This is a genomic window from uncultured Alsobacter sp. (genome assembly GCF_945952055.1).
Lineage (GTDB): Bacteria > Pseudomonadota > Alphaproteobacteria > Rhizobiales > Beijerinckiaceae > Alsobacter.
Genome location: NZ_CAMFHB010000016.1, coordinates 1 through 57,323, shown reverse-complemented (window position 1 = coordinate 57,323; position 57,323 = coordinate 1). Strand labels below are relative to the sequence as shown.

Here is a 57,323-nt window from a genome sequence, read left to right as displayed (position 1 = left end):
TGGGGGGGGCGATTCACAAGCTCCGGGCAGGCTGCGCCGCGGCCGTGCAGGAGGACGCACGGCGGTTGCTTGCGCTCCGTCTCCCCTGCCCTAGATTTCTCCCAACAATGCTCCGCCAAGGAGCTTCACCGGGAGGACCTTCATGTTTTCACTTCGCCGTCTTGCGGCCGCCCTCGTCATAGCCACCGCCGCGGCCACGTCCGCGCAGGCGCAGACCTATCCCGACAAGCCGATCACGCTGGTCGTGCCGTTCGCCGCCGGCGGGCCGTCCGACGTCATCGCGCGCCTTCTGGGCCAGTCGATGTCGGCGACGCTCGGGCAGCAGGTCGTCATCGAGAACGTGGCGGGCGCCGGCGGGACGACCGCGGCTGGCCGCGTCGCCAAGGCGCCGGCCGACGGGTACACGCTGCTGATCCACCACGTGGCCCTCGCCGCGGGCGCGTCGCTCTACCCCAAGCTCGGCTACGACACGAACACCGCCTTCCAGCCGCTCGGCCTCGTCAACTACGGCCCGTTCGTGCTGGCAGCCAAGAACGGCTTCGAGCCCAACACCGCGGCCGAACTGTTCGCCAAGCTCAAGAAGGACGGACCGTCGGTCAACGTGGCCCATGCCGGCGTCGGCTCGGGCTCGCACCTGTGCGGCCTCATGCTCACCCAGGCCCTCGGAATCCAGGTCACCTACGTGCCCTACAAGGGCACGGGCCCTGCCATGAACGACCTCGTCGGCGGCCAGGTCGACGTGCTGTGCGACCAGACGACCAACGCCATCCCGCAGGTCACGGGTGGCAAGGTGAAGGCCTATGCCGTGACCTCGAACAAGCGCATCGAGCAGTTGCCGAACCTGCCCACGGTGGTCGAGGCCGGCATCCCCGGGTTCGAGGTGACGGTGTGGCACGGCCTCTACGCGCCGGCGGGCACCCCAGCCCCCGTGGTCACCAAGCTGCACGGAGCGCTGCAGACGGCGCTGGCCGACGCCACGATCCAGAAGCGCTTCTCGGATCTCGGCACCCTGCTGTTCCCGGCCGACCAGCGCAGCCCCGAGGCACTCGGTGCCTATCTCAAGGGTGAAGTGGCCCGCTGGGGCGAGGCCGTGGCCAAGGCCGGCGTGAAAGGCGAATAGGCGCTCACAGGGATGCTGCGCTCTCGCCTCAGCCTTCCCAATAAGTCTCCACGACCGGCCTGCCGCCGGTCGTTGCCGTGGAATGCGTCGTCGCGGGCCCCATCGGGATCCGCGCGCCCTCCCGGGCGAAGACGGCGATCTCGTCGAGCGCCAGCGTGAGCCTGAGCACGCGCCCGCCCTCGATCGCCTCGCCGCCCGTCGGGAACCGTCGCCAGCGGCCGTGGGGCAGGTAGACCTCCACCTCGCCGCCGGGGCGCGGGCAGGCCGCGACCAGAAGGTCCGGTCCGCACATCCACTGCTCGTCGAAGCCGCGGGCCGCCGGATCGTCCGGGAAAGCCAGGACCATGGCGCGCTGGACGGGAAGACCGCAGCGCGACGCCTCCTCGACGGCCTGCCAGAGATAGGGCAGCAGGCGGTAGCGCAGGTCCAGCGCCTGCCGGATCGCCGCTTCCGCCTCAGGCCCGTAGGCCCAGGGCTCGCGCTCGCCGATGCCGTGGAAGCGGAAGTGGGAGATGAACAGGGCCGCCTGCGTCCACCGGACATAGAGTTCCGGGTCACGGCGGTCCTTGTAGAAGCCACCGATGTCGCTGGCGTGGAACGGCCCGCCGGACAGGCCCCAGGACAGACCGCCGCGGATGGACGCCGCCAGCCCCTCCCAGTCGGCCTGCGGATCGCCGCCCCATTGCACGGGATAGCGCTGGCTGCCGGCCCAGCCCGCGCGGCCGAACAGGAACGCGCCGTCCGGCGAGGCGTAGGCCTCGGCCGCCTCGTGGACGCACTTGTTGTAGAGCAGCGGATAGACGTTGTGCAGGCGGTCGCCGGTGTCGCCGTTGTGGGCGACGCAATCGGGCTCTACCTGCTCGCCGAAGTCCGACTTCACCATGTCGACACCGAGCGCGAAGAGCTCGCGGTGCGCGTCGCACCACCAGGCGTAGGCGTCCGGATGGGTGAAATCGAGAATGCCAGAGTCCGGGAGCTGCGTGAGCACCTTGCCGAAGGGCTCCGGATCGAAGGCGTAGCGGAACGGCTCGCCCGTGCGCCGGTCCTTGAGAAGCCATCCCTTGGCGGCGAAATCGGCGAAGTACGGCCCGTCCACGGAGACGAGCGGATACTCCCAGATGCAGATCTTGAAGCCGAGCGCCTTGAGCTCGGCGAAGACGGGCCTGGGATCGGGGTAGCGCTTCGGGTCGAAGAAGAAGTGGAAGCGCGTGTCGGTGTCCTGCCACGCGCGCCCGTCGAAGGTGATGGTGTCGCACGGCACGCCGCGGCGACGCACCTCGCGGGCGGCCTCCAGGATCTCGTCGGCCGTGCGGTAGTAGGCCTTGGAGAGAATGGTCCCGAGCGACCAATAGGGCGGCAGCGGAGCGCGTCCCGTCAGGCCGGTGTAGGCCCGCAGGATCTCGGCTCCGTCGCCGCCGGCCATGATGAAGAGGTCGAGACCGGGGTCCTCGACGACGATGGCGTAGGAACGCTGGGACCACAAATCGAACCCAACGGCGTGCGTCACCGTGGCGGGCGTGTGGGTGAAGACACCCCAGCCCGAACGGCCGACGGCGCCCGGCGACCAGGCGAACGGGGCGTTCTTGTAGGCGCGCTCGCCATTGACGCCGAGGGCGTCGAACACAAGGGATCGGACGAGCTGCCCGCGCTTGTCCAGCCGGCCCCACTTCTCGCCGAGGCCGTAGACCGGCTCGCCGGCCGCCAGGTCGAGGGCCGCGAACCAGCCGCCCTCGGGACGCCGTGCGAAGGGCGGAAGCCGATGCTCACGGACGAAATGCCCGTCGGTGGCGGACTGCTGGACCAGGCGCCCGTTCTTCTCCAGCCGCACCGTGAGCGGGGCATAGCCCAGCGTCAGGCGGAAAGCGCCCCAGGCGATGACGGTCCGGTCGACATTGGCGTCGATCGTGGCCGGCTCGATCCGGGGTTCGCCCACCAGGATCGGATAGGCGGGCCCCTGCGTGCCGATCCGCAGGCGGACGCCGTCGGCGAGCGCGTCGATCAGCAGGTCGCCCGCATCGGTCGGCAGGACGAATGTTCCGTCGCCCGCCCGGGTGGCGCCGCCGGCGGCGGAGAGGGCCGGCAGGCGCGACCAGAAGGGCTCCTCGGGAAGCGGCAGGATGCTCAAGGCGTGGTCTCCGGGCGCGGGCGTCAGGCGATTTCGACGACGGGGATCGCGAGCTTCTCGCCGACCGCCCGCAGGGCTTCGCGGTGGTCGCCATAGGCCATGGCGACGTGGTGCTCGAGTTGCTGGCCCATCAGGGCGGCGGCGACCTCGCCGGCGGGCCGGTCGAAGCGCACCACGCCGGAGGTTCCGGTGAAGCTCATGGGCGCGGCGAGGACCTCGCCGCCGGCGATCACCAGCTTGGTGTCGTTCTTCGCCTGGCTGATCCGGCAGGCCGTGAACCGGCCGGGCTTCAGCGTGAACTCGGCCAGCAGCGGCATCTTGCGGTTCGTGTGGATCTGGGCCCGCGGCGGCGTGGCGGAGTCCGCCATGCCGATCGGGGCGGAGCCGCAATGCCAGAACACCCCGGTGTTGGACGCCGCGTCCATGTCGACGATGTCGACCAGCCAGGACGGCGCGCCGGCGAGGTTCTGCAGCAGCAGCGAGGTGACCGCGCCGTAGACGTCGGCCTCGCAGGCGCAGGGGACCCCAGCCCCTGTCATCATGCCCATCGGGCCGCAGGCGGCGCAGCCATAGTCGGTGAACATCTCGGGCCAGCAGCGGACGGCGAGGCCCTTCAGCTTGCCTTCGCCGACGATGCCCTCGAGCGCCCGGAACACGCGCAGCGACCGCTCGAGCTGCGGCTGGTCGACGCCCTCGAGGCCCGAGATCGCGGCGTCCGCCGCAGCCCGGGCACTTTCAACCTCAGGCTGCGCTACCGCCCTTGCACCGTCGAAAACGCGAGTCAGCGGAATCGGTTGGACCGACATCCCGACAAGCTGCTTCAACGCCGCCGGATCGTAGCGGCAGGTGTCGAAGCCCGCGGGATGCTCGCCGACGAGGCCGATCGTCGTGCCGCGCAGCGCCGCCAGCGCCGCCTCGGCCTGGGCCGCCGCGCCCGCGCCGGCCGTGTGGCCGACGGGCTCGGCGGACGCGACGACGCCCTGCCCGCCCTGCGCCATGGCCCCGACGTCCGCCGCGGCCTCGGGTGCGTCCGGCGCCGCATAGAGCCACGCCGCCTTGCGGCCGGCCCGGCCGAGCGCGTGCATCGCCAGGTTCAGGCCGCAGAAGGCATTGAGGCGCAGCCGGCCGCCGATGCGCGGCTCCGGGAAGGCCCAGATGCCGAGGGGAGCGGACACCGTCTCGGCGATCTTCACCGTCATGGTGGCGTCGGTGAAGGTCACCTGCATCACCAGGACGAGGTCGAGCGCCTCGCCCGCCAGCGCCGCGAGGGCCGCCGTGGTCGCGTCGGCATCGAACAGGAGGTCCCGGCCGCCGACGGTCACGATCCCGGCCTTGTCGAGGGCCGCGAAGGCCGCGGCCGCCATCTCCTGGGCGTAGGGGACGTCGAAAGTCGGCCGGGCGAGCGGCAGGACGCCGATGCGAGGGGCCATGTCAGCCTCCGAACCCGGCGTAGTGGTGGCGGAAATCGCCGTCCGAATGGGGCACCGTGACCGCGCCGCCGAAGCGCGGATGGGCGAACCAGGGTGTCGCCTTGGCGTCCGTGAGCGCGTTGATGTCCTTCATGTAGGGAATGCTGTCGCGCCGCAGGCCGGCCTGGATCTCGTCCCAGTCGGGAAACTGCTGGAAGGGCTTCGCCCAGATGGCGCGCCCGGCGAGGTAGCCGCTGGCGCCCGCCCGATAGGCATGGGCCAGGATCGCCTTGAACTCGGCCATGCCCGCGCCCGCCGAGAGCATGACCCAGGGACGTCCGGCAAGCTTGCCCATCTCGTCGAACAGGCGCTGGACGGCCTTGTCCTCGCCCTGCTGCGGCACGTTTCGCGCCGGCACGGGGCTTTCGAGCTTGAACACGTCGATGCCGAACTTCCGGTCCGCGAAGACGCGCACGCTCTCCAGCACCAGTTCGGACTTTTTATCCGCCATCTCAATGTACTGCGTCGTCTGGTTCGCCTCGTTTGGCAACGGATAGACGAGCAGCTCGAACAGGAACGGGATGTCGTAGCGGGCGCAGGCCTCGCCGATGCGGGCCGTGAAGTCCTGCTGCTTCTGGTTCACCGACGCGTCGGCGTCCGGGCGATACCAGGCCAGCACCTTCACGGCGTCGCCGCCGCAGCGCTTGATCTTCTCGACCGACCAGTCGTCGATCTCGGATGAGAGCCGGCCGCCCGGGGTCGACTGGAAGATCGAATCCTCCAGGGTCACGATCAGCCCCTTGGCCGGCGACAGCAGCGTCATGCCGCCGGGAAGCGCGTAGTGCGGATCGAGCAGCATGGCCGAGGACTCGGCCTGCAGTTCGTCGATCAGCATGCGCTTGAAACCCGAGACGTCCTCGTAGGGCGCCTCGGCGGTGCCGCGCTTGGCCTTGATCGGATCCTTGATGGGGGGACGCTGGTCCACGGCGGTCATCTTGAACCGCCCGCGCGCGTCGGCCATGCGGCGCATGCCCCAGATCTTGCCCGCGGAAAGCTCCATCACCCGTTCTCCCTGGTCCTGTCGTTCATGAAGGCATCGACTTCGGCCCGCGTCGGCGCGCCGGCCCGCCCGCCGAAGCGGGTGCATTTCAGTGCCGCGGCGGCGGAGGCGAAGCGCACGGCGCCCCGCGCGTCGCGCCCCTCGGCGAGCCCCAGCGCCAGCGCGCCGTGGAAGACGTCGCCGGCGCCCAGCGTGTCGACGGGGACGATCGGGAACGCCGGCTCATGGGCGATGGCCCCGGCCTCGGTGAACCAGACCCCGTTGCCGCCGTCGGTCACGGCCATCCAGGTGTCGGCCCGCTTTGCGGCGGCGGCGAGGCCCTCGCGCGGATCCTGGAGACCGGTGGCCTCGCGCAAGGCCTGCGCGGCCCAGGCCACGTGGGTGGCCGCGGAGAGAAGCTCGGGATGGCGCACGGCACGGTCGGCGTCGAGCACGCCGTAGCCGCCGGAGGCGCGCGCCGCGGCGAAGAGGGCGAGGCCCCCCTCCTCCCAGCGCGTGTCGGCCATCACCGCGCGGATGCCGTCGGGCAGCCGGGGCGGCAGCCAGCCCGCGTCGGCGGGAAGCGTGTCGTCGGCATAGTTGATGACCATGCGCTCGCCCCGCGCGTCGACCAGGACGGCGGAGGACGAGGAGCGGTGGCCGGGGAAGCGGCGGCACAGGCTGCAGTCGATGCCCTCGGCCTCGAGGTCCGACACGATGTCGCGGGCGGTGGTGTCCTCGCCCAGCCGGGTGGCCAGCATGGCCCGGGCGCCGAGTCGCGCCACGGCCACGGCGGCGTTGGCTGCTATGCCGCCCCCCACCACCGCGAGGTCCCGTGCCCGGTGCTTCTCGGCCGTGGTCGGGATGGCGTCGAGCCCGAAGACAAAATCCTGCGTGGCGATGCCCACGCACAGCACGCCGGCCATGGTGCGTCCCGATGAACATGACGGACGGGGCAGCCCGTGGCCCCCCCTGCGACGAGACGGACCGTAACAGGTCTTGTATCTTTTACAAGACTTGGGCAATGTGGGCTCATCGGTCCGGCAACGTCCGGGCTTGTGCTCCTTTGGGCAGCACGGGGGAGGTGGCGCGTGGCGGCAGTCGAAATCCGTTCGGTCCGCAAGTCCTTTGGCCGTGTCGACGTGATCCACGGCATCGACATCACCGTCGACGACGGCGAGTTCGCCGTGCTGGTCGGGCCGTCTGGCTGCGGCAAGTCGACGCTCTTGCGCATGATCGCGGGCCTGGAGAGCGTCAGCGACGGTGAGATCGCCATCGGCGGCAAGGTCGTGAACGACCTGCCCCCGCGCGAGCGCGACATCGCCATGGTGTTCCAGGACTACGCCCTCTACCCGCACAAGACGGTGGCCGAGAACATCGCCTTCGGGCTGCGCATGCGCGGCACGCCGAAGCCGGAGATGGAGAAGCTCGTCCGCGAGGCGTCCGACATCCTGCAGATCGGGCATCTGCTCGAGCGCAAGCCGGGCCAGCTCTCCGGCGGGCAGCGCCAGCGCGTGGCCATGGGCCGGGCCATCGTGCGCCGCCCAAAGGTCTTCCTCTTCGACGAGCCGCTCTCGAACCTCGACGCCCAGCTGCGGGCCGAGATGCGCATCGAGATCAAGAAGCTGCATCAGCGGTTCGGCACGACGATCGTCTACGTCACCCACGACCAGATCGAGGCGATGACGCTGGCCGACCGCATCGCGATCCTGAAGGGTGGCTACCTGCAGCAGTTCGCCAGCCCGAACACCTGCTACGCCAGGCCCGTCAACCGCTTCGTCGCCGGCTTCATCGGCTCGCCGCCCATGAATTTCGCCGAGACGGACGTCGATGCCGGCATCAGCCGCCTGTCTCTCGGCCAGGGGCTCAGCGTGCCGGTGAGCCCGGAGGCGCGCCAGCGCCTCCAGCCGGCCGCCGGTCGGCGCGTGGTGCTCGGCCTGCGGCCGGAGCACGTGAAGCCCGGCGCGGGTGGCCCCTCGAGCGTGCCGGCCGGCGTCGAGCTGGTGGAGCCGCTCGGGTCCGAAACGCTCGTGCTCTTGCGCCTCGGCGACGCCCTGTTCACCGGCCGCTTCCCCGCGGAAGCCGGCCTGAAGCCCGGGGACACGACCCCGGTCGACTGCGCCTTCGCGAATGCCCACCTCTTCGACCCGCAAAGCGGGCAAGCCCTGACAGCCTGATAAACAACGGGAGGACACCACCATGAGGAAGTTCATCACCTTCGCGCTCGCCGGCACGGCGCTCGCCCTGGCCGGCGCGTCGAGCGCGCTGGCCCAGACGCAGCTGCGCATCTTCACCGGCGGCCAGCAGCGCCCCGACGTCATGCGCCAGATCCTCGAAGGCTACATGGCCAAGAACCCCGGCGTGAAGGTCGAGGTCGAAGTCGGCGGCGCCACGTCCGAGCAGCAGCAGCAGTACCTCAACACCGTGCTGGCCTCGCGCGACAGCTCGCTGGACGTGGTGCTGATCGACGTGATCCGGCCGGCGCAGTGGGCCGCCGCGCAATGGGCCGAGCCGCTCGACAGCTATCTCGGCGCCGACAAGGACGCCACCATGGCGCGCTACCTGCCGGCCTACCGCGAGGCCAACATCGTCGACGGTAAGGTCATCGCCCTGCCCTACTTCGCCGACGCGCAGTTCCTCTATTACCGCAAGGACCTGTTCGAGAAGTACGGCGTGCAGCCGCCCAAGACCTGGGCCGAGCTGAAGGACGCCTCCAAGAAGATCCAGGACGGCGAGAAGAACCCCAACCTGTCGCTGTTCCAGACGGCCGGCGCCCCCATCGAGGGCACAGTGTGCACCTACCTCGTCCCGCTGTGGCAGCTGGGCGGCAACCTCACCGACAAGAACGGCAAGCTGAGCCTGTCGGCCGACATCGCCAAGAAGCCCTTCGAGCTGTGGGGCGACCTGAAGGCCGCTGGCGTTCTGCCCACCAACATCGCCGAGATCGTCACCGACCGCATGCGCCAGAACTACCAGGCCGGCCAGCTCGTCTCGACGATGAACTGGGGCTTCGTCTGGAACCGCGTCGAGAACGACGCCGACAGCCAGGTGAAGGGCAAGACCGGCGTCGTGCCGATGCCCGCCTACGAGGCCGGCAAGTCGGCCACCTGCATCGGCGGCTGGCAGCTCGCGGTGACGGCCTTCTCCAAGAACAAGGCCGAGGCGGTGAAGCTCATCCGCTACCTGTCGAGCCCGGAGGTCTCTAAGCAGCAGGCGATCCTGGCCTCGCACCTGCCGGTGTTCCCGGACGTCTACACGGATGCCGACGTGCTGAAGGCGAACCCGTGGTTCAAGGATGCCCTGCCGGTGGTCCAGACCGCCCGCTCGCGCCCGGTCACGCCGCGCTACAACGAGGTGTCGGAGATCATCCGCACCAACATGAACTCGTTCCTGGCCGGCACGAAGACCGCCGACGCCGCGCTCGCGGACATGCAGTCCAAGCTCGGCACCATCTTCAAGTGACGTGAGCGCGGGAGGGACGGGGTCCGCCCCGTCCCTCCCGCACGGCTCTCCGGACCCTTTTCGGTGAGCTCCATCCTCTCAGCCGTCATGGCCGGGCTTGGCCCGGCCACCCACGACTTCAGCGCGGCCCCGGCGAAGTCATGGATGCCCGGGCCAAGCCCGGGCAGGACGAGCGGGGAGTTCGTGCCGACCGACGCACGACGTTTCAGCCCAGGACGCCCGCCATGAGCGCAGCCACTCTCGACAAGGCGCCTCCCAAGGCCAAGCCCCGGCTCTCCCCGCTGGAGCGCTCGGAACGGCGGCTGGGGTTCATCCTCCTGGCCCCGGCCTTCCTGCTGCTCGCCGTGGTCGTGCTCTACCCGATCATCGAGCTCCTCACGACGAGCGTGCGCTTCTACCACCTCGCCCAGCCCTGGATGGGAACGCCCTTCATCGGGCTCGAGCACTACGCCCGCGCGCTCTCCGACGAGCGCTTCTGGGAGAGCACGCTCAACACCGTGCTCTACATCGTCATCACCGTGCCGGGCGCCGTCATTGTCGGGCTCGGGCTCGCCTTGCTGGCCAACCAGCCCTTTTCCATCAAGTGGCCGGTGCGCCTCGGCCTGCTGCTGCCCTGGGCGCTGCCGCTCGTCTTCGCCGGCCTCATCTTCCGCTGGTTCTTCGAGTACAACCAGGGCCTCGTGAACAACGCGCTGGGCTTCTTCGGCATCGGGCCGATCCCGTGGCTGACGAACCCCACCTTCGCCTTCGCGGCCACCTGCATCGCCATTGTCTGGAAGACCTCGAGCTTCGTGGCGCTGGTGCTGCTGGCGGGCCTGCAGACCATCCCAAAGTCGCTCTACGAGGCGGCCGAGATCGACGGCGCCGGCAAGTGGCAGCAGTTCGTCGAGATCACGCTGCCGATGCTGCGCCCCGCGATCGTGGTGGCGCTCATCTTCCGCACCATCACGGCGATCCAGACCTTCGACATTCCCTACGCCATGACCAATGGCGGGCCGGGCCACTCGACCGAGACGCTCGCCATGTACATCCACAAGACGACGATCGACTTCCTGGACCTCGGCTACGGCTCGGCGCTGGCGGTGCTGATGTTCATCGTGTCGGTGATCGCGACGACCGGGTACCTGCGCCATACGCGCCGCGACCCGCGCAAGGCCTGACAGGAGACGTCATCATGGCCATGGCCCTGCCCCGCTTCCCCAACAAGCGCAAGATGATCTGGCTCGCCGCGCTCATCGTGGCCGCCAACGGCTTCCTGCCGGTGCTGTGGATCCTGCTCACCTCGGTGAAGACCGAGACCGAGCTGATGCGCCTGCCGATCACCATCCTGCCGGCGGCGCCGACGCTGCAGAACTATGTCCGCGTGTTCACCGACCAGCCGATCCACCTCTTCCTGTGGAACAGCTTCGCGGTGGCGGTGCTGTCGACGGCGTTGTGCATCACGGTCTCGGCGCTGGCCGCCTACGCCCTGGTGCGCCTGCGCCTGCCGGCCCCCGGCCTGATCCTGTCGGTGCTGCTGGCGATCGCGATGTTCCCGCTGATCTCGCTGGTGGTGCCGCTGTTCCAGACCATGCGGTCGCTGGAACTCCTCAACACCTGGCCGGCGCTGATCCTGCCCTATGCCGTGCTGTCGATGCCGGTGTGCACCATGGTGCTGGTGTCCTTCTTCCAGGACATCCCCAACGACCTCGAGAACGCCGCCATGATCGACGGCTGCACGCGGGTCGGCGCGCTCTGGCACGTCGTCATCCCGCTGACGGCCCCCGGCGTGTTCACCGCCGCGATCCTCGCCTTCGTCAACTGCTGGGACGAGTTCCTGCTGGCGCTCACCCTGTCCTCGCGCGTGGTGAAGCGGACGCTTCCCGTCGGCATCACCCTCTACCAGGGCGAATTCGCCTTCCCCTGGCCGATCATCTCGGCCGCCCTGATCGTGGCCATCGTGCCGGTGTCGATCCTGATCGCCGTGTTCCAGGACCGGGTGGTCGGTGGCCTGACGAGCGGCGGGATGAAGGGGTGAGAGGCTGAGGGATCGTCTGCCCACGACTTGCGCCTCGCCCTCCGCGCGTCCTGGCCGGGCTTGGCCCGGCCATCCACGACTGAGGGACGGCCCCGGCAAAGTCGTGGGTGCCCGGGCCAAGCCCGGGCAGGACGACTGAGAAGTGGGCGCAGCCTGGACGTTGCCTTGACCGAACGAAGCCTCAGAACGCCTTGAACGTGATGATCGTGTGGGTGTCCTGGATCTCGGGGATCGTCTGGACCTTGGAGCCGACGAAGTGGCCGATGTCGACGTCGTCGTCGACGTGGAACTTGGCGAGGATGTCGAAGGTGCCCGCCGTGGAATAGATCTCCGACGCGATCTCGGCGTCCGCGAGGCGGCTCGCCACCTCGTAGGTCTTGCCCAGCTTGCACTTGATCTCGACGAAGAAGGTCTGCATCGCGCTCGTTCCGTTGCGGTCCGGCTGGACCATAGAGCGTTGGCGGTTTCTCGTCGACCGCCGCCGTGCTTAATTGCGCCCCTCTTGCCGCCAGACCCGGAACCGTCATGCCTGCCGATACCGCTCCCGTCATCCTGCTCGAGGATTATCGCCCATCCGACTGGCTCATCGACACGGTGGACCTCACCGTGAGGCTTTATCCTGGCGAGGCGCAGGTGATCGCGAGTCTTGCCCTGAGGCCCAATCCGGCCGGGCAGCCGGGCGGCCTGCTGGCGCTCGACGGTGACGAGCTCAAGCTCGTGTCGGTGGCGATCGACGGCATCCCCGTGCCCAAGGCGGCCTACGTGGCCGGGCCGCAGGGCCTGCGCTTTCCCAACCCGCCGCCGGTGCCGTTCACGCTGACGCTCGAAACCCGGCTGAAGCCGGAGGCCAACACCAAGCTCATGGGCCTTTACCGCTCCTCGGGCGTCTGGTGCACCCAGTGCGAGGCCGAAGGCTTCCGCCGCATCACCTATTTCCTCGACCGGCCGGACATCATGTCCGTCTACACGACCCGGATCGAGGCGCCGAAGGACGAGGCCCCCGTCCTGCTCGGCAACGGCAATCCGGTCGAGGCGGGCGACCTGCCCGCCGGCAGGCACTTCGCCGTATGGCATGATCCCCATCCCAAGCCCTGCTACCTCTTCGCCCTCGTGGCCGGAAAGCTCGGGCGGATCGGCAGCCGCTTCACGACGCGGTCGGGGCGCCAGGTCGAGCTCGGCGTCTATGTCGAGACCGGCAAGGAGAACCGCGCCGGCTACGCCATGGACGCTTTGATCCGCTCGATGAAGTGGGACGAGGACGCCTTCGGCTGCGAATACGACCTGGACGTCTTCAACATCGTCGCCGTGTCCGACTTCAACATGGGCGCGATGGAGAACAAGGGGCTCAACGTCTTCAACGACAAATACGTGCTGGCCAGCCCCGAGACCGCGACCGACGCGGACTACGCCAACATCGAGGCCATCGTCGCGCACGAGTACTTCCACAACTGGACCGGCAACCGCATCACCTGCCGCGACTGGTTCCAGCTGTCGCTGAAGGAAGGCCTCACGGTCTTCCGCGACCACGAGTTCAGCGCCGACATGCGCTCGCGGCCGGTGAAGCGGATCGCGGAGGTGCGCAACCTGCGGGCCCAGCAGTTCGCCGAGGATTCCGGCCCGCTCGCCCACCCGGTGCGGCCCAACGCCTATCGCGAGATCAACAACTTCTACACGGCCACCGTCTACGAGAAGGGCTCGGAGCTCATCCGCATGCTCAAGATCCTGATCGGCGAGCGGGCCTTCCGCGCCGGCATGGACCTTTATCTCCAGCGCTGCGACGGCACGGCGGCGACGGTCGAGGACTTCCTGGCCTGCTTTGCGGAGACGAGCGGGCGCGACCTCAGCCATTTCTCCCTCTGGTACCGGCAGGCGGGCACCCCCACGCTACTCGTCCACGCCCATCACGACGAGGCGTCCGAGACGCTGCGGCTCGACTTCGCCCAGACGACGCCGCCGACGCCGAACCAGCCGACCAAGGATCCGGTCGTCATTCCGGTGAAGCTCGGCCTCGTCGATCCGGCGCTGGGCGACCTGCCCTTGCGCACGCTCGACGGCCAGACGCTGGAGGACGGCGTGTTCGTCCTCGACCGCGCGACGGCCTCCGTCACCTTCACCGGCGTGGCGAACAGGGCCGTGCCGTCGCTGCTGCGCGGCTTCTCGGCCCCGGTGCGCCTCGACTTCGCCCTGAGCGCCGACGACATGCTGGTGCTGCTGGAGCGCGACAGCGACGCGTTCAACCGCTGGCAGGCGGCCCAGGGCTTCGCGACGCAGCTGCTGCTGGACGCGGTCAAGGCGCTGCAGTCGGGGCAGACCCCGCACTTCCCGGCCCGTTTCGCCGAGGCGCTCGGAGTCCTGGTGGACGGCAGCGCGGACCATGCCTTCGTGGCCCAGGTCCTGAACCTTCCGTCCGAGGCCGACCTGGCCCGCGAGATCGGCACCGACATCGATCCCGACGCGATCGTCGGCGCGCGCAAGGCGCTGCGCGCCTTCGTCGGCCACACCCTGGCCGACCGGCTCGCCGCGGCTCACGCGCGCCTGGCGAGCACGGGCTCGTACAGCCCGGATGCCGACAGCGCCGGACGCCGCGCGCTGCGCAACGCCGCGCTCGATCTTCTCGCCGAAGGCGACGCCCCGCGCGGCACCGCACTGGCGCAGGCCCAGTTCCGCTCGGCCGACAACATGACGGACCGTTTCGCGGCGCTGGCCGTGCTGGCCCACGTGCCCGGCGAGGCCCGGGAGTCCGCCCTGGCGGACTTCGGCCGCGAGTTCGCGGAGGATCCCCTCGTCCTCGACAAGTGGTTCGCGCTGCAGGCGAGCATTCCGGAGGCGCCGACGCTCGACCGGGTTCGGGCGCTGATGCAGCACCCGGCCTTCTCGCTCACCAACCCCAACCGCACGCGCGCGCTGGTGGGCACCTTCGCCATGGCCAACCTGTCCCAGTTCCATCGGGCGGACGGCGCCGGGCATGTCTTCGTGGCCGACATGGTCCTCGCGCTCGATGCCACGAACCCGCAGGTGGCGGCCCGCATCCTGGGCTCTTTCCGGACCTGGCGGGCCCTGGAGGCCGGGCGTCGCGCCCAGGCGGAAGCGCAGCTGCGGCGGGTGGCGGCCGCGCCCGCGCTGTCGCCCGACGTCTACGATATCGTGACGCGGTGCCTGGCTTGACAACAATTACCGTCGGCTGCGCGGCAATTTGACGGTTATCTTGTAGGGTTTTGTAGGCACACCACGAGATGTAGTATCGACGTCTGACTGAGACGCAAGGCTTCATTAACCTCTTGCAAACGGTCGGCTCTCGGATTCAGATCAGGTTGATTCGGATAGATGCGGCACGTCTTCCGAAGGGGACGGATGGAATCCGAAAGGGGCTCTGCATGGCGCGAAGCATCGCGGCCATTATACCTGCGCGCGCGTCCGGTATCCCGGGCATCGCGCGGTCTCTGGCGAATCCCACATATTTAAAACTTGTGGATGCCGAGCCTTGGCTGCGGGTCATCGTCCCGGTCATGCTGCTCATCTTCCTGGGCGCGCTGGGCAGCATGTCGTTCATGCAGGTCACCACCACGCGTCAGGAGGCGATCGCCGATGCCGTGGGCGACGTCGACATTTTCGGATCCTATCTCGCCGCGGAGCTGAAGCGCGCCGACCCGGCCTTCGAAGGCGTGCAGCGTGTCGGTGCACGCCTCGCCACCGCCGTTCCCGACCATGCGATGCGCCACGGCCGCTACGTCCTCGTCACGGACGAGGGCGGGCACGTCGTCGCGAGCCTCCCCGCCGGGATCGCCTCGGGCGTCACGCTGGTGGACGTGCTCGGCCTCGCCCAGCCGCTCACGACCTTCGCCGACCAGGCCGGGGTCATGCTGGTCAATGCGCCCGGCAACGTTTCGGTCATTGCCACCGTGCGCGCCCTCGAGGGCGGACTGGGCCAGGTGGCCGTGGTCCAGCCGCTCAATGGGGCGCTGGCGGTGTGGCGCGCCAAGACCACGTCCTTCCTGCTGCTCGTGGGTGCCGCGGCCCTGGTTCTGTCGGGCATCGGCACGGCCTATTTCTGGCAGGCCTGGCGGGCGCGCCACGCGGATGCGATCTGCGACAAGGTTCGCCGCCGGCTCGACATGGCGCTGTCGCGCGGCCGATGCGGCCTGTGGGACTGGGACATCGGTCGCGGCACGATCTACTGGTCGGACTCGATGTACGAGATGCTCGGCTACGAGCGGCAGAGCGAGTTCCTGTCCTTCGGCGACGTGAACCGGCTCGTCCATCCCGACGACAGCAATCTCTACGCGCTCGCCGACACGCTGGCGGGCAGCGAGGCGACCACCGTCGACCAGGCTTTCCGGGTCCGTGCGGCGGACGGCCAGTGGGTCTGGCTGCGGGCGCGCGCCGAGCTCGTCCGGGACGGCGAGAACCGCGATCCTCACCTCGTCGGCATCACCATCGACATCACCGAGCAGCGCCGCCTCGCCCAGGAGACGGCCCAGGCCGACGCGCGGCTGCGCGACGCCATCGAGGCGATCTCCGAGGCCTTCGTGCTGTGGGACGCCGACAACCGTCTGGTGATGTGCAACAGCAAGTTCCAGCACCTGCACAACCTCGCCCACGATGAGATCGCTCCGGGCACGCCCTACGAGCACCTCGCCCGGGTGCTCACGCCGCCGGTCGTGCAGAACCGGCTCGACGACGACCGCGTGGTCGGCGGCGCGCGCAGCTACGAGGCCCAGCTGCCCGACGCCCGCTGGCTGCAGGTCAACGAACGCCGGACGAAGGATGGCGGCTACGTCTCCGTCGGCACGGACATCACGCAGCTCAAACGGCAGGAAGAGCACCTTCTCGACAGCGAGCGGCGGCTGACCGCCATGGTGCTGGACCTCAAGCGCTCGCGGCAGACGCTCGAGCTGCAGGCCCAGCAGCTCGCCGACCTGGCCGAGCGCTATCTCGAGCAGAAGGCCGAGGCCGAAAGCGCCAACCGCGCCAAGTCCGAGTTCCTCGCCAAGATGAGCCACGAGCTGCGCACGCCGCTCAACGCCATCCTCGGCTTCTCCGAGGTGATGGAGGCCGGGATCTTCGGGGCGCTCGGCTCCGACAAGTACGTCGCCTACTGCAAGGACATCCGCAAGAGCGGCGAATACCTGCTGGGCCTCATCGCCGACATCCTCGACATGGCCGAGCTCGAGGCCGGGCGGATCCGCATGGACCGCCAGACGCTGGTGCTCGACGAGATCGTCGAGGGCACCCTGAAGGAGTTCCGCGGCCTGGCCGCCAGCCGCAACCTGGAGCTGGCCTGCGACCTTCTCCCCGGAGCCACGATCCACGCCGACCGTCGGGCGATCGCCAAGATCCTCTCCCACCTCCTCAACAATGCGGTGAAGTTCACGCCCGACGGCGGCAAGGTCGCCGTGCGGGTGCGCCGGGTCGGCGAGGCCGTCAATCTCTACGTCGAAGACACCGGCGTCGGCATTCCGAAGGACGCCATGCGCAAGCTGGCCCGCCCGTTCGAGTTCGTGAACCTCGACGCCTCGAAGCCGTCCGAAGGCTCCGGCCTGGGCCTGGCCATCGCCCGCTCGCTGGCGGAGCTGCATGGCGGCGGCCTGCGCATCCGCTCCTGCGAGGGCATGGGGACGATCGTCCTGGTGCACCTGCCGACGCGGGCGCAGACGGGCTACGAGATCGTGTCGGGCGCCCTCGCCTGACGCTCCCGGCTCGTCGCGGCTAGAGTCCGACGGCCCGCAGCCGCCCGACCTCGATGCCGTTCCAGTTGGTCATCACCGGACCCGCGAGCTCGGCCACGCCACGGGCGGCATCGCCCTCGAGCGGCAGGAAGCGCTGGATCGCGGCGGCCAGCAGCACCTCGGCGGCACGGCCCTGGCCGTCGTCGCATTTCAGCGCGATGCCGAGGCCCTGCTCCGGCAGGGCGGCGCAGAACACCCCCTCCGCGCCCGTCTTGGAGAACACCCGAGCGCCGAGAAGAGCCATCAGCCGTGTGTCGAAGCGGCCGGTCCCGGCCACCATGAAGGGGTGCGCGGCCACCGCTTCGCGCAGGCGCCGCGCCGCGGCGGCGCGGTCGCCCGGGAGCCCGATGCCCGTTCCCAGCTTTGTGAAGGCCCGCGCCAGCGCCACGATCGGTGTGGCGTAGGTCGGGATCGAGCAACCGTCCACGCCGCGCGCGGCATCGGACAAGGTCACGCCGGCCATGTCCTCCATGGCCCGCTTGGTCGCGCGCTGGACGGCGTGGTCGGGGCCGACATAGCCGGCGGGATCGACACCCTGCGAGCAGGACAGGCAGACGAAGCCGGCATGCTTGCCCGAGCAGTTGTTGTGCAGCGCCGTCGGCGCCTGCCCGTCACGCGCCAGGCCGCGGGCGGCCTGCTCGTTCATCGGCCAGTGCACGCCGCATTCGAGGCAGCCCGGATCGCGCCCCGCCTTGGCCAGCATGGCGGCGGAGGTCTGCGCATGGAGGGGCTCGCCGGAATGCGACGAGCAGGCGAGCGCCAGCTCGGCCGGCGTGAGGCCGTAGCGGTCCGCGGCCCCGCTCTCCACGAGCGGAAGGGCCTGCAGGGACTTCACGGCCGAGCGGGGAAAGATCGCCCGGTCGATGTCGCCCAGCGAGAACACGGTCTTGCCGGTCTCGTCGACCACCGCGATGGCGCCCCGATGGCGGGACTCCACGGCGCCGCCGCGCGTCACCTCGACGATCACCGGATTGTCCATGGTTTTTGTCCTTCAACGATGTCAGACCGAAGGGCGCGGACATTGGCAGAGGTCGCGCGAAATGGCCAGCCGGCGACGCCCGAGCTTGCCGAAAGGTCCCCCGGCGGATAAGCCGACGACCCGGAACGGCTGAAGGAGACTGTGCCCATGCGTGTCGCCATGATCGGATCCGGCTATGTCGGCCTCGTGTCCGGAGCCTGCTTCGCCGATTTCGGGCACATCGTGACCTGCGTCGACAAGGATGCCGGCAAGATCGATGCGCTGCGCCGCGGCGTGATGCCGATCTACGAGCCGGGCCTGGACACGCTGGTGGAGAGCAACGTCCGCGAGGCGCGCCTGTCCTTCACGACGGATCTCGCCAAGGGGCTGGAAGGCGCCGACGCCGCGTTCATCGCGGTCGGCACCCCCTCGCGGCGCGGGGACGGCCACGCCGACCTGTCCTATGTCTATGCGGCCGCCAAGGAGATCGCGGAGGCCACGGCCGGCCCGCTGGTCGTCGTCACGAAGTCGACCGTGCCGGTGGGGACCGGCGACGAGGTCGAGCGGATCCTGCGGGAGACGCGGCCCGACGGCGACTATGCCGTGGTGTCGAACCCCGAGTTCCTGCGCGAAGGCGCCGCCATCGCCGACTTCAAGCGGCCCGACCGCATCGTCATCGGGACGGACGATGCGCGGGCCCGCGAGGTGATGGCCGAGCTCTACCGCCCCCTCTACCTCAACCAGCCGCCGCTGCTGTTCACGGCGCGCCGGACGTCCGAGCTCATCAAGTACGCCGGCAACGCCTTCCTCGCCGTGAAGATCACCTTCATCAACGAGATCGCCGACCTGTGCGAGGCTGTCGGGGCGGACGTGCAGGAGGTGGCGCGCGGCATCGGGCTCGACAACCGCATCGGGTCCAAGTTCCTGCACGCGGGCCCCGGCTACGGCGGCTCCTGCTTCCCCAAGGACACCCAGGCGCTCGCCAAGACCGCGCAGGATGCCGGCACCCCCGTGCGGATCGTGGAGACGGTCGTCGCCGTCAACGACCAGCGCAAGCGGGCCATGGCGCGCAAGGTCGTCACCGCCTGCGGCGGGTCCGTCCGCGGCAAGACGATCGCCGTGCTCGGGCTGACGTTCAAGCCCAACACCGACGACATGCGCGAGGCGCCCTCGCTGTCGGTCATCACCGCGCTGCAGGACCAGGGCGCGATCATCCGCGCCTACGATCCGGAGGGCATGGAGGCGGCGAAGTCGATGCTGACCGATGTCGGCTACGCCCCCAATCCCTATGCCTGCGTCGAGGGTGCCGACGCGCTCGTCATCGTCACCGAATGGGATGCCTTCCGCGCCCTCGACCTCGGCCGCGTGCGCAGCCTGATGAAGACGCCGATCGTGATCGACCTGCGCAACATCTACCGCCCCGAAGACATGAAGCGGCGCGGCTTCTCCTATGTGGGTGTCGGCCGGCCGGTGTGAGTGCAGTCCGCGGCTATAGATCCTCGGCGGGCCGCTACACCTCGGTCGCGATCACGCGGCCGCGGCGCAGTTCCCACTGGCGCCGATCTCTCCGCGTCTTGGCCGGGCTTGGCCCGGCCATCCACGCCTTGCGCGCGGCCCCGGCAAAGTCGTGGATGCCCGGGCCAAGCCCGGGCAGGACGTGCTGAGGGACTCAAGCACCCGTCATGAGAGATGGCAGGGGTCCAAACCTGACCGACCCACTCAGACCATCGCCTTGACCGGCTCGGTGTGGCTCACGATCCGCAGGATCTCCGGGCAGTCCGTGCGCACGAGCTGTTCGAGCCTGTCGACGAGTTCGTGAACGACCGACACCGTGAGCGCCGGGTCGACCCGGCAGTGGTAGTTGACCACCAACCCGTGGCCGGTCTCGCGCACGCGCACGCTGTGGACGTCGGTGATGGTGCCGATCTGCGCCGCGTGGCGCACGAGGCTGTCGCGGATGCCTTCCAGGCGCTGGCCGTCGACGTCGCGGCCTTCCAGGTTGGCGGTCACCAGCGGCTCGATGTGCGTGTCGACCTCGGTGTCGGGCCCGAACTCCTCCTTCAGGGCGGCCTCGAACTTGGAGGCGATGCCATGGGCGGCGCCCAGGCTCATGCGGCTGTCGACCTCGATGTCGAGGCTGACGGCGCGCCGACCGCCGAGATCCTGCACGGTGACGTGGTGGACGGGGACCCGCCGGCGCGCGGCGATGAGCAGGACGCGTTCGAGAACCGTTTCGTCGTCCAGCGTCACGGGGTCGGCGGTGACGACGACGCTCGCGCCCTCGATCTCCCCGGCCACCGCGGCGGCGATCTTCTCCTTGATCGCGATCACCCTTTCCAGCGGCAGCATCCGGGCCACGCCGACCAGCACCTCGCAGAACACCTGTGCGCCCACCGGGCGGACCCGGATCGACTTGACGACGACGACGCCGGGCACCGCCTCCACCGCGGCGCGCACGCGCTCGGCCGCGCCGGCGGGTGCGGCATCCACGAGCGTGTCGATGGTGCGGCGTCCCAGCCTGACGCCGGCGATGCCGATGAAAATCGCCACGCCGATCGCCGCGACCGTGTCGCCCTGCTTGAAGCCGAAATGGGTCGCCAGCAGGCCGATGAGCACGAGACTGGACGACACCAGGTCGGAGGAGAAATGCAGGGCATCGGCGGCGAGCGCGTCGCTCTTGGTCTCCTTGGCCACCTTCGTCAGCGCCCGGTAGCGGAAGATGTCGACGACGATCGACACGACGAGCACGGCGAAGGCCAGCGGGGTCGCCTCGACCTGCGCCGGCTCGCCCATCAGCCGGCGGCTCGCCTCGAACAGGACGTAGACCGCCAGCACCATCAGCAGGCCGGTCTCGACCAGGGCCGCCACGGCCTCGATCTTGCCGTGCCCGTAGTGGTGCTCGTCGTCGGCCGGCTTGTCGGCCGCCTTGACCGCGAAATAGGTGAGGATGGTGGCGCCCGTGTCGAGCAGGCCGTGGCCGGCCTCCGAGATCAGCGCCAGGGAGCCGGACAGGAGGCCCGCAACCAGCTTGCCGAGCGTCAGGACGGCACTGGCAACGATCGACCAGAAGGCCGCCTGCTCCTTTGCGTGAGCATGATCGGTCATGAGGGCATCCCTGAACTGGCCTCGCCGGAGCGGCGTGGGTAGCCGGGATGGGCCGGGCGGTCAATGCGGCGGGAAGAGTCCGTGCGGGTCGGCGAACACCTGGAAGCCGTCGCTGCGTGCCAGCGCAACGAGGCTGAGCCCGTGCGTGCTGGCGAGACCCACGGCCAGCGAGGTCGGGACGGAGATGCCCGCGAGCATGGGGATCCCGCGCGACAGGCACTTCTGGACGAGCTCGAACGAGATTCGGCTCGTCATGGCCACGAAGCCCGACGCGGGATCGATCGACTCGCGCGCCAGCTGGCCGATGAGCTTGTCCAGGGCGGTGTGCCGGCCCACGTCCTCCCGGACCGCGACGAGGCGGCCAGTCCGGTCGGCGAAGGCGGCCGCGTGCGCCGCGCCCGTCTCCCGGTTCAGCACCTGCCTCTCCGGAAGCGCGTCGAAGGCCGCGAAGACGGCCGCGGCGTCGACGCGCGGCACGGTGCTCACGGGACCGTAGCGGCGCACCGCCTGCTCGAGCTCGACGAGGCCGCAGATGCCGCAACTGGTCTGGCCCACGAGATTGCGGCGGTGCTCGAGCATGGCCTTCTGCCGGTCCGCAGGGATCCAGACCTGGCCCAGCAGACCGAGTTCCAGGGCCCGGACGTCGATCGATTCGATCTCTGCGGCGCTGCGCACGATCTCCTCGGTGAGCGAGAAGCCCACCAGGAAGTCCTCGACGTCGCGGGGCGTCGCCATCATCACCGCATGGGCGAGGCCATTGTAGGTGATGGACACCGGGCATTCGGAGGCGAGCGCCCGCTCGCGGCGCGTGCCGCGCCCCGAACGGTCGACATAAACGGGGGCGGAGGACGCCGTGGCGGCGGGCCATTCCCGGGCCAAGGCGATCAGGTCCTCGTCGTCGGTCTCGTCGGTCATGCCGGCCACGCGTGCACAGGCCGTGCATGGGCCCGCCTTCTCCGCTAAACCTTAGGATGGATCGCGCCGGGTCGCCAAGCGCCCCCGCCACCCATCAAGCCTTGCACGAGGGACGATACCCCATGGAATACCTTCACACGATGGTCCGCGTCGCCGACCTCGACGCCTCGCTCGACTTCTACTGCAACAAGTTCGGGCTGGTGGAAGTCCGCCGGACCCAGAACGAGGCGGGGCGGTTCACGCTCGTCTTCCTGGCCGCCGAGAAGGACATCGAGGCCGGCAAGGCCAAGGGCGCGCCGCTGCTCGAGCTCACCTACAACTGGGACGAGCATGAGTACGCGGGCGGCCGCAACTTCGGTCATCTCGCCTACCGCGTCGACAACATCTACGAGACGTGCGAGCGGCTCATGAAGCAGGGCATCACCATCAACCGCCCGCCGCGCGATGGCCGCATGGCGTTCATCCGCTCGCCCGACAACATCTCGATCGAGCTGATCCAGCGCGGCGACGCCCTGCCGATCATCGAGCCGTGGAAGTCGATGCCCAACACGGGCACGTGGTAAGACCAGGCAAGACCTCCCTTTTCGCCGTCCCGGCCGGGCCAGGCCCGGCCGGGCGGTGGAGAGGGAGAGCCCAAAACACTTCGGGGAGAGACGCATGAGCGTTCGGGCCTTCGGCGACGTTGACGGACAGCCGGTATTCGAGATCACCATCCGGTCGAAGGCCGGAGCCGAGGCGAAGGTGGTGACGTTCGGCGCACTCCTGCGCGACTTCGTCGTCCCCTCCGCGGGGGGACCGCAGCGCGTGGTGCTGGGGCTCGAGACGCTGGACGACTACCGCCAGCACTCGCCCTCCTTCGGCATCACGGCGGGGCGCTACGCCAACCGCATCGCCCACGGCGCCTTCACGCTCGACGGCAAGCATCACCAGCTCGTCCGCAACCAGGCCGGGAAGCACACCCTGCATGGCGGCAGCACGGGTTTCGGCAAGCGCGTCTGGCAGCTCGGGCACCATGACGACACCTCGGTCACGATGACGCTCGTGTCGGCCGACGGGGACATGGGCTTTCCCGGTACGGCGACGGTGACCTGCACCTACCGGCTGCTGGAGCCGTCGACCCTGCGGGTCGAGATGACGGCCACGACCGACGCGCCGACGCTGATGAACCTCGCGCACCACACCTACTGGAACCTGGACGGCTCGGCCGACATCCTCGACCACGACCTCCAGGTGGCCGGCGCGTTCTACACGCCGGTGGACGACGACCTCATCACGACGGGCGAGATCCTGGGCGTGGCGGGCACGCCGTTCGACTTCCGCACGCCGCGTCCGATCCGCATGGCGGGCTCCGACGGCCAGCCCTTCGCCTATGACCACAACTGGGTGCTGGCCGGACAGCGGCCGGTCCACGGCGAATTGCGACACGCGCTGTCGCTGAAGTCGCGGAAGTCCGGCCTGTCGCTGGAGGTGTTCACCGGCGAGCCCGGCATCCAGGTCTACACGGGAGCCAAGCTCAACGTGGCCGTGCCGGGCCTCGGCGGCGCCAAGTACGGTCCGTTCGGCGGCGTCGCCATCGAGCCGCAGATCTTCCCCGACAGCCCCAACAAGGCCCACTTCCCCGACCCGACATTGCGGCCGGGCCAGGTGTACCGGCAGGTGAGCGAGTTCCGGGTGGGGTGAACGCTGGCACTCCCAGCCACCCATACCCCTCATCCTGAGCCGGCCGCGAAGCGGCCGAGTCGAAGGACGCAGAACGGCGCCGCGCGTGGACGGTGCGTCCTTCGACTCACGGCCCCTTGGGCCGTGGCTCAGGATGAGGATCTTTGATGCATTGAAGGAGAATAGAGGTCCCTCACGGGATCCGCGGGTCCTTGCTCTCCTGCACGGCCCGCGTCGCCTCCTCGGGCTTCTTCTCGACGCCCGCGTCCAGCACCTTCGTGGCGGTCTTGGCCTTGCGCTCGATGCTGTCGGGCGGCGGGGTGGTCTCGGGCGTGGCGTGCAGGCCCACGTCGTCGGGCTTCTTGCCGCCCTCGCGGGCGGCGGCTTCGAAGGTCTTCAGGGTTTCCGGCTGGCGATTGCTCATGGCGGTACTCCCTCGTCGTTCGCCACGGCAACGCACGCGGCGTAGGAGGGTTGCACCGGCCCGCGGCCGCCGCTCAGCGTCCCATGACGAGCTTGGGCAGCCAGAGCGTCAGCGGCGGCCAGACCGTGATCAGGGCCAGCACCACCAGAAGCGGAACCAGCCAGGGGAGGATGGCCCGCGACATGGTTTCGAAGCTGATGCCGGCGATGCGCGAGACGACGAACAGCACGACCCCGATCGGAGGGTGAATCGTGCCCAGGATCAGGTTGAACACCATGATCAGGCCGAACTGCACCGGATCGATGCCGAAGCTGTGGGCCGCCGGCACCATGATCGGGATCAGGAGCAGCATGGCGGCGAGCGCCTCCATGAAGCAGCCGACGATCAGCAGGACGATGTTGCAGACGATGAGGAAGACGAGCGGGTCCTTGATGGTGGAGACCAGCGCGGGCGTGATCGTCTGGGGAACGCGCGAGATCGACATGCACCAGCCGAGCGCGCCGGCGACCATGACGAGCGCGGCCACGAGGCCCATGGTTTCGGCTGTGTCTTCCAGGATGGCCGGAAGCTGCTTCACCTCCAGCGTCCGGTAGACGACGAAGCCGAGGAACAGGGCGTAGAGCGTGGCGACGGCCGCCGCCTCCGTGGGCGTGAAATAGCCGGAGAACATGCCGCCGAGCAGCACGACGGGGGCCATCAGCGCCCAGAAGCCCTCGCGGAACGTGCGCCAGATCTCGCCGAAGCCCAGGAACGGCTTGCCGGCCATGCCTTCGCGCCGGGCGACCAGCGCCACCATCGTCATCAGCGACAGGCCCATCAGAACCCCGGGGATGACGCCGGCCAGGAACAGGCGCCCGACCGACACGTCCGCCGTGACGCCGTAGATGACCATCGGCAGGCTCGGAGGGATGATCGGCCCGATGGTGGCCGCGGCCGCCGTGATGGCGGCGGCGGTCTCGGGCTTGTAGCCGGCCCGGCGCATCGAGCGGATCTCGATGGCGCCGGAGCCGGCGGCGTCGGCGACGGCCGAGCCGACCATGCCGGCGAAGATCATGCTGGCGAGAATGCTCGCATGGGCATAGCCGCCGCGCAGCCAGCCGATGACGGCGCTGGCGAAGGCGACGATGCGATCGGTGATCTTGGCGGCGCCGAGGAGGTTGCCCATCAGGATGAAGAGCGGCGCCGCGACCAGGGGAAAGGAGTTCATCGCCTGCGTCATCTTCTGCGGGACGATGCTGTCCGAGAGCCCCGCGAAATGGACGAAGGCGAAGGCCGCGAGCCCCATCGAGGCATAAAGCGGCATGCCGATGAGGATGGCGGCGAACCAGATCCCGGCGATGGTGAAGATGAGCTGCGTCACGCCGCCCTCCCCTCGCCGTTCCGGCGGCGCACCTGCTGCCACAGTTCGGAACCGCCCTGCAGCGCCGTCGCGATCCCGGCGAAGACGACCGGCAGGTACATCCAGGCCATGGCGATCGGGACCGTCGTCGCCTCGATTTCCAGGTTGCGCCGCACGAGCTCGGCGCCATACCAGGCGGTGAGCACGCCGAAGAGGCAGACGGCGGCCTGCATGAGGGTTTCGAGCACGCCGCGCGCCGGCTCCGGCACCTTGTCCAGGAAGAAGCGCACCCGGATGTGGGACCGCTTGCGGCCGGCCAGGATCCAGCCGAGGCAGGCGAGCCAGACCATGACGAAGCGCGACGCCTCGTCCGACCAGATCACCGGCTCGCCGATGCCGCGGGAGAACACTCCCGCCAGCACGGTGAGGCACAGGATCACGACTGCGGCCATGGCCACGACCGCCACGGCACGGTCGAGCAGGCGGACGGGCGCCGGCGTCATGGGAGCTCCGGTGTGGAAAGGCCCGCTCCCGGGAGCGGGCCGTTGGGTGTCGGCGTTGCTCAGAGCGTCTGGATGCGATCCCAGAGGCCCTTGCCCCACTTGCTCTCGAACATGGCTGGCACGGTCGCGAGCACCGGCTTGCGGAAGCTCTCGACGTCGGGCTCGACCACCGTCATGCCCGCCTTCTTGAAGGTGTCGGCCAGGCTCGCCTCCTGCGACAGGATCTCGTTGTCCTGCCAGGCGGCGGCGGTGCGGATCGACGCCAGGACGATCTCGCGGTCGGCGGGCGCGATCTTGTTCCAGGCCGCGTCGTTCACAATGACCAGGCGCGGCGTGATGATGTGGCCGGTGAGCACGAGGTACTTCTGCACCTCGAACAGCTTGCCGCTCTGGATGGTCGGCAGCGGGTTCTCCTGGCCGTCGACCGCGCCCTGGGACAGGGCCAGGTACAGCTCGTTGAAGTTGAGCGGCGTCGGCCGCGCCCCCCACGCCTCGGCCATGGCCTTGAAGGTGTCGACCTCCGGCACGCGCAGCTTGAAGCCCTTCATGTCCTCGACCGACTTCACGGCCTTCGAACCCGTCGTGACGTGTCGCTTGCCGTAGTAGTTGACGGCGATGACGCGCATGCCGCGCTTCTCGACGAGCACCTTGTTGAGCTCGTCCATCAGCGGCGACTGCAGCGCACGGGCCATGTGCGTGCTGTCCTTCCAGATGTAGGGCGCCTCGATGATCGAGATCTGAGGCAGGAACTGGCCGAGCAGCGCCGCGCCTTCCGTCACCATGGTGAGCGCGCCGCTCGCCACGGCCTCGACCATGTCGCGCGAGCCGCCGAGCTGGCCGCCGGGGAAGCTCTGGATCTCGACGCGCCCGCCGGTCTTCTCCTTGACCTCCTTGGCGGCGCGTTCGGCGCTCATCGGCGAGGGGTGGTTGGGGGCTTGGCCGTCGCCCCAGCGCAGCACGGCCGCCTGGGCGCGGGCCCCGATGGCCGGCATGAACACACCCGCCGCGGCAGCGCCTGCCAGGAAGGTGCGCTTGGTGAGCAGCGTCTTCGACATCTTCGTCATGGGTTCCTCCCCCTTGTTGCCCCGTTCGAGGCCTTCTCAACGACCGTCGGAGGCCCCCGCCCCCTGCCGGGTCTCAGCGTTCCTCGAGCCCCATGGCCCGGGCCCAGGCATGGTTGATGTGGTCTTCGAGCGCCCGGACAGCCTCCTGTCCGTCGCGCGCGACCATGGCCCGGACGATCCGCAGGTGCTCCTCCATCACGCCGTCCATGATGCTGTCGTGGATGCGGATGTCCTGCTGGCGGATGAGCCTGATCTTGATGGCGTTGACCCGGTAGGCCTTCGACACGATCTCGTTGCCCATGGCGTCGACGATGGTGTCGTGGAGGCCCCAGTCGACGGCCTGCGCCTCGGCCAGGAGCGCGGGCGTGATGCCCGCGCGGCTGCGCTCGACGATCGACGTGTGGGCGGTCTGGATGCGGGTCATCTCGGCGTCGGAGGCGCGCGACACGAACAGTGCCATCGCCTCCTTCTCGATGATCATGCGGAACTGGAAGGCGTCGCGGATGAGCGGCAGGTCGATGTGGGCGACCTGCATGCCCCGCTGCGGCACCGTCCGGATCAGCCCCTCGGCCTCCAGGCGCGGCACGAGTTCGCGGATGGCGCCGAGCGTGAGACCCGTGACCTCCACGAGCTCGCGCTGGGAGACGAACTGGCCGGGCAGAATCTCGCGCGACAAGAGCCGCTGCTTGAAGGCGTCGTAGGCCTTCTCCCGCAGCTTGAGTGGCTCGCCTTCGTCGCTCCGCCCGACCATCGACGCGCGTCCGTCAGGCGGCTTTGGCGCCACGCGCCCGGTCATAGGCGGCGCCGAGGGCGGCCATGTCGGCATCGCCGATGGGCATCAGCGGCGACCGCACGTTGCGCCAGGCCGCGTCGCCGGTGACGTGGCCGATCAGCGCCTTCACGGCCGGGATCACCGGATAGGCCACCAGGGCGTCGACCACCGCGTTCAGGCGCGGATCGTCCCGCCCCTCGGCGACGACGGGCACGAGGAGCTCGGGGCAGATGTTGGCGACGCCGCAGATCGTTCCCTGGGCGCCCTTGCGCACCGCGTTGGCGAGCTGGCGCTCGTCGCCGACCAGGATCGCGAGGTCGCCGTGCTCGGCCAGCAGCGTCTCGGTGTTCGCCTTTTCGCCGGACGAATCCTTCACGCCGATCACCACGCCCGGGTGGCTCTTGCGCAGCCGCGCGATCACGGCCGGCGACACCGCGACGCCTGTCACGGAGGGGATGTGATAGAGGATCATGTCGCGGGCCGACGAGCCCAGGGCGTCGAACAGCTTCGCGAACCAGCCGTAGACGCCGTCGTCGTCCTGGCCCTTGAAGTAGAAGGACGGGGCCAGCAGGATGCCGCGGCAGTCGGCGTCATACGCCACCCGGCACTGGTCCATGGCCTCGTGCACGGACGAGGCCGCGACACCGCTGAGCACCTGCTTGCGGAAGTCGAACCCGGCGCCCTTGAGCGCGCCGTAGGCCATCAGCCGCCCGGCGATTCCGACCGAGGCGCCTTCCCCGGTCGTGCCGAACAGGGTCACCGAATTGCAGCCCCCGTCGATGCAGCGGCGGGCATGCTGCACCAGGCGCGGGAAGTCGATCGCGCCCGAGGCCGTCATCGGCGTGGCGAGTGCGACGGAGAGCCCGAAGCGGCCGTCGGTCTTGGTCATGGCAGTCACTCCTGTGGGCGGTCGGTCCGCCGGTCTCGTGAGGTCTCAGCCGTCCTTCAGGCCACCCGCCGAGAGGCCGGCCACGATCTCGCGCTGGGCGATGACGGTGAGCAGCAGCACGGGCAGGGTGACCAGCAGCGCCGCGGCGGCCAGGGGGCCCCACGAGATCTGCTCGAAAGTCAGCACGTTGTAGATGGCCGAAGGCAGGGTCCTGGTCGACTTGCCGCCCAGCACCACGGAAAAGATGAAGTTGTTCCAGGAGAAGATGAACGCCAGGATCGAGCCGACCACGATGCCGGGCCGCGCCAGCGGCACGGCGACGTAGCGGAAGCTCTGCCAGGGCGTGCATCCGTCGACGAGCGCGGCGTCTTCCAGCTCGGCCGGGATATTCTCGAAGTAGCCGATCATGATCCAGACGATGATCGGGATCGTGATCACGAGATGGGTGATCAGCAGCGCCGCGTGGGTGCCCACGAGCCCCAGCCACTGGAACGCGATGAACAGGGGAACGAGGTAGGAGAGCGCCGGCGTCATGCGGGCGATGAGGATCAGGATGGCGAACTTCGCCGACTTGGAGCGGGCGATGCCATAGCCGGCCGGAACGCCCACCAGCAGGCCCACGATCACCGCGCCGCCAGTGACGAGGATCGAGTTCCACAGGTAGAGCAGGAAGTTGTTCTTGGCGAAGACCTGGACGTAGTTGTCGAGCGTGGGCGGGTTCGGGATGAACACCGGCGGCCACGCGGTGTTGTCGACCTCGTTCTTGAACGACAGCGACAGCATCCACAGGAAGACGAGGATCGCGGGCGACACCAGGACGAAGACGGACAGGGCGAAGCCGGTCTTGGCCGCGGCGCGCTTGAGGGTAAGCGTGGTCATGGTGCGTCCTCCCTCACGCGTTCCACTTCGACTTCTGCCGCGTGTAGAGCAGCAGGAGCGAGAGGGCGACGATGATGCCGAAGAAGATGACGACGACGGCCGAGGCGTAGCCGATCTTGTAGAACTGGAAGGCCTGCAGGTAGAGGAAGATGTTCAGCGTCTCGGATGCGGTGCCGGGGCCTCCTTCCGAGATCACGAAGATGATGTCGAAGACCTTCAGCGCATCGATCGTGCGGATGATCAGCGCGATCATGATGTAGGGCCACAGCAGCGGCAGCGTGATGAACCGGAACATGTGCCAGCCGTTGGCGCCGTCGATCACGGCCGACTCGTAGGGCTCCTTCGGCAGGCCGGCGAGGCCGCCCAGCAGGATGAGCATCACCAGCGGCGTCCAGTGCCAGACCTCGACCATGACGAGCGTCGGGATGACCGTCTCGGGGCTGAACACCCACGCGCTCGGCGGGATACCGAAGAGGCTCAGGATGTAGTTCAGGACGCCCAGCTGCGGGTGGAACATCATCTTCCACACCAGCGACACGGCGACGGGCGTCGCCATCATCGGCATGACGAAGATGGTGCGCAGCACGCCGCGGAAGGGGAACTCGCTGTGGAAGACGAGGGCCGCGGCCGTCCCCAGCGCCACCGGGATCACCACCGCCAGCACGGTGAAGATGAAGGTGATGCGCATCGAGTCGCGGAAGCGCTCGTCGGCGAACAGCGTCCGGAAGTTGTCCAGGCCGACGAACTCGACGCCGCCGCCGATCTTCCAGTCGCCCGCCGACATGAACACCGTGAACAGCCACGGGAAGACGATCACGGCGAGAATGATCACCGTGGCCGGCACGGCGAACACCCAGTACTTGCGCGAGAAGTCGTAGGGCTTGCCGGAGGGCGCTGAGCCCCGTGCAGCGGTTGGCCCGAGGGCACTTGCGGTCGTCTGTGTCATGGATCGGTCCGCCTGCGGCCGGCAAAGGGGGAGCGCGTCCCAGGCCGGTCACCCGCCCCGGGATCGATGGGACCGGGCCTCCACGAAGGGAGGCCCGGCCTGGAAGCGTCGTCGATCAGCCCTGCTCGGACTTGTCGAGCACGGGCTTGAAGGCCTCGGTCGCCTTCTTCAGTTCGGCCGCCGGATCGGCGCCCGACAGGGTGTTGGTGAGCGCCACGCCGAAGATGTCGCGGAACTCGGTGACCGGGATGATCTGCGGCAGGCCCGGGCGGCCGATCTTGCCGGAGCCGGACATGCAGTCGAAGTAGTCCTTGGCGAAGATCGACGACTTCGTGCCTTCCGGATCGTTGAAGGGCGACATGCGCGCGGGCGAGCCTGCGCCGGCCTTGAGCATGGCGAGCTGGTGCTTCTTGCCCACCATGAACTGGATGTAATACCAGGCCGCGCCCTTCTTCTTGGAGGCCTGGGAGATGCCCATGCCGTCGGCGAAGATGGCCGAATGGTGCGCCTTCGGACCGGGAGGCGTGATGCCGTAGCCCACCTTGCCGACGATCTTCGAGCTCTTGGGATCCTCGAGCGGGGTGGCGAAGCCGATGCCGTCCAGCCACATGGCGGCGCGGCCCTGCATGAAGGTCGTCTGGCACTCGTTCCAGTTGAAGCCGATCGTGCCGGGAGGGGCGTAGTCCTTGTTGAGCTTGCGGTAGAGTTCCGCCGCCCAGATGGCCTCGGCGCCGTCGGTGTTCAGCTTGCCCGTGGCGGGATCGATCGTCTCGAGGCCCTGGCCCAGCAGCCAGCTCGTCCAGACCGGGATGTTCGCGTTCTTGAGGCCGCGCGACACGAAGCCGGCGACGCCCTTGGACGGATCGTTGAGCTTCGCCGCGGCGGCGACGATGTCGTCCATCGACTTCGGGTATTCGACGCCCTTCTGCTGGAACATCTCCTTGTTGTAGTAGAGCATCCAGAAGTCGACGAAGTGCGGCAGCGTGTTCATGACGCCGTCGGCCTGGGTGGCGAACGACAGGCCGGCCTTGCCGAAGTCGGCGAAGTCGAACTCGGGGTTCGTCATCTCCGGGTTGTTGATGAAGGGACGCAGGTCCTCGGTCCACTTGCCCTTGTAGGACAGGCGCTTCTGGACGTGCAGCGCGAGCATCGTCACGTCGAAGGTCGGACGGCCCGAGGAATACTCGATCATCGCCTTCTGGCGCTGCTGCTGCTCGGGGATCTGCTCCGAGGAGACCTTGATGCCGGTGAGCTCGGTGAACTCCTTCTCGGCCGCCTGGAGCAGGTCGGACCGCGGGTTCTTCACGAGCATGACGTCGATCTGCTCGCCGTTGAAGCGCTTCCAGTCGAACTTCGACTGCGCGTTGGCGGTGCGCACGAGGGCCGGCGCGCCGATGACGCCCAGCGCGGTCGCGCCAACGCCCGTCTTCAGCAGGCTGCGGCGGGTGACGTCGATACCGGACGGGCGAAGGGTCTTTTCGCTGCTCATGGTTCCTCCCCAGGGCGTTCGTCGCTTGTGTGTCCGGCCGGTCGGTCGGACCGCCGCGTCGGGGCTCGTGTTCGAAGCTCCCGCGCGATCGTGTCGGACGCTAATCCACGTTGCTGACGTTGGCAACTAACATGTTAGCCTGCACACAGGACGGACGGGGAGGCTCAGGCCGGCGCGAAGATCTCGCGCGGCGCCTCGAAACCGCGCAGCGCGTGCCACCCGCAGGAGCGCATGACGCCCGCCGGCATCAGTGCCGCCACCTTCGCCGAAACGAGGATGGGCTCGCCGAGCATGGAGCACAGGGGCTCCATCCGGCTCGTCTCGTTGACGGCCGGCCCGATCACGGTGAAGTCGAGCCGGTCGGACGCTCCGATGTTGCCGTAGTGGACCTCGCCCACGTGCACCACGACGTCGAGGGCGAAAGGGCCCGCATGCGCCTGGATCGCCGTCGCCGCCCGCAGCGCACGTGTCGCCGTGGCGGCCAGCGTGTCTCCGCCCCCGGTGAGGAACACGGCGAGCAGCGCGTCGCCCATGAACTTCAGGATCTGCCCGCCGTGCTCCGCGATCGGATGGGCGGCGGCGTCGAAGGCGCGGTTGAGCCTTTCGATCACCTCGCCGGTCGGATGCGCGTTGCTGAAGGCCGTGAAGCCGCGCATGTCGGCGAGCAGGATCACCGCGGGGATCTCCGACACGCTGCCCCGCGTCACCTCGCCCGCCAGGACGCGCTCGGCGGCGTCGGCCCCGATGTAGGCGGCCAGGACGTCGCGGGAGATGTCCTGGACGATGAGGCTCTTGGCGGCGGCGGCGAGGGGCACCGAGAGCGCGCGCAGCGCTGCCTCGTGCTCGTCCTGGAAGCCGTCGCGCGCGCCGGTCGACCAGGAGCCGATCATGCCGAGCTGGCCGAAGGGCGTGCGCGGGGCCGCCCAGTCGAACATCTGGCGCAGCGCGATCCAGTCCGTCAGGCCCTCGCGGCGAAAGTCGCGGAAGATCGGGAAGTCGATGCTGGGATGCACGCGATCAAGCCGGACCCGCATCGAGCCGAGATCGTGGGCCATCATGTGCTGGAACGGGCTCTGCCGCCATGCCGGCCGGAAATAGCCCGCATGGGCGTAGTTCTCGGCGATCGTCGCCGTTCCCGGCCGCCAGGTGAAACCCAGGCCGCTCACCGTCGGGTGGAGGGTGGTGACGGAGACGTGCGCCCGCTCGAGCGGCAGGCCGGCGCGAAACAGCGTCTCGCAGACATGGGTGTGGATGGTGGTGAAGGGCAGTCCCTGCACGGTCGCGTGGGCGAGCCAAGCAATCAGTTCGGCCTGGTCACCTGGCTCCATGCACCCTCCTCGCGAGGGCTCTCACGATGCCGTGCCGCGCCGCGGACGGCAAGCGGTCACGCGCGCGCCGTGGCGGGTCGGCCCGCCGGCGCGGACCTCGCCGCCCCCCGAGAACGAGGGGCGGCGAGCATGACGTCAGTTCGTCCAGGCGCGCGGCGCGCCGCCCTTGCGGGCCGGCCGGCCACCCTGGCCACGGCGATCGTCGCGACGGGCACCCTCGGCCTGGCCGCGCCCCTGGGCGGGCCGGTCCTGGCGCTGCTGGCCGTTGGGCCGATCCTGGCGCTGGCCCTGGCCGGCATCCGCCCGCGGTGCGGACGGGCCGCCCTGGCGCATGCGCCCGCCGGGGTTGCGGTCGGTACGGGCCACCTCGAAGGCGGAGGTGTCGGGACGGGCGTCGCGGCGCGGCCGGCCCTGCTGGGCCCCGTTGCGGCGCTGCTGCTGCTGGTCCTGGCCACGCTCGGGCCGGGGCGCGCCGCGGCCGGGCTGGCGCTGCGGCTGCTGCGGGCGGCTGTCCTGGCGGGGAGCGTCCGGCACCACCGGCAGGTCGGCGGGAAGCGCCACGACCGGCACCTTCAGGCGGGTGAGACGCTCGATGTCGCGCAGGTAGGCCCTCTCCTCGCCGTCGCAGAAGGAGATGGCTACGCCCGCCGCGCCGGCGCGCGCCGTGCGGCCGATGCGGTGCACGTAGCTCTCCGGCACGTTCGGCAGGTCGAAGTTGATCACGTGGCTGACGCCGTCGACGTCGATGCCGCGCGCGGCGATGTCGGTCGCCACGAGCAGGCGGGCGCGGCCTTCGCGGAAGTCGGCCAGGGCACGCTCGCGCTGGGGCTGCGACTTGTTGCCGTGGATGGCGCCGGCCGGGATGCCCGAGGCCGCCAGGCGGCGGACCACGCGGTCGGCCCCGTGCTTAGTGCGCGTGAAGACGAGGGCGCGCTCGATCGATTTGTCGTCGAGGAGCTTGGTGAGGAGCGCCTGCTTGCGGGCGGTCTCGACGAAGATGACGCTCTGGTCGATCCGCTCGGCGGTGGTGGCCACGGGCGTCACGGCCACCTTCACCGGATCGCTGAGGAAGCGGTCGGCGAGTTCGGCGATGGCCGGGGGCATGGTCGCGGAGAAGAACAGGCTCTGGCGCTTCTTCGGCAACATGGCCACGAGCTTCTTGATGTCGTGGATGAAGCCCATGTCGAGCATCTGGTCGGCCTCGTCGAGGACGATCGTCTCGACCTCGGAGAGCGTGACCGCGCGCTGGTTGACGAGATCGAGCAGGCGACCCGGGGTGGCGACGACGACATCCATGCCGTTCATCATGTCGCGGATCTGCTTGCCGATCTTCACGCCCCCGAAGATCACGGTGACGTTCATGCCCAGGTGACGGCCATAGGCCTCGAAGCTCTCGGCGATCTGGCTAGCCAGTTCGCGCGTGGGGCTCAGCACGAGGGCGCGGCAGCCCTTGCGGGGCGCCGGGCGGGGCGCCGCCGCGAGACGGTGCAGGATGGGCAGGGCGAAGGCTGCGGTCTTGCCGGTACCGGTCTGGGCGACACCGAGCAGGTCCTTGCCTGCGAGGACATGGGGGATCGCCTTGGCCTGGATCGGCGTGGGCGTGACGTAGTTCTCGGTCGCCAGCGCCTTGAGGAGGGCGGCATCGAGTCCGAGATCGGAAAAGGTTGTCAAAGCTTCGACTTTCGCGTTGCAGAAACGCGCTGGCGCGCACGCCGGCGGGCTCCTGAGGGCCGAAATCGGCCGGAGGACGCCCCGCGTGAAAGGGAGGTCGGAAAAGAAGGAAGGGCGTTCAGGCCCGGTGCTTACGGCAGGTCGGATCGTCCACGATCCGCATCACGCATCCTTGGCGCCGCGAGCGATGCAGCGCATCTATGCCTTGCTGCAGGTGCGAAGTCAAATGGAGACCGTTCGCGGGTGCCGCAACGGCGCGCTGCCGATCAGTGGGACGTGCGCGAGGCTTTCGTCAGGACGAGCCCTTCCACCGGGGCATCGGCCGCGATCGCCGCCTGCCCTCCCCGGTAGGGAACCACGCCGAAACCACCCAGCAGCCGGACGCCGGTCAGGACGAGCAGGACCGCAACGACCAGCGCCACCGACACTTCGAGGAGCGTCGGAGGTGATTTTCCGCTTTTTTCCCGTCTCGCCTGACCCTCGACGGACATTCGACCCGAACTCACACCCGATATTTCTTCTTTAAGCTCAATCTATGTCATTCCCCGCGCGGGAGCGTCAACCCTTTGTTTACGAATGAACCACCCCCCGATTGTAACGGGTTGTGACAGGCTGCTTCCTCACGCCTTGGGGCGGAATGCGCGGCAGACGTCCGGGTCGGTGTCGAGCCGATCGCCACCGATGAGGTCGAGGCAATAGGGAATGGCGGGAAACACCGCGTCGAGGCAGGTCCGGATGGCCGAGGGCTTGCCGGGAAGGTTGACGATCAGGCTGCGTCCCCGCAGGCCGGCGAGCTGGCGCGACAGGATGGCCGTGGGCACCTCCCGCAGGCTCGCGGTGCGCATCAGTTCCCCGAATCCGGGCATGATCCGGTCGCAGACGGCCTCGGTCGCCTCGGGTGTCACGTCGCGCGGTGCGGGGCCGGTGCCGCCGGTGGTCAGGACGAGGCTGCAGCGCTCCTGGTCGGCGAGCTGGCGCAAGGCCTCCTCGATCGCCGGCCTCTCGTCAGGGACGATCCGCGCCACCGCCCGCCAGGGCATGGCCAGGATGTCGGAGAGGGCCGCGACGATGCCGGGTCCGCCCTTGTCCTCGTATTCGCCGCGGCTCGCGCGGTCCGACACCGTCAGGATGCCGATCGGAACGCCGTCCGATGTGGGGAGCTGGGGAGGCATGCGTCATCTCCTTGAGCCGCGAAACCGATGTCGGGCGCCAGGGAATTACGCCCGGCTGGCGGAACGCAACAAGGCCTGACGCGTTTCCGTGGCGACCGTTTAGCTGTAAACGGAGAGCGACGGGAAGGCTTGGCACACGTCGGAGGTAGGGATCAGTCAATCGGCCGAGGCACGTGTACGCAATGGTTCGCGCCGTTCGATCAATCTCACAGCAAACAAGCATGAAACCCCGAAGTGCGGTATGATGAGGCTACGAACGGGGCCGGCGACAACCGGTGCACGCCCACGTTCAATCCCCACCCGGGATGGCTTTGCCTCGTCAATCCACCGCGGCTTCGGCGATCGGGAAGAAAAACAGTGGTGCGCAGTACGGATGCGGCAGCGATAAGGGATCTCCCCCTTTTCAGGGACATGGCCGACGAGCATTTTGACGCGCTCGTGCAACCGGCATTTCTGCAGAGATTTCCACCTCACGTGGTCCTGTTCGAGCGCGGACAGGTGCCTGATTTCCTCTGCGTCGTGATGGAAGGGGCCGTCGAGCTCTTCGCGCGGCACGCGGAGCGTGAGACGACGATCGCCATCCTGCGGCCGATCGCGACGTTCATCCTGGCCGCGGTGGTGCGCCGGGAGCCGGTGCTGACCGCCGGCCGCACGCTCGACCCGTCTCGGATCCTCATGATCCCGACCGACATGGTCCACGCCATCATGGCGCAGGACAACGCCTTCGCCCACGCCATGGCGGCCGAACTGGCCGACGCGTACCGGTCGATGGTGCAGGAGCTCAAGAGCCAGAAGCTTCGCACCAGCGTCGAGCGGCTGGCCAACTGGATCCTGCGGGAGGCCGCGCGGAGCGGCAACAGCGAGCAGTTCGACATTCCCTTCGACAAGCGCACCCTGGCGTCGCGCCTCGGCATGACGCCGGAAAACCTGTCGCGCAACTTCGCCACGCTGCTGCGCCACGGCGTGGAGGTGCAGGGCCGGACCATCCGAATCACCGATGCCGGGCGCCTGGCGGCCCTGGCCCAGCCCGATCCCCTGATCGACGAGGTCCCCGTCGGGACATGAACGAGCCATGCGCCGGACCCCCTTGCGGGGCGGCGCAGGCGAGGCTCAAGTGCGGGCGTCGTTAGTCCCGCATCCACCGGAGCCTCGGGTGAAGCCGACGGACCCCCACGCCGGCACGCCGGCCTCGGCCTGGATCTGGCCGCTGGCCGCGACGCTCGCCATCCAGACCAGCAGCTCGTTCCTCGGCCGCATCGTCCCCACGGTCGCCCCGGTGGTCACCGCCGAGGCCGGCATGAGCGAGGCGACGATCGGCTACATGTCGGCGCTCAGCACCTGCGGCTCGGTGCTCTTCCTCATGGCCGGGCATCCGCTGATCCGCCGCTTCGGCCCCATCCGGGCCCTGCAGGCGGGCCTCCTGCTCAGCTGCTTCGGGCTCGCCATGCTGGCGACGCCCCACTGGGCCTTCGTGCTGCTGTCGAACCTGGTGCTGGGCCTGGGCTACGGGCCGTCGGCGCCGGCCGGCAGCGACATCCTGCTGCGGCACGCGCCGCCCGCCCATCGCACGCTCATCTTCTCGCTGAAGCAGGCCGGCGTTCCGGCCGGCGGCGTGATGGCGGGCCTGCTGCTGCCCTGGCTCATCGATCGCATGGACTGGAAGACGGCGCTGCTGGCCGTCGCCTTCCTGCCGCTGCTGAGGGTGCTCGCAGTGCAGCCCGTGCAGCGGCGGGTCGATGCCGGCGCCGACCCGAACCAGCCGATCGGCTGGCGCGTCCTTTCCTCGCCCACCAATCTCTTTGCGCCGCTGCGCATGGCGATGGCCTCGCCCGTCCTGCGGGCGCTGAGCCTCGCCGCGGCCTGCTTCGCCGTGGCGCAGGGAACGATCATCGCCTTCAGCGTGACCTACGTGGTGCAGCGCCTCGGCTACGACCTGGTGGCGGGCGGCGTGGTCTTCGCGGTGATGCAGGTCACCGGCATCTTCGGGCGCATCGGGCTGGGGTGGCTCGCGGACCGGCTCGGCTCCAACATCGCCGTGCTGTCGCTGAACGCGCTCGCCATGGCGGCGACCCAGGCCGCCTGGGCCTTCACCGGCCCGTCCTGGTCCTTCGCCGGCCTGGTGACGCTGGCCGCCGTCGCGGGCGTGACCATCACCAGTTGGAACGGCGTGCAACTCGCGGAGGTCGCCCGCCTCGCGCCCCAGGGACGCGTGAGCGAGGGCACGGCGGGCGCCACCCTCGTGACCTTCATGGGCTACATCGTCGGGCCAGCTGCCTTCGCCAGCCTCCTGAGCCTCACGGACAGCTACTCGGTGTGCTTCGGCGTGGTGGGCGTGCTGGGCCTCGTGGCCTTCGCCGCGATCAGGACTGCGGCATCGCGGACCTGAGATCGCACGGAACCGCCCTCCCCCGCTTCCCGTTCGTCTCGTGGATACGTTTCGACGAGGAGCAGACGATGGACACCCGCAACGACCAGGACGCCCGAGACAAGGTCTTCGACCTCCTGAAAGGCATTCGCATCGCGATGCTCGCCTCCCGGGGCGAGGACGGCGCCATGCACGCAAGGCCGATGGCCACCAGCGAGGCCAAGAGCTTCGACGGGGAGCTGTGGTTCTTCACCGACATCCATTCCCCCAAGATCGACGAGATCCGGCGCGATCCCGACGTGCTGCTGACCTACGCGGACGACGACCGCCAGCACTACGTGTCGGTGGCGGGCAAGGCCGAGATCGTCCGCGACGTCGCCAAGCAGAAGGAGCTGTGGTCGGAAGGCAACCGCACCTGGTTTCCCAAGGGTGCCGAGGATCCGGACATCGCGCTCCTGCGGGTCACGGTCGACATGGCCGAGTACTGGGACGCCCCGTCGAGCACCATGGTGTACGCCTTCGGCTACCTGAAGGCGGTGACGACCGGCGAACGGCCCAACCCCGGCGAGAACGCCACGGTCAGGTTCTGACCATGACGGCGATGCACAAGGGCCGCCTGTTCAAGGCGGCGCGGGTCCTCGCCGGCCTCACGCTGGCCGAGCTCGCCGCGAAATCGCATCTCTCGGCCAGCGAGATCGAGCGGCTCGAAGGCCAGGACGTCTGGCCCGTGGGCTCGGCCATGTTCGAGAGCGCCCTCGCCCGGGCCCTGCAGGCCGAGGGTGTCGAGGTCGACAACGAGGCGCCGGGCCTGCACCTGGTCGAGATCGGCGACGAAGGCATCCCGGCCGAGGCGCTGACGGCGGAAAACGACATGTGAGGGGGAGCGTCCCAAAGGTCGCACGCCTTCACACCCCACTCGCCTCCTCATCCTGAGAGTGTGGGAATCATTCGGCTGGCCAGCTTGCCTCACTCTCTCCGCGTCATGGCCGGGCTTGGCCCGGGCAGGACGCGGAGAGGTGGTGGCGCGCTGGAGACGTCAGATGCAACGTCGCACCGGGTATGGATTCACAATCTCTCCGGATGAGGACCAGAGGTGTGCTGGACGGAGCCGAGCGGCGCCAGCGTCCCCCTCAGTATTCCCACTCCACCGCTGTGCCCGCCGAGGCACTGCCGTCGGCGCCGACCTGGCCGCGCAGCTTGATGTGGCGCGTCACGTCGATGTCGACGCCGACGCCCGTGTCGCGCGGCGTCGCGCCGGCGCGCACGCCAACGCGGACGTTGCGGTTGATGTAGCGCGACGCACCGACGGCCGGCCCGCCGCTGGCGCCGGCGCTGACGTCGAGGCTGTCGGCGCCCAGCGCGCGACGCAGCGTGTCGAAGGCGTCCGGCCCGCCCGCTCCCGACAGCTGCGCGATGGTCTGGGCGAGTTGCAGCGCCTGCAGTCCGGTGAGGCCACCCGTGGCGCGGGCGAAGAGCAGGCGCGAGATGACCTCGTCCTGCGGCAGGGCCGGCTGGGAGCTGATGGTGAACTGCGGCTCCGAGGCCGCGCCCGTCACGGCGATCTGGGCAGTGACGTCGGCCGCCTGGGTCTGGGCCAGGAAGTCGAGCGAGGGCCTGAGGTCGCCCATGAAGGTGACGCGGCCGCGCACGAGGTTGATGCGCTGGCCGGCGAGGTTGATCTCGCCGCGCCGCAGGTCGAACTGCCCCAGCACGTTGGGGTCCTTGCTGGTGCCGGTGATGCGGACGTCGCCGCCGAGCTCGGCCGTCAGGCCGCGGCCGCGCACGAAGATGCGGTTGCGTGCCGAGACCGTGAGATCCAGGGCCACCACCGGCGCGGCGCCCGACTGCTGGCGCTCCTCCTTGGCGATGGCCGCGAGCCGGCGCTGCACCGCCGGCGGCGGCCGGATGTGCTTGGTGTTCGGCAGGGGCTGGTACTGCGCCGGGAGCCGGTCGGGAATGGCGATGTCGGTCGAGATCAGGTCGACCCGGCCGGCCACCTTGGGCGCCCTGGCGAGCGGTCCGCTGATCGTCAGCGCCAGGTTTGCCGACGCCTGCACGACGTCGGTGGAGACGAGCTCGGCCTTGGTGCCCTCGATGCGGATGTCCGCGGGCATGCCCCCGGCGGGGTCGATCCCCACCCGCCCGGTGACGCGCAGGGTGCCGCCGTTGCGGGTGTTGGCCGTCAGCCGCTCGATGACCACCGTGTCGCCCTGCGCCAGGATGCGTCCGGCGATGCCCTCGAGGCGGACGCCGATGGTCGGGTCGGCGAAGCTGGCGCCCGACAGCGTGACGGCACCGCCGAGCCGCGGCTTGCGGGCCGGGCCGGTGACGGTGAGGTCGATGGCCGCCTTCCCGGCCACGCGGCGCGCGCCGCCGACGAAGGCGTTGGCGACCGCCAGGTCGACCGGTCCGCGGATCGCGAGGTCGAGCGTGCCATCGGCGGAGAGCGGCGCGCTGCCGGTCGCCTGCAGCGTTCCCACGCGCGGCAGCGCCAGCGTGGCCGCGGTGGTGACCCGCCCGCCGCCGAGCCGTCCCTCGGCCCGCAGGTCGGCGGGCTGGAGCCCGGCCTGCGCCATGGCGCGGGCCATGACGCGGGTGGCGGTGATGCGGTAGCTGCCGTCGGGCTTGGCCGGATCGCCGGCCGCCGTGAAGCGGCCCTCCAGCGTGCCGGTGAGCCCGAGTTCAGGCGCGACGAGCGCGCTCAGCGACAGCGGGATGGCGGTGAGGTCCGCCGTGACGTCGATGCGGTCGCCGAGCCGACCGGCCACGGCCACCCGCGGGGGCGTCGCGGCGCCGGCCCAGCCGCGCACCACGGCCTCGGCCTTCACGTCCGGCTGGGTGAGCGAGCCGTTCAGCGTGCCATTGACGGCGAGCGATCCGGAGAGCTTCGGGTCCGCCTTGCGCAGATCGTCCACCGTGAGGCTGGCGACCAGCGCCGCTTCGCCCGTGGTGGCGGGCCCGTCGAGCGTCAGCAGCGCGCTGCCGCCGGCGAGCCTGATCTTGTCGAAGGCGACGCCGCCGGGCCGGCGCTCCAGCGCGCCGGTGAGCTGCACGCGACCGCCGAGCGCCCGGTCGAGCGCCGGGATGCCGACGGAGAAGCGATCGATGGCGCCGGCGATGGCGGCGCGAATGGTGTAGCGCGCCGGATCGCCCTCCAGGTCGACCCCGAGGTCGGCCTTGCCGCGCAGCGGCCGGCCCGCGAGATCCGACAGGACGGCGATGTCGGGAACGCCGGCATCGAGGCGGCCGCGCACCACGCGGGACCCGTAGCGGCCCGACCACGTCGCCTGCATCGTGGGCGTGGCGAAGGTGGCGCGCGGCGTCACGAGCACGAAGTCGGAGGTGACCTGGCCCTGCGCCACGGCGGACATCCGGCCGCCGATCGCCTTGGCGAGCGCGGGATCGGACGGGCGGATCTCGTTGCCCTGCAGCGCGAAATCGAGGCTGCGATCGGTCGAGCCGGGCTGCGGGGCGACGGTGAGGCGGCCCTGCAGGCTGCCGAACCTGCCGCCGGGGGCCGTCACCTCGGCGGCGTCGATGGTGGCCGCGAGCCGCGCCGCCGAGAGCGGGCCGGTGACCTGCGCGTCGAGCGCCAGGCGGCCGATGGTCACGTCGCCGGCGCGGGTCACCGAGCCGTCGGTCGGGATCGCGGCGAGGCCGACCTTGAGATTGGCGTTCTGCTGGGCGTCGAGGGTGCCCGCGACGCTGAGCTTGCCGCCGCGCGAGGTGAGGTCGAAGCGGCGGATGGCGAGCGCCAGGTCGTCTCCCACCAGGACGTCGCCGTCCAGGCGCGTGTCGCCCAGGAACACGGGCTGGATGGGCCCGGGCAGCAGCGGCGAGAGCCGCGCCGCCAGCGCCAGGCCGACGCGCCGGCCCTGGCCCTCGCGGTTGATGGTGGCGTTGCCCTGCGCACCCACGTCCGGCCCGGACTGGAAGTCGAGCTTGGCCGCCCAGCGGTCGATGGGGCCGTGCCCGTCGACGAGCAGCCGGATGGGCGGCTCGCCGGCAAGCCCGCTCATGCGCGACAGGAGGCCGCCGGCCGGTTCGTCGAGCGACAGGTTGGCATCGAGCTGGCCCGATTGGGGCGCGTAGGCGAGCGTGGTGGCGAAGCGCCCGGCCGCATCGAGCCGGCGGGCCTCCAGGTTCAGCGACAGGCCCTCCGAAGGGGTGCCGAGCACGGCCGACCCGCTGGCGGAGAGCCGGGCGGCGGTGCCGATGACCGGCTCGCCCAGCACCAGCTCCGTCAGCTTGAACGACTTCACCACGATCTTCACCGGCAGCGCCGGCAGCTGGGGCGCCTCGGCGGCGCCGGCGGCCGACGCCTCGTCGGCCTCGGGCTTGCGCGCGACCGTCATGCGGCCGATCTCGAGGGCGTTCACCTCAAGGCGCCGCGACGTCAGGAGGGCGAGCCGGCTCCAGTCGAGGCGCGCCGTCTCGACGGTCAGCCAGACCCCGTTCTTGTCGGCGATGCGCACGTCGCGAACGGTGGCGACGGAGGACAGCGCGCCCTCGACCGCGCCCACGCTGACGCGGTTCTCCGGCGTGGAGAGCGCCCAGGAGAGCAGGCTCGCCAGGCTGCCCTGCTCGCCCCCCTGCTGGGCCAGCACCGGCGCGGCGACGAGGGCGCCGGCGACGAGGATGCCGCCCGTGGCCAGGGCGAGCGAGCGGCGGGGCGAGGCGGTCCGGCGATGGGTCATCAGAAGGCCTGCCCGATGCTGACGTAGAGGGCCACCGGCCGATCACCGGGCCGGCGGTTCACCGGAACCGCCACGTCGAGGCGGATGGGCCCGATGGGCGTGTAGTAGCGCAGGCCCAGGCCGACCGCCGTCTGCAACTGCCGGCCGAAATCGGGAACCTCGTCCTCGAAGGCCATGCCCGTGTCGACGAAGGGCACGATGCCGATGGTGTCGGTGATCTTGATGCGGGCCTCGAAGGAGGCCTCCACGAGGCTGCGCCCGCCGATGGGCGTGCGCCCGATGCGGGGGCTCAGGCTCTGGTACTTGTAGCCGCGCACCGACGTGCCGCCGCCGGCATAGAAGCGGTACAGCGAGGGGATCTCGGCCAGGGCCGGGCCGATCACGCTGCCCAGCCCGAGCCGCGCGGCGAGGATGACGCGCGCGTCCTCGTCGAGGGCGAAGTAGGTCGATCCCGAGGCGGTGAGGATGGTCATGTCGACGGTGGAGCCGAGCGCCGTCAGGTAGGGCGTGGCGCTGCCCTTCACCCGGAAGCCGCGGGTGGGATCCAGTGCGTTGTCCGTGGTGTCCCAGGTTCCGGACACGGGGAAGCCGACGAGCGTGTAGTCGATCTGGCCCAGGATGTCGCTGGTCTGGCCGCGCTCGAAGCGGACGCCGCCCTGCACGGAGGCCGTGTCGTCGAAGCGGTGGCGCAGCGAGAACTCGGTGTTGAGCCGCCGCACGGTGTAGCCCAGCGTGCGGTTGCGCTCGACGAGCCCGGAGGCCAGGAGGTCGTTGGGCGTGCCGCCCAGGCCGGGCTTCACGAAGCTCGCGGAGAAGCGGCCGCCGAGATCGTCGCGCGAGAAGTCCCTGATGCTGCGGTTGGCCGAACCGGCGTTGGGCGTGGCGTAGAAGAGGCTGCCCTCCAGGCGCAGGGTCTCCGCGCCGCCGAAGAGGTTGCGGTGGGTCCAGTAGCTGCGCAGTTCCGGCCCGTCGACGGTGGAGTAGGAGGCGGAGGCGCCGACGGCGCGGGGCTTGCGCTCGGTGAGTTCGACGAACAGCGGCAGGTTGCCGGAGGCATCTAGGCTCTCGCCCTCGCGCACCCGCACGCCGCCGAGGATCTCGAGCTTGGAGAGCGACTTGCGGATGCCTTCCACCGCGGCCGGCGAATAGGGCTCCCCGGGCCGCGTGTAGATGAAGCTGCGCACGGGCGCCGGGTCGACGGTGGTGAGGCCGCTCATGGTGACCGTGCCGATGCCGGCCAGGGGTCCGGGATCGACGGTCAGCGTGACCTCGTAGGCCAGCGCCGGATGGTCGACCACGGGCTTGCGCGACACCACCTTGGCGAAGGGGTGCCCCATGGCGCGGAAGTGATCGACGATGCGGGCCTCGGCCGCGATGACGTCCGCCGCCCTGCCCGGCGAGCCCGGCTCGAACTTCACCACGCGGTCGGGCAGCACCTGCGGCGCGTAGGGCCGGCCGGTGGCGCGGTCGAGCACCGTGAGGTTGCGCAGCGTGAACAGCGGACCGGGAGCCGCGACGATGCGGACCGGAATCTGCTGGCGGCCCTGCAGGGCGGTCGCCGCGCGCACGGCCGGCCCCGTCGGACGCCCGAGCCGGAGTTCGACGCCGGCGATCTCGAACCAGGCGCCGCCGTTGTAGTAGCCGAGCCCCCACAGCGTGTCGGTGAGGCGCACGAGATCCGACTCGGCGATGCGCACGAGGCTCTCGGCGTCCGGCGGCGGCTCGAGGCGCAGGCGGGCCAGCGTGGAGGCGTCCCGCAGGGCGCGCTCGATGTCGCCGTCGCCGCCCTGGACCGAGACGTCGAGGGTGAAGGCGGCCTTGCCCGGCGCAGCCGGCGGCGAGGGCTGCTCGCGCAGGCCCAGGAACACGAGAAGGTCGAATGCGCGCGCAGGACCGGCGCCTGCCGTGGCGAGTGCCAACGCGAGCCCCAACGCTACGCCTCGCGCGGTCCCCCGCACCATTTACCCTCCGTCCGCGACCCCGCCGTCCGGTCTTCTAATTGAACCCCACGGGATGCCACAACCAAGGCCAACGTGTGACGGATCCCTGCAACGCGCCATTATGGTTAACGGGAACCGCAACCGTGGCCGCGCGTTGCCACGCCGATGAGCTCTCCTCCCGCCGCGACCCGGCCCGCCGCCTCCACCGCCGCCTCGACCCCCGCCCGCGTCGAGCGCGGCGTGGAAAGCGTGTCGACGGCTTCCGCCATCTTCATCGTCGCTGGCCTGGGCGTGCTGTGGGCCGGACAGGAAATCTTCGTCCCCATCGCGGTGGCGATCCTGCTGAGCTTCGTGCTCGCCCCCCTGGTGAGGCGCCTGCAGGCTTGGCGGCTGCCGCGCGGCGCGGCCGTGCCGACCGTGGTGGTGCTCGCCTTCCTCATCATCACCGGCCTGGGGGCCGTGGTGACCATGCAGCTCACGGTGCTGGCGAACAACCTGCCCCAGTACCAGACGACCATCCGCGAGAAGGCTATCGCCGCGCGTGGCATGATCGCCGGGCGCGGCACCCTCGAGCGTGCCGCCGACATGCTGCAGGACCTCGGGCGCGAGCTGCAGAACCGACCCGCACCGGCGACGGCGGGCGAGGCGACCGCGGGTGCCACGCGGCCGGCGCAGCCGATGCCGGTCGAGGTGCATTCGCCTGCCCCGGGTCCGCTGCGCTCGCTCATCGACATCGTGTCGCCCGTGGTGCATCCGCTGGCCACCGTGGGCCTGATCGTGATCTTCGTGGTCTTCATTCTGCTGCAGCGGGAGGACCTCAGGAACCGGCTGATCCGCCTGGCCGGGTCGCACGACATCCAGCGCACCACGGCCGCCATCGACGATGCCGCCCATCGGCTCAGCCGGCTCTATCTGGCGCAGCTCGGCCTCAACGCGGGCTTCGGCTGTTTCATCGCGATCGGCCTCTGGCTCATCGGCCTGCCCAACCCGATCCTGTGGGGCATCCTCGCGGCGATCCTGCGCTTCGTGCCCTATATCGGCGGCTTCATCTCGGCCGCCTTCCCGCTGACGCTCGCCATCGCGGTCGACCCGGGCTGGTCGATGCTGGCCTGGACGGCCGCGCTCTTCCTCATCGGCGAGCCGCTGGTGGGCCATGTGCTGGAGCCGCTGTTCTTCGGCCGCAGCACGGGCCTGTCGCCGGTGGCCGTCGTGGTCTCGGCGGCGTTCTGGACCTGGCTGTGGGGACCCATCGGCCTGGTGCTGGCGACGCCGCTCACCGTGTGCCTGGTGGTTCTGGGCCGGCACGTGGAGCGCCTCGCCTTCCTGGACGTGATGTTCGGCAGCACGCCGGCCCTGTCGCCCCCGGAGGTGTTCTACCAGCGCATGCTGGCGCGCGATCCCATCGAGGCCGCCGACCAGGCCGAGGACTATCTCGCCGACAACGCGCTCGCCGCCTACTACGACGACATCGCCCTGCCCGGCCTGCGCATGGCGCAGGACGACCGCACCCGCGGCGCGCTCGAGGAAGAGCGCATCGCGACGCTGCGCGACACCGTGGCCGACCTCGTCGAGGACCTCACCGAAACGCTGCCGGTGCTGCGGGAGCAGAACGGCCCGGTGGACGGCGGGGCCAATCCCTCGGCGGCGCCGTCGTCCTGGGCGGACGCGGAGCGGGTGCTGTGCATTCCGGCCCGCAGCCCGCTGGACGAAGCGAGCGCGCTGATGCTGGGCCATGCGCTCAGCCGCTCCGGGCTGGCGAGCCGGGTGGAGGGAGCCGGCGCGCTGTCGAGCGCGCGCATCGTCCATCTCCCGGCCGGCGACGTCGACATCGTGGTCCTGTGCTCGCTCGATACGTCCAGCATCGGCCACCTGCGCTATGCCGTGCGCCGCATCCAGCGCCGGCTGCCCGGCGTGGCCGTGGTGCTCGCGGCCTGGGACGCAGACGCCATGGCCGCCGAGAAGCTCGCCGCCATGCTCGGCCCGGACCGCGTCGTGACCTCCATCTCCGAGGCCCTCACCGGCGTCGTGGCGCTCGCCGTCCGCCGCGAGGACGACGTGTCGGACCCGGTCGAGGACCCGCGGGATCCCGCTCCGGCCGTCGGCGGCCCGATCCCGGCGTGAGCCGTTCGCCGGCGGCGCGCCTGTGGCCCGGAGGCCACGCATGGGGGCCGCTCTCGCACCTGCGGCAGGTTGGCGGCTGACAGGGGCGCGCGCGCTTTCTAGAAGGCGGGCATCCTCCACGATGGAACGGCGCCGAATCGATGCTGACCCGACGTCTCGTCCTGCTGGCCACCGCCGGCGCCCCGCTCGCGGCCTGCAACACGATCCCCAATCCGCCGGCCCCGAGCCTGACGTCCGATCCGGAGCTCGCCGCGTGGTACGTGGGCAGCAAGCCCGACAAACCCTACGACATTCCGCTGGTCGACAAGACCAAGATCGACGCGCAGTTCCGGCGCCAGACGGTGGCCTACAAGGGCCCCGAGGCGAAGGGCACGATCGTCGTCGATATCGACGCGCGCATGCTCTACCTCGTGAACGGCGACGGCACGGCCGAGCGCTACGGCGCGGGCGTGGGGCGGCAGGGCTTTTCCTGGCGCGGACGCGCCTATGTCGGCCGCAAGGCGGTGTGGCCGGACTGGAGCCCCACCTCCACCATGGTCCGCATCAAGCCGGAGCTGCCGCGCTTCCTGGAGGCCGGGCTCGACAATCCGCTGGGCGCGCGCGCCATGTACCTTTACCAGGGGGGGCGGGACATCCTGTTCCGCATCCACGGCACCAACGAGCCGTGGAGCATCGGCGAGCAGGTGTCGAGCGGCTGCATCCGTCTGCTCAACGAGGACGTCGCTGACCTCTACGAGAAGGTGCCGGTGGGGACCAACGTCCTCGTCAAGCGCAACGGGGTCTATCGCGTCTGATCCCCGCTCGAATTCACGGATCCGCTTTTGTGCGACATATAGCCGCAGCTTAAGGGGCTAACCTTCGGGCACCCCGATGGTGAACATTGCGCCACCGGTCAAGCCGGGTCCTAGGGAGCTCGAAGACCCCCCGCAATGCGCCTGACGTTCGATCGCCGCGTCGCCCTTGTCACGGGTGCCGGGCAGCCCATAGGAAACGCCATTGCCTGCGCCCTGGTCCAGTCCGGGGCCACCGTGCACGTGGCAGACACCCCCGAATCGGGTCTCGCCGATCGCGCCCACCAGATCGGCGCGAAGCCTCACCTGTACGACATCCGCAACCGCCACGCGGCCCACGAGGTGGTGCGCGGCGTGCTGGAGAGCGAGGGGCGCCTCGACATCGTCGTCAACGCCGGCCACGCGGCCGCGCCCGAGACCGAGACCGCGCTCGAGGACATCGACGAGGAGGCCATGGTGGGTCACATGGTGCGCGGCACAGACACCACCTTCTGGCTGGCCCAGGCCTGCGCGCCCACGATGAAGCGGGCGGGCTACGGCCGCATCGTCACCGTGGCCGCCCCGGCGCGCGACGCCAAGGCCGGCGACGTCACGGCCGTGCAGCAGGCGGTCGCGGGGCTCACCCGGCAGCTCTCCGGCGAGCTCGCCCCACACGGCATCACGGTCAACACCGTGCTCTCCGGCGTCATCTCGACCGACCCGGAACAGGCCAACGGCAACGACCACGTCAACGGCTTCGCCACGCTCCACACCCGCCGGCACGGCCGTGCGGAGGACGTGGCCCACGCCGCCCTGTTCTTCGTCAGCGACGAAGCGGGCTGGATCTCCGGCCAGGTCCTGCCGGTGGACGGCGGACGCTTCTGAGCGGCGCCCGGCGGGAGCGGCTCCCGCCCGCACGGATCAAGACGACATCGCCAGCCCATTCAGCGGTGGCATGGAACGCAAAGCCTTTCCCTCGCGTTGCCGGAAAGCCTGAGTTCTAGCTGCTGTGACGGGTAGGTTCCCCCTTGGTGGTCCAACTGACCGCGCCGACGATCTTGCCCGTTCATCCCGGCACCGAGATGGCGGCGCGCATCCTTGCGCTGGATGAGGCGAGCTCGCCCCTGGGGCCGCCGAGCGCCTGGCCGCAAAGCCTTCTGAACGCCCTTGGCCTAATGCTGCCCGCCCACGCGCAGATCGTGCTGTTCTGGGGCCCGGACTACGTGGCGCTCTACAACGACGCCTACGCCCCCACGATCGGCGCCAAGCATCCGGCGGCGCTCGGCCGTCCGGCGGCCGAGAGCTTCGTGGAGCTGTGGGACGATCTCGAGCCGCTGCTGCGCCGGGTGCGCGAGACGCGCGAGACCTTCGCGGCGAAGGACAGGCCCTTCCACATCGAGCGCCACGGCTACCGCGAGATGGTCCATTTCGACGCGTCCTTCTCGCCGGTGCCCGACGAGACGGGCGCGGTGGGCGGCGTGCTGTGCATCGTCTCGGAAACGACCGAGCGCGTGCGGGCCGAGCAGGCGCTGCGGGCGAGCGAGGGCCGGCTCCGCTTCCTGGGCGAACTCGACGAAGCCCTGCGCCGCTCGCGGGACGCCGCCGAGGCGATGGCGACCGCCGCCGAGCGGCTGGCCCGCCGGCTCGGGGCATCGCGCTGCGCCTATGCCGACGTGGACGCCGGCTCGGGCAACGACCGTTTCGTCATCCGGCGCGACTACACCGCGCCCGGGCACACGAGTTCGGCGGGCATCTACAGCCTCGATCTGTTCGGCCCCCGTGCGGCGAAGGCCATGCACGGCGGGAGCACGCTCGTGATCCGCGACATCGCCCGCGAGCTCGCCGCCGACGAAGGCGGCGCCATGTTCCAGGCCATCGGCTTCCGGGCGATCGTCTGCTGCCCGCTCGTCAAGGACGGCAGGCTCGCCGCGATGATGGCCGTGCACCAGGACGTCGCGCGCGACTGGCAGCCCGACGAGATCGGCCTGGTCGAGACCGTGGTGGAGCGGTGCTGGGCGCATGTCGAGCGCGTCGGCTCGGAGGCGCGGCTGCGCGAGAGCGAGGAACGCTACCGCACCCTGTTCGAGGCGATCGAGGCGGGCTTCTGCATCATCGAAGTGCTGTTCGACGCGGAGAAGCGGCCCGTGGACTACCGCTTCGTCGAGGTGAACCCGGCCTTCGAGACGCAGACCGGCCTCGTGGGGGCGGTGGGGCGGCGCATGCGCGAACTCGCGCCGGCTCACGAGGAGCACTGGTTCGAGATGTACGGGCGAGTCGCCACCACGGGCGAGCCGGTGCGGTTCGAGAACGAGGCCGCCGCGCTCGGGCGCTGGTTCGACGTCTATGCCTTCAAGGCGGCCGGTCCCGAGCAAAACCGGGTCGTGATCCTGTTCAGCGACATCACCGCGCGTCGACAGGCGGAGGAGGAGCTGCGCCAGCTCAACGCCACGCTGGAGCATCGCGTCGCCGAGCGCACCGCGGAGCGCCAGCTCCTGGCCACCATCGTCGACATCACCGGCGAGCAGATCCAGGCGCTCGACCTGGAGTACCGGTGGCTCGCCATCAACCCCTCCTGCCTCGAGGCCTACCGGAGCCTCTACGGCAAGGTCCCGAAGGTCGGCGATTGCCTGCTCGACATGCTGGCCGACATGCCCGAGCACCTGGCGGCCGCCAAGACCGTCTGGGCCCGCGCGCTGGCGGGAGAGGCCTACACGATGCAGGCGACCTGGGGCGACCCGGAGCTGGGCGAGCGAAGCTACGAGATGCGCTTCGAGATCCTGCGCGACCCGGCCGGTCGCCAGGTCGGGGCGTTTCTCACCGGGCGCGACATCACCGAGCGACTCGCGGAGCAGCGGCGCCTGGAGAAGGCCGAGGAGGCGCTGCGCCAGTCGCAGAAGATGGAGGCCATCGGCCATCTCACCGGCGGCGTGGCCCACGACTTCAACAACCTGCTGACGCCGATCGTCGGCAGCCTGGATCTCCTGCAGCGCAAGAGCCTCGGCGGCGCGCGCGAGCAGCGCCTGATCACGGCGGCCGTGCAGTCCGCCGAACGGGCCAAGACGCTGGTGCAGCGCCTCCTGGCCTTCGCGCGGCGCCAGCCCCTGCAGCCCGTCGCGGTCGACGTCGGCCGGCTGGTGAAGGGCATGGGCGAGCTCGTGGCCAGCACGACGGGGCCGCAGATCCGCGTGTCGGTGGAGGCCCCGGACGATCTGCCCGCCGCCAAGGCCGATCCCAACCAGCTGGAAATGGCCCTGCTGAACCTGAGCGTCAACGCACGCGATGCCATGCCCGACGGCGGCACGCTGCGGATCGCGGCGCGCTCGGTCCTCGTCGGTCCCGGGCACCGGGCGCGCCTGCCCGCCGCGCACTACATCTGCCTGTCCGTCGCCGACACCGGGACCGGCATGGACGAGGCCACCCTGGCGCGGGCGGTGGAGCCCTTCTTCTCGACCAAGGGCGTCGGCAAGGGAACCGGGCTCGGCCTGTCGATGGTGCATGGCCTGGCATCCCAGCTCGGCGGCGCCCTCACCATCCAGAGCCGGCCGGGTTCCGGCACGGTGGTGGAGCTGTGGCTGCCGCAGACCGTCGAGGCGGTGGAGGCGGCGGAGACCCCCTACGCCCTCCCCTACCCGCTGCAGCGCGGCACGGTGCTGCTCGTCGACGACGAGGACGTCGTTCGCCTGACCACGGCCGAGATGCTGCAGGACCTCGGCTACGCGGTGACGGAAGCCGTTTCCGCCGAGGAAGCCCTGCGGATGGCGACCGGCGGCGTGCCCTTCGACATGCTTCTGACGGATCACCTGATGCCGGGCATGACCGGGACCGAGCTGGCGCGCGACCTGCGCCGGCGACGCCCGGATTTGCCCGTGCTGCTGATGTCCGGCTTTGCCGAGGAGCATGGCGTGGAGGACGGCATCCAGCGCATCAACAAGCCGTTCCGCAAGGACGAACTGGCGATGCACCTGGGGCAGCTCGGCGCTGGCCGCGGCTGACCCCCGCCCCCCTCCCGCATTCCCGGCGCGGACGCCCCTCCAGGTACAAAGTGCCGCAGCCCAGCTGACGCAACCCCGCGGTGGCGCTCCCGGTTGTCCGGGTTTGTAGCTCACGGGGACGGCTCATGGACGGCGCGGCGAACGACCAGGTTGTGACGCTCGATCTGCGCTCGGGCCAGACGATCTGGGAGCGCGATGCGCGGCCCTTCGCGCGGCCGACGCTGCCGCCGGTGAGCAATCTGCGCACCGACGTGATCGTGGTGGGGGCCGGCATCACCGGTGCCTTCTTGGCGGAGCGCTTCACGCGCGAAGGGCGCAAGGTCGCCATTCTCGACCGCCACATGCCGCGCCGCGCCAGCACGGCGGCCAGCACGGCGCTGCTGCAGTGGGAGATCGACGCCCCGATGCTGGAGCTCGAGGGCGAGCTCGGCTTCGAGGCGGCGGCGGCGATCTACCGGCGCAGCGTGGCCGCCGTGCGCGGCATCGGCCATCTCGCCGCCGATCTCGGCAATGCGGCCGACTTCTCCTGGCGCCCCACCCTGTTCCTCGCCGGCAACGAGCTCGGCCCCGCCGACCTCCGGGAGGAGCTGCGGCTGCGGCTCAAGGCCGGCATCGAGGGCGAGTATCTGGGCCCGGGGGACCTCGCGGCCCGTTTCGGCTTCGACCGCGAGGGGGCTCTGCTGCATGCGGGCTCGGCGGTGGCCCACCCCATGAACCTCGCAAACATGCTTCTGTCGGCGGCGCTGTCGCGCGGCGCCACGCTGCTCTCGCCGGCCCTCGTGGTCGACTACGACACCACCTCGCAGGGCGTCAGCGTGCGCACCGAGGCGGGGCTGCAGGTGGACGGCGAGATCCTCGTGCTGGCGAACGGCTACGAGCTGCCGCCCTTCGTGGAGGCGCGCGTGCACCGCATCACCTCCACCTGGGCCTTCGCGACCCGGCCGCAGGCGCCGGGCGTGCTGTGGCCGGACGAGGCGCTGGTGTGGGAAGCCTCGGAGCCCTACGCCTACATGCGCTCCACCACGGACGGGCGCATCGTGTTCGGCGGCGAGGACGAGGACATCCAGGACGCCGACCGCCGCGACGCCCTGCTGCCGGAGAAGATCGCCACGCTGCGCGGCAAGCTCGCGGCCCTGGTGCCCGCCGCCGACACCACGCCCGACGCGACCTGGACCGGCTTCTTCAGCGAGACCGAGGACGGGCTGCCGCTGATCGGCGCCGTGCCCGGCCGCCCCCGCACGTTCGCCGCCTTCGGCTATGGCGGCAACGGCATCACCTTCAGCGCCATCGCCGCCGACATGATCGCCCGCCTGGCCGCCGGGCAGGACGACCCGGCACGCGAGTGGTTCGCGGTGGACCGGGGGTGAGGTGGGTGGCCTAGGCGAGGCTGACTTCACCTTGTGCTGTTGCCGCTTCTCCTCGCCCTCTCAGCGTCATCCCCGGCATGGCGCGGGGGCCCACGACTTGAGGACGGCCCCGCCAAAGTCGTAGATGGCCGGGCCGGCGCCCGGCCAGGACGGCGGAGAGATGGAGCGAACGAGGCGAAGGCCGCCTCACCCCGCCGCGGGATAGTCGCTGTAGCCCTGGGGACCCGGGGTGTAGAACAGGTCGGCGTTGGGCTGCGCCAGCGCGATGCCGTTCTTGAAACGGGCCACGAGGTCGGGGTTGGCGATGAAGGGCCGGCCGAAGACGACCGCCTGCAGCTCGCCGCTGGCCAGAGCCGCCTCGCCCGTCTCCTGGGTGTAGCCGCCGGCCGCGATCATGCGGCCGCGGGTGTGGGCGCGCATGGTGGCGAGCGTGGCGGTCGGGTCGCCGGCATTGTTGAGCTGCGGGGCGAAGGCGTCGGCCTTCATGACGTGGACATAGGCCATGTCGGCCGTAGGGATCGCGTCGAGCAAAGCGACGTGGGTCTCGACCGGATTCGCATCGACGAGATCGTTGAACATGTGGCCCGGCGAGACGCGGATGCCGGTGCGGTCGGCGCCGATGGCGTCGGCCACGGCCTTCACCGTCTCCACCACGAAGCGGATGCGGCCGGCGAGATCCGTGCCGTAGCCGTCGGTGCGCAGGTTGGCGTTGCTCGCCAGGAACTGGTTGAGCAGGTAGCCATTGGCGGCGTGCAGCTCGACGCCGTCGAAGCCGGCCTCGCGGGCGTTCTTCGCCGCCTGCACGAACTCCTCGCGCAGCGCCGGCAGCTCGGCCGTGGTGACGGCGCGGGGCTGCGGATAGCTCTGCATCTGCTGCTGGTCGGTCCACATCTGGCCGGCCGGCGTCACCGCCGACGGCGCCACCGGCGCATCCGGCACCTGCCGGTTGAGCGGATGGGCGATGCGGCCGGTGTGCATGATCTGCAGCACCATGGAGGCGCCGCCCTTGTGCACCGCGTCGGTCACCTTGCGCCACGCCGCGATCTGCTCGGGGGAATGGATGCCCGGCGTGCGGGCATAGCCCTGGCCGGCGAAGCTCGGCTGCGTGCCCTCGGCGATGATCATGCCGGCGGAGGAGCGCTGCGCGTAGTAGTCGACCACATGCGGCAGCGGCACGCCCTGCGCATCGGAGCGGCTGCGGGTGAGCGGGGCCATGACGATGGCGTTCTGCAGCGCGAGGGCGCCGAGGCGAGTGGGCTGGAAGAGCTTGGACATGGGTGCGGTACCGCTGGGGACGTTGGGACCGCTGAGGTATGTACGTTTCCGCCCGTGTCCAGAGCTGGGCTGGTGGGCATTTTTGCAAGGGCGCCTATGGCGCAATGCCAACGAGCGCGTGCGACTTGCGAAAATGCCATCCGCGGAGCCATGATGGCGCATGACCGCCCGCCCCCGCCCGTCGACGCTCGCCACCGTGGCCCACCGCCGCGCCGCGGCGCTTGCCGCCTTCGGCCTCGCGACCCTGCTGGCGACCGCCGCGCAGGCGACAGAGGCCCGCTACACCTGCAGCAGCGGCACGACGCTCAAGGCCGTGTTCTCGCCGCCATCGGCGAAGACCGGCCGGGTGACGCTCACCTTCGGCGACGGCGCGACGCTCACCTTGCCCCAGGCCCGCTCGGCCGACGGCGGGCGCTACGCCGGCAAGGGCACGACCTTCTGGATCAAGGGGAACGCCGCGACGCTGGAGCGCAAGGGCGGCAGCGAGACCTGCACGGCGCAGTGAACGGGCGAAGCCTCCGCCGCCTCGTCAGCCACCGGCCGTCGCCGGTAAGTCGGTCTCGGGGCCCGCGCCCTCTCCCCGGACCGCCGCGAACAGGCGGCAGGTGCGCGGCTCCGGCGACAGGTTGGGATGGACGGCGAAGCGGCGCAGCGTTCCCTCCTCCTGCATGCCTGCCGCCAGCATGACGGCGGCGGACGCCGCGTTCGCGGTGTCGCAATAGCCCCAGACCCGCCACACCGAGGGATGGTCGATGAGCCAGCCCACGACGGCGGCCACGATCTCGCGGCCATAGCCCCGGCCCCAGGACGGCCGGGCCAGGCCGAAGCCGATCGAGACGCCGTGGTCGCCGCCGGCGAGGTTGACGAGGCCCGCCGGTGCGCCGCCGGCCGTGTCCGCGATGGCGAGGAGGTAGGCCGAGCGGTCCGCCGCCAGCTGGGCCGCGGCCCCGATCATGCGCTCGGTCTGGGCCTGCGCCTCGTGCCGCCGCCAGGGCATGTAGCGCGCCACCTCGGCATCACCGGTATAGGTCGCGAAAAGTGGCCCCGCATCGGCGGGCACGAGGGCGCGCAGGGCAAGGCGGGATGTGGCGAGGCCGATGGGGGAGGTGAAGGGCAGCATCCGGGCAGACTAGCCCGCGCGCGGCGGCGCGGCCATGGAGACGGCGGCGTGCGTCCGGGCAGCCCGGTGCCGGGTCAGTCCTTGAGCGGATCGTGGCCCCAGTTCATCAGGGAGTGGCGCCAGCGCGTGTCCGCGATGTCGCCGGAAGGGCGCTGCGCCAGATGCCGGTGAACATAGCCGACCACCTTGCGCATGTGGGACAGGTCGTCGTCGCCGATGTCGGCCTTTTTTGTGCGCAGGATTTCGACGATGCGGCGGCCCGAATGGTGACCGACGGATTCCGGTCCGCCGGCCTTCGCCTTCGGGTGGCCGTCGGCCCACCCGACCTCGCGCGAGGTCTCCGTCTTCAGCCAGCGCTCGAGTTCGGCCGGCGTCATGTTGACGGCCTCGCGAAACGCGGTGGCGATGTCGTCTCGTGACGTGTCGGCCATGGCATGCCCGCTCCCGTTCGGTGGCGAGCCTGCAACGGCGCAGGCCGGCGGCGGTTCCGCTCGCGGCCGTCACGCGGGCGGGCTGGCGTCCCCGCCCTGCGGCATCGCGGACGTGTCCATCCACATCGCGCCGATGGCGTGCCCATCCGGATCGGCGAGGTCGCGGGTGTACATGAAGCCGTGGTTCTCCACGGGGTTGATGTCGGCCTCCCCGCCATGCGCCGCGGCGGCCCTGCTCATGGCGTCGACCATCGCGCGGTCGCGGCAGCGCAGGGCCAGCATGACCTCGCTCGACCCCTTCGCGGGGATGGGGCGCTGGGTGAACCCGCGCCATTTGGCGTGCGTGAGCAGCATGAAGCTGACCGCCTCGTCCCACACCACGCAGGCTCCGCCCTCGCCGCTGAAGCGGGGCTCGCGCCTGAACCCGAGCGCCTCGTAAAACGCCAGCGACGCCGCGAGATCCGTGACCGGCAGGCTCACGAAGAGGGACGATCCCATGTCTTTCTCCCTGGATGGCGCGAGGGCCAGCCCGGGGCGGGTGGCCTTCGCTCTCACCCAAGGACGTTCGGGAGGATGCGATCCGACAGCGCGGGACTGACTTTCGGGCGCGGCCCGACCCGCGATGCCGACCGGGTCCCCGTCGCGACGGGTCTACGCGCCGACGATGGCGTTGATGTTCAGGAGCGAGATCACCGTGTCGTTCTTGACGATCAGCTTGTCGAGCAGCCCGTCGTCGGAATCCATCACGCCGACCGGCGGGTCGCGAAGGTCCTCGGGTTCGACGTCGAGGATGTCCGACACGGCGTCCGCCAGCAGGCCGACGAGGCGCTCGCCCGCGTCGACCACGATGGTGACGGTGGAGCGGGTGCGTTCCGTCGAGCCGAGGCCCAGGCGGCTGCGCAGGTCGTAGACGACGATGATCGAGCCGCGCAGGTTGAGCACGCCCAGCACATGCGGCTCGGCGTTGGGCAGGGCGGTGGCCGGCTGCCAGCCGCGGATTTCGCGGACGGCGCTGACCGGCGTCCCGAACAGGCGCTCATGCACCGTGAAGGTCACGACCTGGGACAGGTTGGTGCTTTCGTGGTCCTGCAGCGAGTAGTCCCTCAGTGCGGCGCTCATGGCGGCCTCCTGACATGATGGGGATGGAAGGCCCGCAGCGGCGGGCTCCTCCGTTACGGGCAAGAACGGCCCGCCGCGGCGGGCCGCCTACGGTCAGAAAAGAACGGCCCGCCGC

Annotated in this window: 48 protein-coding genes; 20 read left to right on the top strand and 28 right to left on the bottom strand. The window is 70.1% G+C overall.

What is annotated here, in order from left to right; all coding sequences use genetic code 11:
* Positions 1–142: 142 nt before the first annotated feature.
* Positions 143–1,120 carry a tripartite tricarboxylate transporter substrate-binding protein gene (locus Q0Q47_RS13955; RefSeq protein WP_293860661.1) on the top strand — a complete coding sequence of 326 codons (978 nt, stop codon included), beginning with the start codon at positions 143–145 and terminating at the stop codon, positions 1,118–1,120.
* A 28-nt stretch (positions 1,121–1,148) separates the two neighbouring features.
* Here the strand turns inward: Q0Q47_RS13955 and Q0Q47_RS13950 are convergent, their stop codons facing one another.
* Genes Q0Q47_RS13950 through Q0Q47_RS13935 form a run of 4 tightly spaced genes read right to left on the bottom strand, consistent with a single transcriptional unit; the run spans position 1,149 to position 6,619 of the window.
* Entirely contained in the window at positions 1,149–3,245 is a 2,097-nt protein-coding gene (locus Q0Q47_RS13950; RefSeq protein ID WP_293860658.1) for a TIM-barrel domain-containing protein, read from the bottom strand.
* 23 nt (positions 3,246–3,268) lie between these two features.
* Positions 3,269–4,675 carry a hypothetical protein gene (locus tag Q0Q47_RS13945; protein ID WP_293860655.1) on the bottom strand — a complete coding sequence of 469 codons (1,407 nt, stop codon included), beginning with the start codon at positions 4,673–4,675 and terminating at the stop codon, positions 3,269–3,271.
* Between the two features lies 1 nt (position 4,676).
* Positions 4,677–5,714, bottom strand: coding sequence for a tagatose 1,6-diphosphate aldolase (locus tag Q0Q47_RS13940; RefSeq protein ID WP_293860652.1), 1,038 nt, complete (start codon positions 5,712–5,714; stop codon positions 4,677–4,679).
* A complete protein-coding gene (locus Q0Q47_RS13935; RefSeq protein ID WP_293860649.1) occupies positions 5,714–6,619 on the bottom strand; it encodes a PfkB family carbohydrate kinase in 906 nt (301 codons plus the stop codon). Before Q0Q47_RS13935 ends, Q0Q47_RS13940 begins: the two co-directional genes overlap by 1 nt.
* A 165-nt stretch (positions 6,620–6,784) precedes the next feature.
* On the opposite strand from Q0Q47_RS13935, the gene Q0Q47_RS13930 reads away from it, so the two are divergent.
* From Q0Q47_RS13930 to Q0Q47_RS13915, 4 genes are all read left to right on the top strand, one after another.
* The gene (locus Q0Q47_RS13930; protein WP_293860646.1) at positions 6,785–7,870 is read left to right on the top strand and encodes an ABC transporter ATP-binding protein; all 1,086 of its coding nucleotides are present in this window, start codon (positions 6,785–6,787) and stop codon (positions 7,868–7,870) included.
* Positions 7,871–7,892: 22 nt separating this feature from the next.
* The gene (locus tag Q0Q47_RS13925) at positions 7,893–9,155 is read left to right on the top strand and encodes an ABC transporter substrate-binding protein (RefSeq protein WP_293860584.1); all 1,263 of its coding nucleotides are present in this window, start codon (positions 7,893–7,895) and stop codon (positions 9,153–9,155) included.
* Positions 9,156–9,379: 224 nt separating this feature from the next.
* Positions 9,380–10,315: a carbohydrate ABC transporter permease gene (locus tag Q0Q47_RS13920; protein WP_293860581.1), complete on the top strand. Its 936-nt coding sequence runs from the start codon at positions 9,380–9,382 to the stop codon at positions 10,313–10,315.
* A gap of 14 nt (positions 10,316–10,329) precedes the next feature.
* Positions 10,330–11,172 carry a carbohydrate ABC transporter permease gene (locus tag Q0Q47_RS13915; protein WP_293860578.1) on the top strand — a complete coding sequence of 281 codons (843 nt, stop codon included), beginning with the start codon at positions 10,330–10,332 and terminating at the stop codon, positions 11,170–11,172.
* A 181-nt stretch (positions 11,173–11,353) separates the two neighbouring features.
* On the opposite strand, the gene Q0Q47_RS13910 is transcribed toward Q0Q47_RS13915, so the two are convergent.
* Positions 11,354–11,590 (bottom strand): Lrp/AsnC ligand binding domain-containing protein, encoded by a 237-nt coding sequence (locus Q0Q47_RS13910; protein ID WP_293860575.1) that lies wholly within the window; start codon positions 11,588–11,590, stop codon positions 11,354–11,356.
* 107 nt (positions 11,591–11,697) lie between these two features.
* Here Q0Q47_RS13910 and pepN point away from each other — a divergent pair, with 107 nt between their 5' ends.
* Positions 11,698–14,337: an aminopeptidase N gene (pepN, locus tag Q0Q47_RS13905; RefSeq protein ID WP_293860572.1), complete on the top strand. Its 2,640-nt coding sequence runs from the start codon at positions 11,698–11,700 to the stop codon at positions 14,335–14,337.
* Between the two features lie 341 nt (positions 14,338–14,678).
* Positions 14,679–16,859, top strand: coding sequence for a PAS domain-containing sensor histidine kinase (locus tag Q0Q47_RS13900; protein ID WP_367278249.1), 2,181 nt, complete (start codon positions 14,679–14,681; stop codon positions 16,857–16,859).
* 19 nt (positions 16,860–16,878) lie between these two features.
* On the opposite strand, the gene Q0Q47_RS13895 is transcribed toward Q0Q47_RS13900, so the two are convergent.
* Entirely contained in the window at positions 16,879–17,877 is a 999-nt protein-coding gene (locus Q0Q47_RS13895; RefSeq protein ID WP_293860566.1) for an asparaginase, read from the bottom strand.
* A gap of 147 nt (positions 17,878–18,024) precedes the next feature.
* Between Q0Q47_RS13895 and Q0Q47_RS13890 the strand changes: the two genes are divergently transcribed.
* Complete coding sequence (locus Q0Q47_RS13890) at positions 18,025–19,332, top strand: UDP-glucose/GDP-mannose dehydrogenase family protein (RefSeq protein ID WP_293860563.1); 1,308 nt, start codon at positions 18,025–18,027, stop codon at positions 19,330–19,332.
* Positions 19,333–19,575: 243 nt separating this feature from the next.
* Here the strand turns inward: Q0Q47_RS13890 and Q0Q47_RS13885 are convergent, their stop codons facing one another.
* Together Q0Q47_RS13885 and fdhD are read right to left on the bottom strand one after the other, a co-directional pair.
* Positions 19,576–20,961, bottom strand: coding sequence for a cation diffusion facilitator family transporter (locus tag Q0Q47_RS13885; protein ID WP_293860560.1), 1,386 nt, complete (start codon positions 20,959–20,961; stop codon positions 19,576–19,578).
* Between the two features lie 60 nt (positions 20,962–21,021).
* Positions 21,022–21,876 (bottom strand): formate dehydrogenase accessory sulfurtransferase FdhD, encoded by an 855-nt coding sequence (fdhD, locus tag Q0Q47_RS13880; protein ID WP_293860556.1) that lies wholly within the window; start codon positions 21,874–21,876, stop codon positions 21,022–21,024.
* Between the two features lie 122 nt (positions 21,877–21,998).
* Here fdhD and Q0Q47_RS13875 point away from each other — a divergent pair, with 122 nt between their 5' ends.
* Both Q0Q47_RS13875 and Q0Q47_RS13870 read left to right on the top strand, forming a co-directional pair.
* A complete protein-coding gene (locus Q0Q47_RS13875) occupies positions 21,999–22,439 on the top strand; it encodes a VOC family protein (RefSeq protein WP_293860553.1) in 441 nt (146 codons plus the stop codon).
* Positions 22,440–22,533: 94 nt separating this feature from the next.
* Positions 22,534–23,556, top strand: a complete 1,023-nt coding sequence (locus tag Q0Q47_RS13870) for an aldose epimerase family protein (RefSeq protein WP_293860550.1) — start codon at positions 22,534–22,536, stop codon at positions 23,554–23,556.
* Between the two features lie 172 nt (positions 23,557–23,728).
* Here the strand turns inward: Q0Q47_RS13870 and Q0Q47_RS13865 are convergent, their stop codons facing one another.
* The 13 genes from Q0Q47_RS13865 to mog form a co-directional block, all read right to left on the bottom strand.
* Positions 23,729–23,959 (bottom strand): hypothetical protein, encoded by a 231-nt coding sequence (locus Q0Q47_RS13865; protein WP_293860547.1) that lies wholly within the window; start codon positions 23,957–23,959, stop codon positions 23,729–23,731.
* A gap of 73 nt (positions 23,960–24,032) precedes the next feature.
* Positions 24,033–25,319, bottom strand: a complete 1,287-nt coding sequence (locus tag Q0Q47_RS13860; protein ID WP_293860544.1) for a TRAP transporter large permease — start codon at positions 25,317–25,319, stop codon at positions 24,033–24,035.
* Positions 25,316–25,801 (bottom strand): TRAP transporter small permease, encoded by a 486-nt coding sequence (locus Q0Q47_RS13855; protein WP_293860541.1) that lies wholly within the window; start codon positions 25,799–25,801, stop codon positions 25,316–25,318. Before Q0Q47_RS13855 ends, Q0Q47_RS13860 begins: the two co-directional genes overlap by 4 nt.
* A 59-nt stretch (positions 25,802–25,860) precedes the next feature.
* A complete protein-coding gene (locus Q0Q47_RS13850) occupies positions 25,861–26,865 on the bottom strand; it encodes a sialic acid TRAP transporter substrate-binding protein SiaP (RefSeq protein ID WP_293860538.1) in 1,005 nt (334 codons plus the stop codon).
* Between the two features lie 73 nt (positions 26,866–26,938).
* Complete coding sequence (locus Q0Q47_RS13845) at positions 26,939–27,616, bottom strand: GntR family transcriptional regulator (RefSeq protein WP_293860535.1); 678 nt, start codon at positions 27,614–27,616, stop codon at positions 26,939–26,941.
* A 13-nt stretch (positions 27,617–27,629) separates the two neighbouring features.
* A complete protein-coding gene (locus tag Q0Q47_RS13840) occupies positions 27,630–28,526 on the bottom strand; it encodes a dihydrodipicolinate synthase family protein (protein ID WP_293860532.1) in 897 nt (298 codons plus the stop codon).
* Positions 28,527–28,571: 45 nt separating this feature from the next.
* Positions 28,572–29,405, bottom strand: coding sequence for a carbohydrate ABC transporter permease (locus Q0Q47_RS13835; protein ID WP_293860529.1), 834 nt, complete (start codon positions 29,403–29,405; stop codon positions 28,572–28,574).
* A gap of 13 nt (positions 29,406–29,418) precedes the next feature.
* Complete coding sequence (locus Q0Q47_RS13830; protein ID WP_293860526.1) at positions 29,419–30,351, bottom strand: carbohydrate ABC transporter permease; 933 nt, start codon at positions 30,349–30,351, stop codon at positions 29,419–29,421.
* 115 nt (positions 30,352–30,466) lie between these two features.
* Positions 30,467–31,840: a sugar ABC transporter substrate-binding protein gene (locus Q0Q47_RS13825; protein ID WP_293860523.1), complete on the bottom strand. Its 1,374-nt coding sequence runs from the start codon at positions 31,838–31,840 to the stop codon at positions 30,467–30,469.
* A gap of 164 nt (positions 31,841–32,004) precedes the next feature.
* The gene (locus tag Q0Q47_RS13820) at positions 32,005–33,168 is read right to left on the bottom strand and encodes an adenylate/guanylate cyclase domain-containing protein (RefSeq protein ID WP_293860520.1); all 1,164 of its coding nucleotides are present in this window, start codon (positions 33,166–33,168) and stop codon (positions 32,005–32,007) included.
* Between the two features lie 135 nt (positions 33,169–33,303).
* Positions 33,304–34,839 carry a DEAD/DEAH box helicase gene (locus Q0Q47_RS13815; RefSeq protein WP_293860517.1) on the bottom strand — a complete coding sequence of 512 codons (1,536 nt, stop codon included), beginning with the start codon at positions 34,837–34,839 and terminating at the stop codon, positions 33,304–33,306.
* Between the two features lie 266 nt (positions 34,840–35,105).
* Positions 35,106–35,261 (bottom strand): hypothetical protein, encoded by a 156-nt coding sequence (locus Q0Q47_RS13810; RefSeq protein ID WP_293860514.1) that lies wholly within the window; start codon positions 35,259–35,261, stop codon positions 35,106–35,108.
* Positions 35,262–35,459: 198 nt separating this feature from the next.
* Complete coding sequence (gene mog / locus Q0Q47_RS13805; RefSeq protein ID WP_293860510.1) at positions 35,460–36,011, bottom strand: molybdopterin adenylyltransferase; 552 nt, start codon at positions 36,009–36,011, stop codon at positions 35,460–35,462.
* Between the two features lie 357 nt (positions 36,012–36,368).
* Here mog and Q0Q47_RS13800 point away from each other — a divergent pair, with 357 nt between their 5' ends.
* The 4 genes from Q0Q47_RS13800 (at position 36,369) to Q0Q47_RS13785 (ending at position 39,253) form a co-directional block, all read left to right on the top strand.
* Positions 36,369–37,076: a helix-turn-helix domain-containing protein gene (locus Q0Q47_RS13800; protein WP_367278248.1), complete on the top strand. Its 708-nt coding sequence runs from the start codon at positions 36,369–36,371 to the stop codon at positions 37,074–37,076.
* A gap of 88 nt (positions 37,077–37,164) precedes the next feature.
* Positions 37,165–38,397, top strand: coding sequence for an MFS transporter (locus Q0Q47_RS13795; RefSeq protein WP_293860507.1), 1,233 nt, complete (start codon positions 37,165–37,167; stop codon positions 38,395–38,397).
* Between the two features lie 68 nt (positions 38,398–38,465).
* Positions 38,466–38,966, top strand: a complete 501-nt coding sequence (locus Q0Q47_RS13790; protein ID WP_293860504.1) for a pyridoxamine 5'-phosphate oxidase family protein — start codon at positions 38,466–38,468, stop codon at positions 38,964–38,966.
* Positions 38,967–38,968: 2 nt separating this feature from the next.
* Entirely contained in the window at positions 38,969–39,253 is a 285-nt protein-coding gene (locus Q0Q47_RS13785; RefSeq protein WP_293860501.1) for a helix-turn-helix transcriptional regulator, read from the top strand.
* 253 nt (positions 39,254–39,506) lie between these two features.
* Here the strand turns inward: Q0Q47_RS13785 and Q0Q47_RS13780 are convergent, their stop codons facing one another.
* Together Q0Q47_RS13780 and Q0Q47_RS13775 are read right to left on the bottom strand one after the other, a co-directional pair.
* Complete coding sequence (locus Q0Q47_RS13780; protein ID WP_293860498.1) at positions 39,507–43,073, bottom strand: translocation/assembly module TamB domain-containing protein; 3,567 nt, start codon at positions 43,071–43,073, stop codon at positions 39,507–39,509.
* Entirely contained in the window at positions 43,073–45,034 is a 1,962-nt protein-coding gene (locus tag Q0Q47_RS13775; protein WP_293860495.1) for an autotransporter assembly complex family protein, read from the bottom strand. The genes Q0Q47_RS13780 and Q0Q47_RS13775 overlap by 1 nt, the downstream gene beginning before the upstream one ends.
* A gap of 144 nt (positions 45,035–45,178) precedes the next feature.
* Between Q0Q47_RS13775 and Q0Q47_RS13770 the strand changes: the two genes are divergently transcribed.
* The 5 genes from Q0Q47_RS13770 to Q0Q47_RS13750 all read left to right on the top strand — a co-directional run bounded on the left by Q0Q47_RS13770 (position 45,179) and on the right by Q0Q47_RS13750 (position 53,263).
* Positions 45,179–47,134: an AI-2E family transporter gene (locus tag Q0Q47_RS13770; RefSeq protein WP_293860492.1), complete on the top strand. Its 1,956-nt coding sequence runs from the start codon at positions 45,179–45,181 to the stop codon at positions 47,132–47,134.
* A 140-nt stretch (positions 47,135–47,274) separates the two neighbouring features.
* Positions 47,275–47,928 carry a L,D-transpeptidase gene (locus tag Q0Q47_RS13765; protein ID WP_293860489.1) on the top strand — a complete coding sequence of 218 codons (654 nt, stop codon included), beginning with the start codon at positions 47,275–47,277 and terminating at the stop codon, positions 47,926–47,928.
* A gap of 135 nt (positions 47,929–48,063) precedes the next feature.
* Entirely contained in the window at positions 48,064–48,789 is a 726-nt protein-coding gene (locus Q0Q47_RS13760) for an SDR family oxidoreductase (protein WP_293860486.1), read from the top strand.
* Between the two features lie 146 nt (positions 48,790–48,935).
* Entirely contained in the window at positions 48,936–51,896 is a 2,961-nt protein-coding gene (locus tag Q0Q47_RS13755; protein ID WP_367278247.1) for a PAS domain-containing protein, read from the top strand.
* A gap of 125 nt (positions 51,897–52,021) precedes the next feature.
* Positions 52,022–53,263, top strand: coding sequence for an FAD-binding oxidoreductase (locus Q0Q47_RS13750; protein WP_293860483.1), 1,242 nt, complete (start codon positions 52,022–52,024; stop codon positions 53,261–53,263).
* 186 nt (positions 53,264–53,449) lie between these two features.
* Here Q0Q47_RS13750 and Q0Q47_RS13745 read toward each other — a convergent pair whose 3' ends face one another.
* Positions 53,450–54,538 (bottom strand): alkene reductase, encoded by a 1,089-nt coding sequence (locus tag Q0Q47_RS13745; RefSeq protein WP_293860480.1) that lies wholly within the window; start codon positions 54,536–54,538, stop codon positions 53,450–53,452.
* A 160-nt stretch (positions 54,539–54,698) separates the two neighbouring features.
* Here Q0Q47_RS13745 and Q0Q47_RS13740 point away from each other — a divergent pair, with 160 nt between their 5' ends.
* Positions 54,699–55,043: an MliC family protein gene (locus Q0Q47_RS13740; protein ID WP_293860477.1), complete on the top strand. Its 345-nt coding sequence runs from the start codon at positions 54,699–54,701 to the stop codon at positions 55,041–55,043.
* Positions 55,044–55,067: 24 nt separating this feature from the next.
* Here the strand turns inward: Q0Q47_RS13740 and Q0Q47_RS13735 are convergent, their stop codons facing one another.
* The 4 genes from Q0Q47_RS13735 to Q0Q47_RS13720 form a co-directional block, all read right to left on the bottom strand.
* Positions 55,068–55,658 (bottom strand): GNAT family N-acetyltransferase, encoded by a 591-nt coding sequence (locus Q0Q47_RS13735; RefSeq protein WP_293860474.1) that lies wholly within the window; start codon positions 55,656–55,658, stop codon positions 55,068–55,070.
* Positions 55,659–55,732: 74 nt separating this feature from the next.
* Complete coding sequence (locus tag Q0Q47_RS13730; RefSeq protein ID WP_293860471.1) at positions 55,733–56,089, bottom strand: DUF3140 domain-containing protein; 357 nt, start codon at positions 56,087–56,089, stop codon at positions 55,733–55,735.
* Between the two features lie 69 nt (positions 56,090–56,158).
* On the bottom strand, positions 56,159–56,587 hold the full coding sequence (locus Q0Q47_RS13725) for a VOC family protein (RefSeq protein WP_293860468.1): 429 nt from the start codon (positions 56,585–56,587) through the stop codon (positions 56,159–56,161).
* Between the two features lie 153 nt (positions 56,588–56,740).
* A complete protein-coding gene (locus Q0Q47_RS13720) occupies positions 56,741–57,208 on the bottom strand; it encodes a chemotaxis protein CheW (protein WP_293860465.1) in 468 nt (155 codons plus the stop codon).
* Between the last annotated feature and the right edge of the window lie 115 nt (positions 57,209–57,323).

Bases quoted from the DNA above. Each gene is read 5' to 3' on its own strand.
- Q0Q47_RS13955 (WP_293860661.1), top strand. From the start codon at position 143: ATGTTTTCACTTCGCCGTCTTGCGGCCGCCCTCGTCATAGCCACCGCC.
- Q0Q47_RS13945 (WP_293860655.1), bottom strand. From the start codon at position 4,675: ATGGCCCCTCGCATCGGCGTCCTGCCGCTCGCCCGGCCGACTTTCGAC.
- Q0Q47_RS13940 (WP_293860652.1), bottom strand. From the start codon at position 5,714: ATGGAGCTTTCCGCGGGCAAGATCTGGGGCATGCGCCGCATGGCCGAC.
- Q0Q47_RS13935 (WP_293860649.1), bottom strand. From the start codon at position 6,619: ATGGCCGGCGTGCTGTGCGTGGGCATCGCCACGCAGGATTTTGTCTTC.
- Q0Q47_RS13925 (WP_293860584.1), top strand. From the start codon at position 7,893: ATGAGGAAGTTCATCACCTTCGCGCTCGCCGGCACGGCGCTCGCCCTG.
- Q0Q47_RS13920 (WP_293860581.1), top strand. From the start codon at position 9,380: ATGAGCGCAGCCACTCTCGACAAGGCGCCTCCCAAGGCCAAGCCCCGG.
- Q0Q47_RS13915 (WP_293860578.1), top strand. From the start codon at position 10,330: ATGGCCATGGCCCTGCCCCGCTTCCCCAACAAGCGCAAGATGATCTGG.
- Q0Q47_RS13910 (WP_293860575.1), bottom strand. From the start codon at position 11,590: ATGCAGACCTTCTTCGTCGAGATCAAGTGCAAGCTGGGCAAGACCTAC.
- pepN (WP_293860572.1), top strand. From the start codon at position 11,698: ATGCCTGCCGATACCGCTCCCGTCATCCTGCTCGAGGATTATCGCCCA.
- Q0Q47_RS13900 (WP_367278249.1), top strand. From the start codon at position 14,679: ATGCTGCTCATCTTCCTGGGCGCGCTGGGCAGCATGTCGTTCATGCAG.
- Q0Q47_RS13895 (WP_293860566.1), bottom strand. From the start codon at position 17,877: ATGGACAATCCGGTGATCGTCGAGGTGACGCGCGGCGGCGCCGTGGAG.
- Q0Q47_RS13890 (WP_293860563.1), top strand. From the start codon at position 18,025: ATGCGTGTCGCCATGATCGGATCCGGCTATGTCGGCCTCGTGTCCGGA.
- Q0Q47_RS13885 (WP_293860560.1), bottom strand. From the start codon at position 20,961: ATGACCGATCATGCTCACGCAAAGGAGCAGGCGGCCTTCTGGTCGATC.
- fdhD (WP_293860556.1), bottom strand. From the start codon at position 21,876: ATGACCGACGAGACCGACGACGAGGACCTGATCGCCTTGGCCCGGGAA.
- Q0Q47_RS13875 (WP_293860553.1), top strand. From the start codon at position 21,999: ATGGAATACCTTCACACGATGGTCCGCGTCGCCGACCTCGACGCCTCG.
- Q0Q47_RS13870 (WP_293860550.1), top strand. From the start codon at position 22,534: ATGAGCGTTCGGGCCTTCGGCGACGTTGACGGACAGCCGGTATTCGAG.
- Q0Q47_RS13865 (WP_293860547.1), bottom strand. From the start codon at position 23,959: ATGAGCAATCGCCAGCCGGAAACCCTGAAGACCTTCGAAGCCGCCGCC.
- Q0Q47_RS13855 (WP_293860541.1), bottom strand. From the start codon at position 25,801: ATGACGCCGGCGCCCGTCCGCCTGCTCGACCGTGCCGTGGCGGTCGTG.
- Q0Q47_RS13850 (WP_293860538.1), bottom strand. From the start codon at position 26,865: ATGACGAAGATGTCGAAGACGCTGCTCACCAAGCGCACCTTCCTGGCA.
- Q0Q47_RS13845 (WP_293860535.1), bottom strand. From the start codon at position 27,616: ATGGTCGGGCGGAGCGACGAAGGCGAGCCACTCAAGCTGCGGGAGAAG.
- Q0Q47_RS13840 (WP_293860532.1), bottom strand. From the start codon at position 28,526: ATGACCAAGACCGACGGCCGCTTCGGGCTCTCCGTCGCACTCGCCACG.
- Q0Q47_RS13835 (WP_293860529.1), bottom strand. From the start codon at position 29,405: ATGACCACGCTTACCCTCAAGCGCGCCGCGGCCAAGACCGGCTTCGCC.
- Q0Q47_RS13830 (WP_293860526.1), bottom strand. From the start codon at position 30,351: ATGACACAGACGACCGCAAGTGCCCTCGGGCCAACCGCTGCACGGGGC.
- Q0Q47_RS13825 (WP_293860523.1), bottom strand. From the start codon at position 31,840: ATGAGCAGCGAAAAGACCCTTCGCCCGTCCGGTATCGACGTCACCCGC.
- Q0Q47_RS13820 (WP_293860520.1), bottom strand. From the start codon at position 33,168: ATGGAGCCAGGTGACCAGGCCGAACTGATTGCTTGGCTCGCCCACGCG.
- mog (WP_293860510.1), bottom strand. From the start codon at position 36,011: ATGCCTCCCCAGCTCCCCACATCGGACGGCGTTCCGATCGGCATCCTG.
- Q0Q47_RS13790 (WP_293860504.1), top strand. From the start codon at position 38,466: ATGGACACCCGCAACGACCAGGACGCCCGAGACAAGGTCTTCGACCTC.
- Q0Q47_RS13785 (WP_293860501.1), top strand. From the start codon at position 38,969: ATGACGGCGATGCACAAGGGCCGCCTGTTCAAGGCGGCGCGGGTCCTC.
- Q0Q47_RS13780 (WP_293860498.1), bottom strand. From the start codon at position 43,073: ATGACCCATCGCCGGACCGCCTCGCCCCGCCGCTCGCTCGCCCTGGCC.
- Q0Q47_RS13775 (WP_293860495.1), bottom strand. From the start codon at position 45,034: ATGGTGCGGGGGACCGCGCGAGGCGTAGCGTTGGGGCTCGCGTTGGCA.
- Q0Q47_RS13770 (WP_293860492.1), top strand. From the start codon at position 45,179: ATGAGCTCTCCTCCCGCCGCGACCCGGCCCGCCGCCTCCACCGCCGCC.
- Q0Q47_RS13765 (WP_293860489.1), top strand. From the start codon at position 47,275: ATGCTGACCCGACGTCTCGTCCTGCTGGCCACCGCCGGCGCCCCGCTC.
- Q0Q47_RS13760 (WP_293860486.1), top strand. From the start codon at position 48,064: ATGCGCCTGACGTTCGATCGCCGCGTCGCCCTTGTCACGGGTGCCGGG.
- Q0Q47_RS13750 (WP_293860483.1), top strand. From the start codon at position 52,022: ATGGACGGCGCGGCGAACGACCAGGTTGTGACGCTCGATCTGCGCTCG.
- Q0Q47_RS13745 (WP_293860480.1), bottom strand. From the start codon at position 54,538: ATGTCCAAGCTCTTCCAGCCCACTCGCCTCGGCGCCCTCGCGCTGCAG.
- Q0Q47_RS13740 (WP_293860477.1), top strand. From the start codon at position 54,699: ATGACCGCCCGCCCCCGCCCGTCGACGCTCGCCACCGTGGCCCACCGC.
- Q0Q47_RS13735 (WP_293860474.1), bottom strand. From the start codon at position 55,658: ATGCTGCCCTTCACCTCCCCCATCGGCCTCGCCACATCCCGCCTTGCC.
- Q0Q47_RS13730 (WP_293860471.1), bottom strand. From the start codon at position 56,089: ATGGCCGACACGTCACGAGACGACATCGCCACCGCGTTTCGCGAGGCC.
- Q0Q47_RS13725 (WP_293860468.1), bottom strand. From the start codon at position 56,587: ATGGGATCGTCCCTCTTCGTGAGCCTGCCGGTCACGGATCTCGCGGCG.
- Q0Q47_RS13720 (WP_293860465.1), bottom strand. From the start codon at position 57,208: ATGAGCGCCGCACTGAGGGACTACTCGCTGCAGGACCACGAAAGCACC.